This is a genomic window from Clostridium sp. YIM B02500 (genome assembly GCF_022324665.1).
Taxonomy (GTDB): Bacteria; Bacillota; Clostridia; order Clostridiales; family Clostridiaceae; genus Clostridium; species Clostridium beijerinckii.
Window position 1 is genome coordinate 1 of sequence record NZ_JAKGTE010000022.1, and the last position, 57,671, is coordinate 57,671.

General features: G+C 28.7%; 67 protein-coding genes and 1 riboswitch (1 of these 68 running past the window's edge). Of the genes, 8 read left to right on the forward strand and 59 right to left on the reverse strand.

All coding sequences use genetic code 11. The features are described from left to right. Window positions 1-291: 291 nt before the first annotated feature. From L1S46_RS17090 to L1S46_RS17100, 3 genes are all read right to left on the reverse strand, one after another. Window positions 292-570, reverse strand: coding sequence for a zinc ribbon domain-containing protein (locus L1S46_RS17090; RefSeq protein WP_238900496.1), 279 nt, complete (start codon window positions 568-570; stop codon window positions 292-294). Window positions 571-1,052: 482 nt separating this feature from the next. Further along, window positions 1,053-2,105, reverse strand: a complete 1,053-nt coding sequence (locus tag L1S46_RS17095) for a galactose ABC transporter substrate-binding protein (protein WP_238900497.1) — start codon at window positions 2,103-2,105, stop codon at window positions 1,053-1,055. A 336-nt stretch (window positions 2,106-2,441) separates the two neighbouring features. Then, window positions 2,442-3,323: a LysR family transcriptional regulator gene (locus tag L1S46_RS17100; RefSeq protein WP_238900498.1), complete on the reverse strand. Its 882-nt coding sequence runs from the start codon at window positions 3,321-3,323 to the stop codon at window positions 2,442-2,444. 132 nt (window positions 3,324-3,455) lie between these two features. On the opposite strand from L1S46_RS17100, the gene L1S46_RS17105 reads away from it, so the two are divergent. Next, window positions 3,456-4,073 carry a histidine phosphatase family protein gene (locus L1S46_RS17105; protein ID WP_238900499.1) on the forward strand — a complete coding sequence of 206 codons (618 nt, stop codon included), beginning with the start codon at window positions 3,456-3,458 and terminating at the stop codon, window positions 4,071-4,073. An 89-nt stretch (window positions 4,074-4,162) separates the two neighbouring features. On the opposite strand, the gene L1S46_RS17110 is transcribed toward L1S46_RS17105, so the two are convergent. The 11 genes from L1S46_RS17110 to L1S46_RS17160 form a co-directional block, all read right to left on the reverse strand. After that, window positions 4,163-4,372 carry a hypothetical protein gene (locus L1S46_RS17110; RefSeq protein WP_017210934.1) on the reverse strand — a complete coding sequence of 70 codons (210 nt, stop codon included), beginning with the start codon at window positions 4,370-4,372 and terminating at the stop codon, window positions 4,163-4,165. A gap of 216 nt (window positions 4,373-4,588) precedes the next feature. Then, on the reverse strand, window positions 4,589-4,981 hold the full coding sequence (locus L1S46_RS17115; RefSeq protein ID WP_238900500.1) for a hemerythrin family protein: 393 nt from the start codon (window positions 4,979-4,981) through the stop codon (window positions 4,589-4,591). A 223-nt stretch (window positions 4,982-5,204) separates the two neighbouring features. After that, window positions 5,205-5,708: a YbhB/YbcL family Raf kinase inhibitor-like protein gene (locus tag L1S46_RS17120; protein WP_238900501.1), complete on the reverse strand. Its 504-nt coding sequence runs from the start codon at window positions 5,706-5,708 to the stop codon at window positions 5,205-5,207. 82 nt (window positions 5,709-5,790) lie between these two features. Continuing rightward, window positions 5,791-6,156: a helix-turn-helix domain-containing protein gene (locus L1S46_RS17125; protein WP_238900502.1), complete on the reverse strand. Its 366-nt coding sequence runs from the start codon at window positions 6,154-6,156 to the stop codon at window positions 5,791-5,793. Between the two features lie 31 nt (window positions 6,157-6,187). After that, complete coding sequence (locus tag L1S46_RS17130) at window positions 6,188-6,946, reverse strand: peptidase MA family metallohydrolase (protein WP_238900503.1); 759 nt, start codon at window positions 6,944-6,946, stop codon at window positions 6,188-6,190. Between the two features lie 208 nt (window positions 6,947-7,154). Next, on the reverse strand, window positions 7,155-7,691 hold the full coding sequence (locus L1S46_RS17135; RefSeq protein ID WP_238900504.1) for a GNAT family N-acetyltransferase: 537 nt from the start codon (window positions 7,689-7,691) through the stop codon (window positions 7,155-7,157). 15 nt (window positions 7,692-7,706) lie between these two features. Beyond that, window positions 7,707-8,330 (reverse strand): hypothetical protein, encoded by a 624-nt coding sequence (locus L1S46_RS17140; RefSeq protein WP_238900505.1) that lies wholly within the window; start codon window positions 8,328-8,330, stop codon window positions 7,707-7,709. 107 nt (window positions 8,331-8,437) lie between these two features. Then, window positions 8,438-9,268 carry an ABC transporter ATP-binding protein gene (locus L1S46_RS17145; protein ID WP_238900506.1) on the reverse strand — a complete coding sequence of 277 codons (831 nt, stop codon included), beginning with the start codon at window positions 9,266-9,268 and terminating at the stop codon, window positions 8,438-8,440. 505 nt (window positions 9,269-9,773) lie between these two features. Further along, entirely contained in the window at window positions 9,774-10,196 is a 423-nt protein-coding gene (locus L1S46_RS17150; RefSeq protein ID WP_077855983.1) for a cytidine deaminase, read from the reverse strand. 168 nt (window positions 10,197-10,364) lie between these two features. Next, window positions 10,365-11,306 carry a DMT family transporter gene (locus tag L1S46_RS17155; protein WP_238900507.1) on the reverse strand — a complete coding sequence of 314 codons (942 nt, stop codon included), beginning with the start codon at window positions 11,304-11,306 and terminating at the stop codon, window positions 10,365-10,367. Continuing rightward, the gene (locus L1S46_RS17160) at window positions 11,299-12,138 is read right to left on the reverse strand and encodes an AraC family transcriptional regulator (protein WP_238900508.1); all 840 of its coding nucleotides are present in this window, start codon (window positions 12,136-12,138) and stop codon (window positions 11,299-11,301) included. Before L1S46_RS17160 ends, L1S46_RS17155 begins: the two co-directional genes overlap by 8 nt. Window positions 12,139-12,383: 245 nt before the next feature. Between L1S46_RS17160 and L1S46_RS17165 the strand changes: the two genes are divergently transcribed. Beyond that, the gene (locus tag L1S46_RS17165; RefSeq protein WP_236886675.1) at window positions 12,384-12,494 is read left to right on the forward strand and encodes a putative holin-like toxin; all 111 of its coding nucleotides are present in this window, start codon (window positions 12,384-12,386) and stop codon (window positions 12,492-12,494) included. Window positions 12,495-12,790: 296 nt separating this feature from the next. Here the strand turns inward: L1S46_RS17165 and L1S46_RS17170 are convergent, their stop codons facing one another. The 3 genes from L1S46_RS17170 to L1S46_RS17180 all read right to left on the reverse strand — a co-directional run bounded on the left by L1S46_RS17170 (window position 12,791) and on the right by L1S46_RS17180 (window position 15,179). After that, window positions 12,791-13,180, reverse strand: a complete 390-nt coding sequence (locus L1S46_RS17170) for a VOC family protein (RefSeq protein WP_077831321.1) — start codon at window positions 13,178-13,180, stop codon at window positions 12,791-12,793. Window positions 13,181-13,236: 56 nt separating this feature from the next. Next, window positions 13,237-13,851: a sugar O-acetyltransferase gene (locus tag L1S46_RS17175; RefSeq protein ID WP_238900509.1), complete on the reverse strand. Its 615-nt coding sequence runs from the start codon at window positions 13,849-13,851 to the stop codon at window positions 13,237-13,239. Between the two features lie 80 nt (window positions 13,852-13,931). Then, window positions 13,932-15,179 (reverse strand): MFS transporter, encoded by a 1,248-nt coding sequence (locus L1S46_RS17180; protein ID WP_238900510.1) that lies wholly within the window; start codon window positions 15,177-15,179, stop codon window positions 13,932-13,934. A gap of 269 nt (window positions 15,180-15,448) precedes the next feature. On the opposite strand from L1S46_RS17180, the gene L1S46_RS17185 reads away from it, so the two are divergent. Next, on the forward strand, window positions 15,449-16,342 hold the full coding sequence (locus tag L1S46_RS17185) for a helix-turn-helix domain-containing protein (RefSeq protein WP_238900511.1): 894 nt from the start codon (window positions 15,449-15,451) through the stop codon (window positions 16,340-16,342). A gap of 291 nt (window positions 16,343-16,633) precedes the next feature. On the opposite strand, the gene L1S46_RS17190 is transcribed toward L1S46_RS17185, so the two are convergent. The 3 genes from L1S46_RS17190 to L1S46_RS17200 form a co-directional block, all read right to left on the reverse strand. Continuing rightward, on the reverse strand, window positions 16,634-17,107 hold the full coding sequence (locus L1S46_RS17190; RefSeq protein WP_238900512.1) for a YhcH/YjgK/YiaL family protein: 474 nt from the start codon (window positions 17,105-17,107) through the stop codon (window positions 16,634-16,636). Between the two features lie 19 nt (window positions 17,108-17,126). Next, complete coding sequence (gene yiaK, locus L1S46_RS17195) at window positions 17,127-18,134, reverse strand: 3-dehydro-L-gulonate 2-dehydrogenase (protein WP_343217273.1); 1,008 nt, start codon at window positions 18,132-18,134, stop codon at window positions 17,127-17,129. Window positions 18,135-18,309: 175 nt separating this feature from the next. Continuing rightward, on the reverse strand, window positions 18,310-19,332 hold the full coding sequence (locus L1S46_RS17200) for a zinc-binding alcohol dehydrogenase family protein (RefSeq protein ID WP_238900513.1): 1,023 nt from the start codon (window positions 19,330-19,332) through the stop codon (window positions 18,310-18,312). Between the two features lie 416 nt (window positions 19,333-19,748). Between L1S46_RS17200 and L1S46_RS17205 the strand changes: the two genes are divergently transcribed. The 4 genes from L1S46_RS17205 (at window position 19,749) to L1S46_RS17220 (ending at window position 23,022) form a co-directional block, all read left to right on the forward strand. Next, window positions 19,749-20,588 carry an AraC family transcriptional regulator gene (locus tag L1S46_RS17205; RefSeq protein ID WP_238900514.1) on the forward strand — a complete coding sequence of 280 codons (840 nt, stop codon included), beginning with the start codon at window positions 19,749-19,751 and terminating at the stop codon, window positions 20,586-20,588. Window positions 20,589-20,806: 218 nt separating this feature from the next. Then, complete coding sequence (locus L1S46_RS17210; protein ID WP_238900515.1) at window positions 20,807-21,517, forward strand: AraC family transcriptional regulator; 711 nt, start codon at window positions 20,807-20,809, stop codon at window positions 21,515-21,517. 152 nt (window positions 21,518-21,669) lie between these two features. Next, entirely contained in the window at window positions 21,670-22,470 is an 801-nt protein-coding gene (locus L1S46_RS17215) for an epoxyqueuosine reductase (protein WP_238900516.1), read from the forward strand. Window positions 22,471-22,704: 234 nt separating this feature from the next. After that, window positions 22,705-23,022 (forward strand): hypothetical protein, encoded by a 318-nt coding sequence (locus tag L1S46_RS17220; protein ID WP_238900517.1) that lies wholly within the window; start codon window positions 22,705-22,707, stop codon window positions 23,020-23,022. Window positions 23,023-23,147: 125 nt separating this feature from the next. Here the strand turns inward: L1S46_RS17220 and sugE are convergent, their stop codons facing one another. The 23 genes from sugE to L1S46_RS17335 all read right to left on the reverse strand — a co-directional run bounded on the left by sugE (window position 23,148) and on the right by L1S46_RS17335 (window position 44,760). Then, the gene (sugE, locus tag L1S46_RS17225; protein ID WP_012059620.1) at window positions 23,148-23,468 is read right to left on the reverse strand and encodes a quaternary ammonium compound efflux SMR transporter SugE; all 321 of its coding nucleotides are present in this window, start codon (window positions 23,466-23,468) and stop codon (window positions 23,148-23,150) included. Window positions 23,469-23,596: 128 nt separating this feature from the next. After that, window positions 23,597-24,286, reverse strand: a complete 690-nt coding sequence (locus L1S46_RS17230; protein WP_238900518.1) for a radical SAM protein — start codon at window positions 24,284-24,286, stop codon at window positions 23,597-23,599. Between the two features lie 19 nt (window positions 24,287-24,305). Beyond that, the gene (locus L1S46_RS17235) at window positions 24,306-25,013 is read right to left on the reverse strand and encodes a B3/4 domain-containing protein (protein ID WP_238900519.1); all 708 of its coding nucleotides are present in this window, start codon (window positions 25,011-25,013) and stop codon (window positions 24,306-24,308) included. A gap of 56 nt (window positions 25,014-25,069) precedes the next feature. Next, a riboswitch (guanidine-I (ykkC/yxkD leader) is annotated at window positions 25,070-25,167 on the reverse strand. Between the two features lie 217 nt (window positions 25,168-25,384). Continuing rightward, window positions 25,385-26,725, reverse strand: a complete 1,341-nt coding sequence (locus tag L1S46_RS17240; RefSeq protein WP_238900520.1) for a TPM domain-containing protein — start codon at window positions 26,723-26,725, stop codon at window positions 25,385-25,387. Between the two features lie 746 nt (window positions 26,726-27,471). Next, complete coding sequence (locus L1S46_RS17245; protein WP_238900521.1) at window positions 27,472-27,930, reverse strand: NUDIX domain-containing protein; 459 nt, start codon at window positions 27,928-27,930, stop codon at window positions 27,472-27,474. Window positions 27,931-28,146: 216 nt separating this feature from the next. Next, window positions 28,147-28,563 (reverse strand): hypothetical protein, encoded by a 417-nt coding sequence (locus L1S46_RS17250; protein ID WP_017210909.1) that lies wholly within the window; start codon window positions 28,561-28,563, stop codon window positions 28,147-28,149. Between the two features lie 158 nt (window positions 28,564-28,721). Continuing rightward, window positions 28,722-29,000 carry a hypothetical protein gene (locus L1S46_RS17255; RefSeq protein ID WP_017210908.1) on the reverse strand — a complete coding sequence of 93 codons (279 nt, stop codon included), beginning with the start codon at window positions 28,998-29,000 and terminating at the stop codon, window positions 28,722-28,724. Between the two features lie 1,194 nt (window positions 29,001-30,194). Next, on the reverse strand, window positions 30,195-31,229 hold the full coding sequence (locus L1S46_RS17260) for a GntG family PLP-dependent aldolase (protein ID WP_238900522.1): 1,035 nt from the start codon (window positions 31,227-31,229) through the stop codon (window positions 30,195-30,197). A gap of 236 nt (window positions 31,230-31,465) precedes the next feature. Then, a complete protein-coding gene (locus L1S46_RS17265) occupies window positions 31,466-32,092 on the reverse strand; it encodes a hypothetical protein (protein WP_017210905.1) in 627 nt (208 codons plus the stop codon). Between the two features lie 256 nt (window positions 32,093-32,348). Beyond that, entirely contained in the window at window positions 32,349-33,221 is an 873-nt protein-coding gene (locus tag L1S46_RS17270) for an AraC family transcriptional regulator (RefSeq protein WP_238900523.1), read from the reverse strand. 17 nt (window positions 33,222-33,238) lie between these two features. Next, the gene (locus tag L1S46_RS17275; protein WP_238900524.1) at window positions 33,239-34,348 is read right to left on the reverse strand and encodes a C45 family peptidase; all 1,110 of its coding nucleotides are present in this window, start codon (window positions 34,346-34,348) and stop codon (window positions 33,239-33,241) included. A 271-nt stretch (window positions 34,349-34,619) separates the two neighbouring features. After that, window positions 34,620-35,786: a MerR family transcriptional regulator gene (locus tag L1S46_RS17280; protein WP_238900525.1), complete on the reverse strand. Its 1,167-nt coding sequence runs from the start codon at window positions 35,784-35,786 to the stop codon at window positions 34,620-34,622. Window positions 35,787-36,026: 240 nt separating this feature from the next. After that, window positions 36,027-36,233, reverse strand: coding sequence for a helix-turn-helix transcriptional regulator (locus L1S46_RS17285; protein WP_026884957.1), 207 nt, complete (start codon window positions 36,231-36,233; stop codon window positions 36,027-36,029). Window positions 36,234-36,257: 24 nt separating this feature from the next. Then, window positions 36,258-36,707 carry a DUF6442 family protein gene (locus L1S46_RS17290; RefSeq protein ID WP_238900526.1) on the reverse strand — a complete coding sequence of 150 codons (450 nt, stop codon included), beginning with the start codon at window positions 36,705-36,707 and terminating at the stop codon, window positions 36,258-36,260. Between the two features lie 302 nt (window positions 36,708-37,009). Continuing rightward, entirely contained in the window at window positions 37,010-37,642 is a 633-nt protein-coding gene (locus L1S46_RS17295; protein ID WP_238900527.1) for a CatB-related O-acetyltransferase, read from the reverse strand. A gap of 674 nt (window positions 37,643-38,316) precedes the next feature. Further along, the gene (locus L1S46_RS17300; RefSeq protein WP_238900528.1) at window positions 38,317-39,147 is read right to left on the reverse strand and encodes a 4Fe-4S binding protein; all 831 of its coding nucleotides are present in this window, start codon (window positions 39,145-39,147) and stop codon (window positions 38,317-38,319) included. A 59-nt stretch (window positions 39,148-39,206) separates the two neighbouring features. After that, on the reverse strand, window positions 39,207-39,953 hold the full coding sequence (locus L1S46_RS17305; RefSeq protein ID WP_238900529.1) for an AAA family ATPase: 747 nt from the start codon (window positions 39,951-39,953) through the stop codon (window positions 39,207-39,209). A 52-nt stretch (window positions 39,954-40,005) separates the two neighbouring features. After that, window positions 40,006-40,152, reverse strand: coding sequence for a hypothetical protein (locus tag L1S46_RS17310; protein WP_238900530.1), 147 nt, complete (start codon window positions 40,150-40,152; stop codon window positions 40,006-40,008). A gap of 135 nt (window positions 40,153-40,287) precedes the next feature. After that, window positions 40,288-40,437: a hypothetical protein gene (locus tag L1S46_RS17315; protein ID WP_238900531.1), complete on the reverse strand. Its 150-nt coding sequence runs from the start codon at window positions 40,435-40,437 to the stop codon at window positions 40,288-40,290. 359 nt (window positions 40,438-40,796) lie between these two features. Continuing rightward, complete coding sequence (locus tag L1S46_RS17320; RefSeq protein ID WP_238900532.1) at window positions 40,797-41,615, reverse strand: type II CAAX endopeptidase family protein; 819 nt, start codon at window positions 41,613-41,615, stop codon at window positions 40,797-40,799. A gap of 216 nt (window positions 41,616-41,831) precedes the next feature. After that, entirely contained in the window at window positions 41,832-42,404 is a 573-nt protein-coding gene (locus L1S46_RS17325; protein WP_238900533.1) for a class I SAM-dependent methyltransferase, read from the reverse strand. Window positions 42,405-42,724: 320 nt separating this feature from the next. After that, the gene (locus tag L1S46_RS17330; protein ID WP_238900534.1) at window positions 42,725-43,546 is read right to left on the reverse strand and encodes a hypothetical protein; all 822 of its coding nucleotides are present in this window, start codon (window positions 43,544-43,546) and stop codon (window positions 42,725-42,727) included. Window positions 43,547-44,211: 665 nt separating this feature from the next. Further along, complete coding sequence (locus L1S46_RS17335; protein ID WP_238900535.1) at window positions 44,212-44,760, reverse strand: DUF4865 family protein; 549 nt, start codon at window positions 44,758-44,760, stop codon at window positions 44,212-44,214. A gap of 179 nt (window positions 44,761-44,939) precedes the next feature. Between L1S46_RS17335 and L1S46_RS17340 the strand changes: the two genes are divergently transcribed. Further along, on the forward strand, window positions 44,940-45,815 hold the full coding sequence (locus tag L1S46_RS17340; RefSeq protein WP_238900536.1) for a LysR family transcriptional regulator: 876 nt from the start codon (window positions 44,940-44,942) through the stop codon (window positions 45,813-45,815). Between the two features lie 305 nt (window positions 45,816-46,120). Here the strand turns inward: L1S46_RS17340 and L1S46_RS17345 are convergent, their stop codons facing one another. From L1S46_RS17345 to L1S46_RS17420, 16 genes are all read right to left on the reverse strand, one after another. Continuing rightward, the gene (locus L1S46_RS17345; protein WP_238900537.1) at window positions 46,121-46,867 is read right to left on the reverse strand and encodes a MerR family transcriptional regulator; all 747 of its coding nucleotides are present in this window, start codon (window positions 46,865-46,867) and stop codon (window positions 46,121-46,123) included. A gap of 316 nt (window positions 46,868-47,183) precedes the next feature. Beyond that, window positions 47,184-47,651 (reverse strand): flavodoxin, encoded by a 468-nt coding sequence (locus tag L1S46_RS17350; RefSeq protein ID WP_238900538.1) that lies wholly within the window; start codon window positions 47,649-47,651, stop codon window positions 47,184-47,186. Between the two features lie 205 nt (window positions 47,652-47,856). Further along, on the reverse strand, window positions 47,857-48,414 hold the full coding sequence (locus L1S46_RS17355) for a DUF1697 domain-containing protein (protein ID WP_238900539.1): 558 nt from the start codon (window positions 48,412-48,414) through the stop codon (window positions 47,857-47,859). Between the two features lie 204 nt (window positions 48,415-48,618). Beyond that, complete coding sequence (locus L1S46_RS17360; RefSeq protein ID WP_238900540.1) at window positions 48,619-49,884, reverse strand: ferric reductase-like transmembrane domain-containing protein; 1,266 nt, start codon at window positions 49,882-49,884, stop codon at window positions 48,619-48,621. A 29-nt stretch (window positions 49,885-49,913) separates the two neighbouring features. Further along, window positions 49,914-50,486, reverse strand: coding sequence for a CDP-alcohol phosphatidyltransferase family protein (locus L1S46_RS17365; RefSeq protein WP_238900541.1), 573 nt, complete (start codon window positions 50,484-50,486; stop codon window positions 49,914-49,916). A gap of 256 nt (window positions 50,487-50,742) precedes the next feature. After that, on the reverse strand, window positions 50,743-51,522 hold the full coding sequence (locus tag L1S46_RS17370; RefSeq protein ID WP_238900542.1) for a polysaccharide deacetylase family protein: 780 nt from the start codon (window positions 51,520-51,522) through the stop codon (window positions 50,743-50,745). A 329-nt stretch (window positions 51,523-51,851) separates the two neighbouring features. Then, window positions 51,852-52,814: a 2-dehydropantoate 2-reductase N-terminal domain-containing protein gene (locus tag L1S46_RS17375; protein ID WP_238900543.1), complete on the reverse strand. Its 963-nt coding sequence runs from the start codon at window positions 52,812-52,814 to the stop codon at window positions 51,852-51,854. 227 nt (window positions 52,815-53,041) lie between these two features. Then, window positions 53,042-53,398: an MmcQ/YjbR family DNA-binding protein gene (locus tag L1S46_RS17380; RefSeq protein WP_238900544.1), complete on the reverse strand. Its 357-nt coding sequence runs from the start codon at window positions 53,396-53,398 to the stop codon at window positions 53,042-53,044. Between the two features lie 24 nt (window positions 53,399-53,422). Then, entirely contained in the window at window positions 53,423-53,767 is a 345-nt protein-coding gene (locus L1S46_RS17385) for a DUF6483 family protein (RefSeq protein ID WP_238900545.1), read from the reverse strand. A 315-nt stretch (window positions 53,768-54,082) separates the two neighbouring features. After that, window positions 54,083-54,538, reverse strand: a complete 456-nt coding sequence (locus L1S46_RS17390) for a DUF6773 family protein (RefSeq protein ID WP_041898265.1) — start codon at window positions 54,536-54,538, stop codon at window positions 54,083-54,085. After that, on the reverse strand, window positions 54,531-54,737 hold the full coding sequence (locus L1S46_RS17395) for a helix-turn-helix transcriptional regulator (RefSeq protein ID WP_238900546.1): 207 nt from the start codon (window positions 54,735-54,737) through the stop codon (window positions 54,531-54,533). Before L1S46_RS17395 ends, L1S46_RS17390 begins: the two co-directional genes overlap by 8 nt. Before the next feature lie 404 nt (window positions 54,738-55,141). Continuing rightward, window positions 55,142-55,591: a MarR family transcriptional regulator gene (locus tag L1S46_RS17400; RefSeq protein WP_238900547.1), complete on the reverse strand. Its 450-nt coding sequence runs from the start codon at window positions 55,589-55,591 to the stop codon at window positions 55,142-55,144. 24 nt (window positions 55,592-55,615) lie between these two features. Then, window positions 55,616-56,245 carry a class I SAM-dependent methyltransferase gene (locus L1S46_RS17405; RefSeq protein ID WP_238900548.1) on the reverse strand — a complete coding sequence of 210 codons (630 nt, stop codon included), beginning with the start codon at window positions 56,243-56,245 and terminating at the stop codon, window positions 55,616-55,618. A gap of 457 nt (window positions 56,246-56,702) precedes the next feature. Further along, on the reverse strand, window positions 56,703-57,155 hold the full coding sequence (def, locus tag L1S46_RS17410) for a peptide deformylase (protein WP_238900549.1): 453 nt from the start codon (window positions 57,153-57,155) through the stop codon (window positions 56,703-56,705). Further along, entirely contained in the window at window positions 57,156-57,392 is a 237-nt protein-coding gene (locus L1S46_RS17415; RefSeq protein ID WP_012059657.1) for a helix-turn-helix transcriptional regulator, read from the reverse strand. It abuts the gene before it with no gap. Between the two features lie 157 nt (window positions 57,393-57,549). After that, window positions 57,550-57,671 carry the 3' end of a flavodoxin family protein gene (locus L1S46_RS17420; RefSeq protein ID WP_238900550.1) on the reverse strand. 430 nt of this gene lie beyond the right edge of the window, so 122 of the gene's 552 nt are visible here — the last part of the coding sequence; its start codon lies beyond the right edge, outside the window; its stop codon occupies window positions 57,550-57,552.

The following is a 57,671-nucleotide window of genomic DNA, read 5'->3' on the forward strand; positions in this document are numbered from 1 at the left end:
GATGCCTCTAAATATAAATATTTATTTTAAAAAACCTACTAAAAAAGTGTTGATTTTTCTTAGCAGGTTTTTGCGCAAAAAAATAAAGATAAATCAGATATCCTTCTCTAATCAATCTTTATTTTTATGTAAAACTGAATTTATGTTGTTATATTGCAAATAAGTCTTTTTTGTATTACACATAAAAAATAATAAATTAAACTTCTTTAATAAGACAATTTTACAACTTACTATTGTTTTCTAGTAATTTATAACTATACACATATTGTTTATTAAATTTAACTCAAATCATTATTGTCTCCAACGTTTAAGAGTTGGTAATAATGTTGTCATTTCTTTTCTTGCTTCTTCTTCCCCTATTACTTTTCCCAAAACCGGTACAATTAACTCCACCATTTCTTTCATAGACATATTTGGATCAATAAATTTTCCGTCTTTATAGCAATTTGTACAATAAATACTCGCACATCCGTCTTGCTCTTTTGCTATAAAATGTGCATGTTCTTCATTAAACGGTAACCCACAACTCTGACACATCGGTACTTCTGTCATTCTTATCATTCCTTTCATATAATATACATAATTATTCAACCAACTACTCTTCTACATTTATTATAACATAGCTAATAAACATGCTACTATTTAATCACCACGAAATAATTATTATAACGACATTATCATTGCTTATTCAAATATTTCTAATAATATAATAATTATCTTATTCAATATTACATTAAATCTTTTTATTTTTATTGCTATCTAAAGTAACTATTTTCTCGTAATTTTATATAGTATATAATATAGAGAATATTTCTCATATTTAATTTGCAATCTGATCATGGTACCTTCACTACTTTCTGCAGTTAGTTTAAATATAATATATAGCAGTAGTTTTTTATCTACTGCTTTTCTCCAATTATTAAAAACAAAAAATAGATTAAGTATTCCTACCCAATCTACCTTTAATAATTTTTAATATGTTTAATTTATCCACGAATATTATAACTGATTTACCTGAAAATCATACATGTTTTGCATAATACGTATCATTATTACTTACCCAAATATTCCTGATAAGGAAGACGGACTGAGATTCCTGTTTCATCAAATTCGTAATTTGTACCATATAATGGATTTCTATTATAAACATAGTTCATTCCAACATTGTAAAGAACTTTAGCAACCTCTGATGGGTCTTGAAATACGGAACCAGTCATCATGCCAGCATCAATTAATTCTCTGGCTTCTGGTATTGCCTCAATTCCAACTACCGGTATTGTTGGCGTATTTTCTCCTTTATTATAACCATATTCTTGTAATGCTTTAATAGCGCCTATAGCCATAGGATCATTATTTGCAAATATTGCTTCAATCCTATTTCCATATTGTAAAAATAATGCTTTAATAACTTCTTTAGCCTCATCTTCATTCCAATTACAGGCTCTTACTGCAAGTTCTTGAGTTTTTATTTTAGAATTGTTAACTTTTAGAATAGAATACTCAGTTTCTTTAACTGAATCTAAATTATTTTCCTGCCCCATTAACATAATATATTGCAGTACATTATCTTTATTTTTATCTATAAATGATTTTTTCTCATTCCATAGATTAGAAATAATTCCTCCTTGCAATAATCCAGCTTCTTCTACCATAGTTCCAACATAACAACACTTATTATAGGATTTTATGGAGTCAATAGCAGCAGGCTCTCTGCTAAATAAAATTATCGGAATATTTACTCTTTTAACCTTCTCAATAACTTCTTGTGTGCTATGTGTTGTAACTAAATTTACCAAGAATAGATCAACACCTCTTTTTTTAATTAATTCATCTATGCTTGAATTTTGTACTGATTGATCATTTTTGCCATCATAAAAAGTAAATTTTATTTTTCCTTCATTCTCCTTTTGAATTTCTTCTAAATTTTGACGTATTAATGATATATAAATATCGTCAAAGCTATCTAGCAACACTGCAACGTTAATTAGTCTATTTTTAATAAAGATCTGGCTTGCATTAACTGTTGTACTAGCACAAGATAACATAATAGTCGTTATAATAAATATAATAATTATATTATGTAATATAACATTGAATCTTTTCATTTTTATCCTCCGTATAATTCTTTATCTGAATAACATATAAATTTAATATATTTATTTGAAGATTTAAATCGCATAATCAAATATATCTTATTTTATATTTCATTAAAAAGATTTATACTAGGCATTTAGTGGGAAGTTTACTTATCTTAATTAAGATTATGGTACTTATACCGCAACAATAATACATTAAATTTATAATATACACTGCCAAAATAATCCTTCATAATGATTCTAAAAATATTGCAAGAATTTCAGCCTTAATTGTGAAATGTGCATCGTGAATTGCAACGTATATATAATCTCAACTTTAAATATAGTTTAATTTTTATTAAGCATTTAATTATTAATGATAGAAATAAACTTCTCAGTTAAATTAGATATCTTTTCATTCTTACGTGTACAAATAACAATTTCATTTTTTAGATCAACATTATCTACATAAATTCTAGCCAATTTCCCCATGTCAATGAATTCTTTAGCAGCAATTGATGAACAAAAACTCACACCATATCCAGACGTAGATGCCATAAGAGTTTCATGTAGCCCATTAAATTCAAGAGCTATGTCAGGAACTTTAATGCTGCTAATATGGCAAAGTGATTCCAAAAGTACTCTAGCATAACTTCCTTTTTCCCGCATTATAAATGGTTCTAGCATAATATCATTTATACTAACCTTTTTGTTTGCATATTTGTGATTTAGTGAAGCTACAAACCATAAATCATCATCCCTTATTTTAATGGTATCAATTCTGTCTGTATATTTCATTGCTCCACCCCCTAAAACTGCAACATCTACTTTATATGAGATGAGATGATCAATGGCTTCTTCAGTATTTAATGTATTAATCTCAACATTTATATCTTTATTCTCTTTTTTTAATTTAGCCGCCCACATTGGTATTAGAAAATTTGTTGAAAGATAATTTCCGGCTATTTTTAATGTACCATTTTTACCTTTTTTATAATTATCTATTAATGCTTCCATTCTATTTTCTATTTTAAAAACTGCATCTGCTTCTTTTACCAATTGTTCACCTATTTCACTTAAACAAATGCCTCTGCCCTGTGGTAAAAATAATGTAATACCATTTTCTCTTTCAAACTTTTTAATTTGTGATGTAATTGCTGGTTGACTAATTTTTAATTTCTCTGATGCAACTGTTACACTTCCTGCTTTAGCTACTATATAAAACAATCTTAATCCATGTAAATTCATATTTTCTCCATTCATATATTTTATTTATGAATATAATAATAACATATATTATACATATAGATTTTGTTTTGATATACTCTCTTTATAAATTATTGCCGGCATTTTTTATAATAAAATATTTAGGAGCGAACTATGGGACAAACTGTTTTATATTTAATTAGACATGGACAAACAAAGTGGAATCTAGAAAAACGAATGCAAGGCCATAAAGATTCCCCTTTAACAAAGGTTGGCATATCTCAGGCTCAAAAACTGAGTGATAGACTTATGAATGAAAAAGTTGATTTGATATACTCTAGTGAAAGTAAACGCGCTTATGATACTGCTAAAATCATCCAGCATAATCGAAACATTCCTATAAACACAATGAAAGAATTGAAAGAAATCCATATGGGAAAATGGGAGGGCATGAATCAAACAGATATTATTAATAAGTATCCTGAAACTTGGGAAAATTTTTGGAATAACCCTTCTGTATATGTTCCAACTGATGAAGGAGAATCTTATGAGGAATTGAAAGCTAGGGTCATCCCATCAATTGAAGAAATCATTAATTTAAATCAAGGCAAAAGTATTATTATCGTTACACATAGAATTACCTCAAAAGTTATTATGTCACATTTCATGAATCAAAATATATGTGATATTTGTGAAAATCCAGACATAGAATCAGCTAGCCTTTCAAAAATACACGTAGAAAATGGAGTGCCAAAAATACTATTATACGGAGATATATCTCACTATAAATAGAAATTATTTATCCTAAAGTACTTTTATTTTAATTAATATAATGAAAGGCAGATTAAACACCTCTGTTTAACCTGCCTTCATCTCTTCTTTTAAATCAAGCTGACTTTTTTCTTAATTATCCCTTCATTTTTAGCTTGAACTAATAACTTATTATGTACCATTCTAGTTTTATTTATATCCACTAGAAAATCTTTATTATCCTCATATATAAGGTCTTTATATTCTGTAGCTTGATCATGTAGAACTTCTAATGCTTGTAATATTGTTAACATTTCAATCTCATTTAATTTTATTTCCATATAAACCACCCCATAAATTTTATTTCAAAATCCCTATATGGCTATATTCGAAAATTTTAATAACTTCTTTTACTTTTTCGTAACAAAAATTACGACAAAAAAATACAGCCAACTAGTGGCTGCACAATTAATTAAGGTATACTAATGAAAACTTTTTTACAATATTTATTATAATATAGTTTTCTGAACACTAGCTTAACAGCTAAAATAGTCTTACTAATTCTCTACTATAAACTTATCTTCATTTAAAATATGCTTGTCTATCCAATCTACAACAAATTCTAATATCTTCTTTACTGACTCATCTTGATTTAAATCTATTTCGTGTAAATCAATATTATCAATAGATTTTATAAAATCTTCATGTATTACTTTATGTGATAAGAATTTTTTATATCCTACACTCAACATATATTCCTCTTCAGATTTAAAATGAAATATAGTATACTCTTTTAACTCCCCAAGTATTTCAGTAATTCTATCATACTTATCAAGTATAAAATCATTTGTTAATAGTTTATAAGCACGATCTGCTATTTCAAATAATTTTTCATGCTGCTCATCAATGCGTTTTACCCCAACTTCATAATCCGCCTTCCATTTTACCATCAAATCACCTCAAGTAACAAAATTCTCTAATATTTTATCATATTGTGGCAATATATTATATATTTTTAATACTTAATGACTCTGGAAATATAGAGTATAATTAAAAATCGCTTTTGTTCAAGCAGTAATAAACTTTATTATCATTCGCTTTAGCATACTTAAATCCAGACTTTTCAATTGCTCTCTTAGACTGATTATTGTTTACAAAGTGAGAACATACAATTTAATTCTTATAAATTCCCTTTAGAGTATATTGCTCCAAAATATGTCCATCCATTTCATGATATAATTCATTTAATAAAAATCCTTTTTTTAGATTTAGCAGTTTATCTAAAGCAAAAACATGAAGCTCATAAACATGTGCCTTATCTGGTGGTGTCATACCACCATAATAACAAGAAAGTTCTTTTGATTGCTGATTACCCTGCAAGCTAGTCCAGCTATTTGTGCCTTGTATAAAATCCCCTGCTGTCTGGCTCTCATTATCTTTCAATTCACTCCTTGTAATATTCGCTGCAAGCCAATGTATCCAAGCAAAACCTCCTGTTACTGGATAGGCATCTTTATCTTCTAATACTATTGCAAATGAAGCAGTATTTACTGGAGCATTTTCAATTTTTAATGGAAGAGAAAAAGTTGGAACTCCATTCTCATTAAAATGTTCTCCACGACTACCATATTGATCTTGAATAATCCCATTTATAATACCTGCACTTGTTGCTATCATATATTACCTCCAAAGCTATTATTTATAGGCAAATTATAGCAAAGAGCTTTTATAACGTAAATTACTAACTTTTTTGTGGGTATTACTCTGGAATAACCTTTTTTTCAATCAATGTCTTTTCCATACCATGTTCCTTTAAGTAATCAATCCCAATGGATTGCATGATTTTTAGGGCATCTATAATCTTCATTCCCATATCCATTGTTAAAGAGTATTCCACACGAAGAGGATAACCATCAAATGATTTCTTTTCCACAAATCCATAATCAATTAATTCTTTTAATTGCTCTAATAGCATTTTTTGATTAATCCCATCAATATCTCTTTCTAACTTAGTTAATGATGTAGGACCTAATCGCAATCGCCATAATATAATAGATTTCCATTTTCCTTTAATCATATCGTGTACTAGTTCTAAAGGACACGTATATTCTTCTCTTATTTTCATTGTATCTCCTAAAAATAAATTCTTATTTATACTACCTTTGCAGGTAATTCACTTTTATATAATCAATCCATTTATCTTGAAGCTCCTCTTCTGTCATTCCAAAAATCTCTACAATACTATTTGGTTCCTTTATTAAGTTGCGTAACTTTTCATATCCAAATAGTTTAATTATTGACTCTACTATGGTATATGAGTATTGATATCCATTACGTGCAAAGAAAGTTTCAAAATCCGCTCCTGTATCTAGTTCTTTAAATGTAGGAATAATATTATTTTCTAATCCATTTTGAACAGTTTTTATTATCCAGTTTTCATTATTGTCTTTTGCTTCATAACATGCTATTCCTTCATTTAGCCATCTAGGTGTATTATCATTTATCTTATTTACTATCATGTGTACAAATTCGTGAACCGCTGTATTTAATACGTTATAAAAATCGGAACCTGGTGGTGGATTTAAAGGTGATGCTATTACAATTTTACCCACACCAATTCCGCCTCTCACCCAGTCAGGCGCATTTGGAAATCCTAAAGCCATATGAAGTTCATTATGGTCTGGGTGTATTTCTATCGTTAATTTTTCGTTAAGTTGCTTATTTAAGTTATTAGTAATCCTATTATAGTTATCTTCAAGGACATTAGACACTTTATCTATGCATTTTTTATCAAATTCAGTGTAACAAATTATGAAATTTTGAGTTTCTTTTCTTAAATTTAGTTTATAATCTTTCTCTATATTAACATTTTTAATTTTTAGATTATCTAAAGATTCATCTACTTCTTTTGCCATTTTAATTTTACTCCTTTATTGATATTTTTACATATAACCAAATATCTTTATTTAGCACTCATATTTATTCAATATTAATACAACTTTTCTATATATTAATTTTAAATTTTCAATAATATTATGGAATTGTATATTTGTTTCATAACCATTCTAATTATCTTTCTATACAAAGTTAAAATAATTAATTACAATAAGAATCATCAAAACTTTACCGATATTTGCGATAGTAGAAGTAACTATCACTCTCCATATTAGGTTGCTTGTGACCAATTGGAGTTCTTTTCTCAAACAATTTAAATTGCGCTTTTTCCGCCACTTTACATGACGCGATATTTTCACAATCGATAGTAAGAATCATATATGGAATGTCTGATACGCTTATGCACCATTCATACAATGCCTTTAGTGCTTCTGTTGCATATCCATTTCCAACATGATCTTCATCTATAAAGTATGCCATTTCCACTTCATTTAGTGTATCTTCTAATCCCATTCCAACCATGCCAATTAACTCATCTGTTTCCTTTAATGTCACAGCATATCTTTTATTTTCATAAATATCCTTTGAATCCTTTTGTGCCTGAAGCCAATCAATATAACCTGAAAGCCTTCCTTTAACAGTGCTATTTTCAGACCAGTCTTTCATAAACCTTATTACATCTTTTTGCCATATGATTTTCATTAAATTTTCTTTATCTTTATGTTGAAAATCACGAATAATTAATCTCTCTGTATTTATTAGCATATTTTTCACCTCATATTAAAATAATACTTTTTTCATTCTCTTTATTAATATAAAACTCTCTATAAAAATGTAAATTATCATAATAATTAATGGCATAATTAAATTAGCTATATTAAAATGCATAAGATTTAAATATGCTGTTGAAACTTCATTTATAGGAGGAAAAATCCACATCACATATTTTGAATATGGAACCTCATTAATTACTGGTCCTTTAATTATACTCATTAATACAATAAAGATTGCACCTAGTATGGCCATTTTTCTATTTGATATTATTCTTGGTTGCAATAACATACCAATTAATGCTCCTATTATTGATAAAAACATGTGGATAATAAATGAAACAACTATATCTCTGAATGTAACAGGATATTTAAAAACATTACAAATTAAATTATAAATAATAGGAAATCCAACAGATAATATAGAAAAAAATACTCCTACTACACCCATAAAAATAATTTTAGATATCCAATAGCGTGTATGACTCCTTAATTTTAATATTAAAACTTCTTCCGCAATTAATTCTATATTGCTGCAATAAGTAAAACCAATCCATGTCATTAAAGCAAAGAGAAAGGCTGCTGAAGATACCATGCTGCCTACAATATCAAGTAATCTTATGGAATAAGCCATTACCATATATATTATACATATAAAAAAAGGCATTATATATTTGTGAGATTTCATGTACATTTTAAAATTATATTTTAATACCGATATTAACATAAGCTACATTCCTTTTACCTTTCAAAATACTTTAAAGTATAACCATTATTAATCATTTCTACTAAAACCCTATTGCTTTCGCTTACTTTTGTTTTGAATTCTATATAATTCTCATTTTCCTGATAATCATAAATTCCATAAATATTTTGAGTCACAAAAGATTTATCTACTTCCTTTCTATAAAAAGTCATTAAAGCATGTTTCTCAGGACTAATATCTTCCCTCTTAATCTCAAATATTTCAGAATCTTTAACCTGTAATATTCTACTGGATAATTGATCTATTAAAAATAATTCGTGACATGACATTATTACTGTAACGCCATCTTTTATAAGCTCTCTTACCATTCTAATAAACGTTTTTTGTGAATCACTGTCCTGTCCAGATAGTGGCTCATCTAATAACAAAATATCTGGTTTTGACAAAAGTGCCTGAACTACGGAAATCTTTTGCAGGGTACCTTTAGATAAGTTTTTCATAGAAATGTTTATCATATTTTCTAAGTTAAACTCCTTATATAAGTAATTAGTTTTCTTCACAAAATCATCTTTTGATATTCCTTCTATTTCTCCTATTAACTTAATATATTCACCTGCTTTTATATTAAGAGGTGAAAAATTCTCTGGAATATAATTAAATTTAAGATTCTTGTCTCGAATAACCTCCCCAGAAGTTATACTTGTAAGACCGCACAAAATCTTTATTAATGTGCTTTTCCCCATACCATTATGTCCTGTTAAAGCAATACTTTCGCCTTTCATTATATCTAAACTTATATCATCAAAAATCAATCTATCATCATATTTTTTCACTAAATTTTTTACTTTTATTATTGGTATATTCATAATATGCCCCCGTTTATCATAATAAGCATGACCATCTTCGTATTATACCACTTTTTACATAATAATAAAAATAATTACAAACACCACAGATTTAATATCCCCTTTAAAGCTTAATGTGTAATAGTTATATCGAACCATTTATTAAATATGCCATGTTACATAAATTATAAAATAGTAGCTCCACTAATTGGCTCTACTATTTTATAACTTGTCTTATCTCTTGTAATCTGTATTTTAAACGTATTTTAATGCTAAATTATCCAGTTCCATTTTTAATTTTGAATTATTAAGCTTATCTGCAATTGGAGAAAATATTTCTTATGTAATAATCAAAGAATCGTTTAACAATCATATATTAAGCAATAAAATAAACCCAACAGAAAACTTATATTCTCTGTTGGGTACAGCGTTATATTGAAGTAGTTATTTGACAATTCTAATATACAATTCATATTAACTAAAGAATGAACTATATTATTCAGAATTTATATATAATATTAATAATCTATTTTAAATTCTTACCAGTAAATGCTAAAGGTAGAAGTTCTTCTAATGTATGTTCTAAATATTCTTCTGTGCTTTTAGCAATAATTATTTTAAAAGTCTTTAGATCACAGAACTCTGCCATAACTTGCCTACATACTGCACAAGGTGCACAAAAATCTCCTTCGCCAGGTTTTACCCCTTTTTTATTTCCTACCACTGCTATTGCAGTAAATTCTTTTTTCCCTTCAGAAATTGCTTTAAAGAAAGCTGTTCTTTCTGCACAGTTTGTTGGTGTAAATGCTGCATTTTCTATATTGCAGCCCTGATATATTGTTCCATCATCACAAAGTAAAGCCGCACCTACATTAAAATTAGAGTATGGAGTATAACAAAACTCTTGTGCCTCAAATGCTTTTTCTATCAATACTTTTGCATCTATCATATTTCATTACCAAACCTTTCTTTAAAATTCCAATATATTACTATATATTGAGGAATTAAATTGTACCACTATTATACAAGCATGTAAATATAATTTGATGTGATTTAATATAGATACTCAGCTTTTAATTTAGACTTATGCAATAATCCATTGGAATTAGAAACATTGTTATAGTGCATTTTCTTTGTATCTTTCTCCTACATCTTCTACTTCTCTCCTAAATCTTATAATCTGTTTTCCATCAGAAATAAATAGCCCTAATAATGTTAAGATAATTCCTATAATTGAAATAAAGGTTATTTTCTCATGTAAAATAACAGCAGATGAAGCAGCGGTTATTACAGGCACCATATAAATATATATGCTTGTTTTCACCACTCCCAAAATCTTAACTGACCAATTCCAAGTTACAAAGCATAGTGCAGATGCTCCAAAACCTAAATATAAGATATTCATTAGATTTGATACATCAGTAAATCTATATAATTGAAGCTTAAAATCACAAATAAATATGGCAGGTATCATAAAAATTAATCCATAAAAAAATACTTTACGGGTACAGATAATGGTATTGTATTGAAATTGACTAATTTTCTTCATGACAACAGAATAAACAGCCCATAAAATAGCAGCAAGTATTGCTAATATATCACCAAATGGATTTAATTTTAAAACAAATTTTCCGTTAAACTCTATAAGAAGTATCCCTATTATTGCTATTGTAAGTCCAATGAAAAAGTATGATGTTAACTTTTCATTATCTAAAAACAGATTGGCAAAAACAGCTGTAAAAAATGGAGCAATTGAAATAATTACACCTACATTAGTTGCAAGGGTATAGCTCAATGCGATATTTTCACAAAGGAAATACAAGGTTACTCCTGCTAATCCAGCCGCTGCAAAATAAAGTTCTTGTTTAAATTCAACCTTTTTAATATGATATGGGCATATGCAAAGCAATGTAAGATATCCAATTACAAATCTAAAGATCAAAATTTCAATTGGTGTAAAATCTTTTAATAATACTTTAGTTGAAATGAAGGTTGTCCCCCAAATTAATATTGTCATAACTGCTGATAAATGTCCTGCTTTAACTTTGTTATTACTCATTTTCTTTACTCCTACATCTATTAATAAAAATATTCATATATTGCTTTGGAGTTAATCCAATTAACTTTTTAAAAAAGTTTGTAAAATGACTTTGGTCTGTGAATCCTGTTTTGAATGCTACGTCTATTGGAGCAACTCCTTGTTCCAGCATTTTTTTCGCCTTACTAATACGAATTGTTTGAAGATAATTATATGGTGATATTCCCTTTTGCTTAGTAAAAGAATGTAACAAATAATATTTACTTAATCCAGTTAAATTGCTTAATTGATTCAATGTGATATTTTCCATATAATTATTTTCTAGATAATCGCACACTGTCTTAATTTCTGCACTAGCTTCCTGTATATTAATTTCAGAAACTGGGTTTGAATATTCCCTTATCAATTGCTCCATTATTAATAGAAACAATTCATCTTTTTTTAAATTCTTCTCCTCCTCCATTATCATAAGATGTAACTCTTTTAAGGAAGATGTAAGTTCATTACGGAATAAAACAAATTCCATAAAATTAGGTAGGTACTCTTTTCCTGTTATTTCAAAAGTGATTTTTTTCATAACATCTTTTTTAATATTAATGCACCTATAATCGAGTGTCCTGTCATCAATTTGTTCGCATGTATGAATATCACCAGGATTGAACACTATTAAATCCCCTGTTTCTATAATGTACTGCTTATTTTTGCACGACAAATATCTTTTTCCATTCTCAATAAACCCAATAACATAGTAGTCGTGAAAGTGATTTGGAAACTTCTGCATGATACCTTTAAAGTTATAAGCCTCTATGCTTAGCTCTGTATCAAAACAAACAGTCCTAACTTCGTTTAACATCTATTTTCCTCCTTTCCTTATGTCTGTTTTCTAAGAATATCATAGAAATTAAAATAGTTCTTGTATGATGTTGTTCAACTTTTTATTTACCATGATTTCAGAAATTAATATGTACAATAATAGATTTTTATATATTCTTGCCATCTCTCATATGGAAACCTTTTAAATATTATGATATAATTTCCATGTATAATTCAATGGTTTTGTGGGCTACTGGTATCACTTACCTCTTTTTTTGAAGGGAGGTGATACTTATCAGTAATGACGTTTTAACATTACTATTTCAAGGTGGATTATTCTTAATATCGCTGCTAACATTGATAGTGGTTCTTATAGAAAAAATCTCAAAAAAATAGTAGCCCCAGGTTCAATTGGAAGGCTACTATTTTTTTAATAAAAATCTTAGTGATACCAGTTGCCTAAGCAACTAGAATTATATACTATAGTGAAAAGCATATTGCAGTATGCTTTTCACTATTTTCATTTTTATACTATTTCCTTACACTATATGCAAGTTTTATTAAATAAATCATAGATTTAGAATCTTACTTATATTATATCAATTTTCACTAAAAAATAAACACATATTTTTATTGAAAACTACATCTGTAAAATATCCTTTATATTATTATATCTCCTAAAGTTATTAGTCTTACTCAGTTATTTCTATTCTATTCCCATCTGGATCCAAAATACAACTTTCATAATATCCATCTCCAGTATAACGAGGTTCACTTACTACCTCATAACCTGCATTCCTTAATGACTCAGTAAGATTATTAACTTTTTCAACACTGCCTACAGAAATGGCAATATGAATTAACCCAATATATTGATTAATTGTATCATTTAAATTTGAAGGAATTGTTGGCATCTGCATGACTTCAAGTCTTGCTCCTGAATCGAATTTAATAAAATATGATTCAAATTGTTTTTTATGATTAATATATTTATCTCCAGCAATTCCTTCAAAGTAAGTAACATAAAAGTCTCTTAATTTTTCTATATCCTTAGTCCATATAGCTACATGTTCTATTTTCATATTTGCACTTCCTTTACCATTGACTTAAAATTTCTACGCTGACCCATTAAATACAATTAAACATTGTAATCATCAACATCAAACTCATTGTTTTTATAATAATATTTACGATCTTCTTCCGTAATCTCACGTACAACCCTACATGGATTTCCTACCGCTATCACATTATCTGGAAGGTCTTTAGTAACTACACTTCCAGAACCAATTACAACATTATTCCCTATTTTAACACCTGGATTTATTACAACACTTCCACCTACCCAAACATTATCACCAATTATAACGTCAATTCCATACTCATAACCTGAATTTCTTGACTCTGGATGAATTGGATGCCCAGCAGTATAAATTGATACATTAGGTGCAAACAAAACATTCTCACCTATTATTACCTTTCCTACATCTAATATCGTGCAGTTATAATTAGCAAAAAAGTTATTGCCTACTTCAATATTTTTACCATAATCACAGTGAAATGGCTGCTCTATACAAACTTTATCACCAGTCTTACCTAAAATATCTTTAATAAGTTCCTCCATTCTATTCATTTCATCTGGACGAAGTAAATTATATTCATGTATTTTTAGCTTATTTTCCATTCTTTCTTCACTAAGTCCATCTAACCAAGCTTTATATGGTAATCCTGCTAGCATTCTTTCCTTTTGATTCATCTTTCTATTCCCCTTTTCTTCATCTATATAATTATTCTATTAATATCTAACATCTGCAAAACTTCATTAGTATAAAATACTTATTTTTCACCTTGAGGTACTTTGTATTTAAATATAGCAATTAATATTAAAGAAACACTATAAACAACTGTAAATGCCAATGAAAATGCTATTCCATTTCTCATTGTTGCTGAATATATCATTCCTGCAATAACTCCTGCAATACCTTGTACAAAGCTAATAAATGATATTCCTTCTGCAATTAGTTTATCATCTAAATGCCTCTGTGCAAATGCAAATGGAACAACTTGATGTATTCCAACTCCAATACCAATAATTGCAGTAGATAATATAATCACAAAGTAACTTGATATAAACAATGTTAATACATAAATAAGTGTTCCTATCAAAATAGCGCCCGACATCAATATAAAAATCATCTTTGTACAACCTTTCTTTGAAATATATATGCCAGAGGCACTCGATAATATCATAACAAAGATATTGCAAGGAGCAAGAACAACAGCACTAATGGTAGTGTTTGCTCCTAATACTGTCTGTGCATAAAGTGGTATGTAATTACCACTACATGAAATGCATGTAGCTATAAAAGTAATTAAAATAATTGTTACATATCCCTTTTGTTTTAGTAATTTTACAATAAATAATTCTTCTTTATTGCTTCTATTTATATGAAGATTTTCTCCTTTATCATATTCCTTTATGCTGCTTTTTATAATGATTCTATTTTTTGTTTTACTTCTTGTCATAAAAAATCCCACAAATATCATTCCAATTATAAATAAAGGAAACAGTATAGCAAGGGATATCCTCCAACTCCATCTCTCTGTAAATATTCCACAAAGTACTGGACCCAAAATGAGTGTCAATGAATAAACTGTCTGCATAATTCCAATCCTAACTGGATACTCTTCTTCCGATACTATATCGTTTATCATAGTAAATACATTTGCAAAAAATAGTCCCCAAAAGAAACCTGAAGCTCCTCTAGCAATAAGAAATACAGTTCCACTTGATGCTGCGGCACTAATTCCAACGCTTAAAGCAAACGCACCTACACTCCATATATACAATCGTTTACGTCCAAAATATTCTCCTGCTCTACCAGAAATAAGTAATGATATACTTCTTGCTAGTGGTTCTATTACAAACATAGCATTAAACAAATCTATCCTGCCATATTCACGAAAAGCTGTAGCCGCATAAATTCCTGTGCTCCCAACAAGGTAGGATGCACATATATTTATTATAACAAGCCCAATAAATACCATATCTGCCTTATCTAACTTTAGTCTTTTGGCTTTCATTTCTCTTTTTCCACCTTTTCAAATTAATATGACTACAGAAAAGATTTTAATTCTGATATAATATTCTCTTCATCCCTCTCACAATCAGTTCCCCCTATAGATATACTAGGTTTAGTTTTCCCATGAAAATCACTTTCTTCTTCAATTGCTTTCTTTCATTGTTCATATTATAATAATATTCCATGATGACTACTAAAAATATAAGAATAAATTATATTTTTATAACAATAGTATATTAATTGATATTCATACCGTTTGGAGGGGAAACTATGTTAAAGATGACACTATTAAATGATAACTCAGAAGTTGTATCTTATAACTTCGCGGATTTTCCTATTCGTGCAAAAAAGTCCTTGCTTTCAGACTATCCAGCTATGGCTGCTGCTAACCATTGGCATACCGATTGGGAGTTCACATTGCTTTTAAAGGGTAAAATGTCCTATTCCGTAAATGGAAAAAGCTATGAATTGCGAGAAGGACAGGCAATTTTTATAAATTCTGAACAAATGCATTATGGATATTCTACTGATGGCTCTGATTGTAGTTTTATATGTATTTTGTTTCCACCATTTCTTCTTTCTAATATTGCAAGAATTAAAGAAACTTATATACTGCCGGTATGTGAAGATACCTCCAACCCATTTTTTATATTGAATCCAGAAATCATCTGGCAAAGAAACCTAATTGAGACTTTGAAAAACATTTATAAATTATGTAATGAAGAAAAAGATGGCTTTGAATTACATGTCATGAGCCTTTTTAATGTAATATGTTTAAGCCTTTATAGCAATATAAAGGAGAGCATTTCCATTCAAGAAACAGCTGATGATAAAAAACTTGAGGCTATGCATAATATGATAGGATACATACAGAAAAATTATCAGAAAAAAATTACTTTAAATGAGATTGCTGCTGCAGGAAATGTATGTCGCAGTAGCTGTTGTGATATTTTTAAGCTTATTTTGAATAAGACTCCTGTTTCTTATTTAACAGAATATCGTTTAGAAAAGAGCATTGAACTGCTAAAGGTTTCTTCCCTTTCAGTTACTGAAATAGCACTTCAATGTGGATTTACAGGTTCAAGCTATTTTACGGAAATATTTCATAAAACACTAGGGTGTACTCCCTCTCAATACAGAAAAAAGAAATTTAATATTTTATGATAAAAAAGATTAGTAAGTGGTGAGAAAAATATTGTAGACAGAGAAATATTCTTAAAGTTGGTATTCTATTTCTCTCATCTGTAAATAAGAAATGTTCATACATATTTTTGTGTAGACATTCTATCCTCCTTAATCTTTAATATAGTAACTTATTAGGAAGATAGAATTTGTCCACTTTTTTTCATAAATCTTTTTGACTTTATTCTACCGTTTAATCTTCAATTAACAGATTTTAATCCTATATGATCTCTTTTATTTTTATAATTTCAGACATCATTTATATCATTAGTGCTACATACATTTTACCGATACTTTTACTACTACTTTTCTTATCTTTTCATTTTTTTCCAAATTACATGCAGGTCTATGGACATCATAAGGAAAAAATATAGCAAAAGTACCAGGATTCATTTTTAAATAAATTTCATCTTTTATATCATTTTCATAGAAGATATTATCATCATTCTCCAAAAGATTTTCATTAATTTTTTGCTCTCCTGTTTTTCTAGCAAACCCGATAATCTCCTTGCCATCAAGAGAATATTGTATATCTATAAATTTACCATGCGTTTCTGGCCTTCTTTCATCCAAAACCGCAGTTTCTGTTTCAAATATCTTTGCAAAAATTTCGTCTCCTTGAATTTCATATGTTCCATTCTCTAATACATTAAAATCTGTATTTTTTAAAAATTCAAGTGCTTTAACTATTGCTGCTGGATATATATTTTTTTCAATTTCTAAATGATTCAAATCTCCAAATATCATTTTATAATCACTCCTTCATCTATAAATTTAACAATTCATTCCAAACACCGTCATCTACAATAATTCCATTTTTCATTTGATCTTCTCTTTTATTCTTTGAATTTTCTCCAGGATAATATATTTCTCCTCCATCTTTTGTTGGTTGAGCCCCTTTAATATATTCTACAGTATTATCAAGTAATTGTTCAACCTGATCTTTTCCTAGTATTTTATATGGATCTATCGCAATAAATACTTGATTGCAACTTCCACAACTTCCTTTTTGAACTTTATCTATCTCAGCAGTAGCTAATCCACCTGATATTACAGCTGATATTACATCTAATAATATTGAAAATCCTGAACCTTTCCAGTAACCCATAGGTAGTATTCTCATACTTTCTTCAATTGGTCCTGGTTCTGAAGTTAAATTACCTTCTTTGTCAAATCCTCCAGGGAAAGGAAGCAATTCGTTTTTTAATCGTGTAACTTGTAATTTTCCATAAGAATATTGAGACATAGCCATATCTAGAACTATATTTCCCTTTTCTCTTGGAACTGCCATAATAAAAGGATTATTTCCTACACAAGTACTTTTAGATCCCCATGCAGGCATACAAGATTCTGTGTTTGTCCACAAAATACCTATATAACCTTTATTAGCTGCATCCCATCCATATGTTCCGCCTCTCATCCAGTGAGTTGTATTTTTTAGAGTAACAAGTCCAATCCCCTGACTCGAAGCTATTTCCATGGCACGATTCATTGCAAACTTAGCATTAAGTATTCCTGGCCCCATATTTCCCTCATAGTTTTCTACTGAAGAAAATTTATTCACCAAAGTAGGCTCCGCATTAACATCAACCCATCCCTTTTTTGCATAATCAACAAATCTGCTAACACGATTTAACCCATGTGAATAAACTCCATCTGCACTGCTTTCTGTGTGAATTTGTGCACAAATATCAGCTTTTTTCTCTTCCATTCCAACTGATAATAATACACGCTTAATTTCATTTTTCATTGTTTCAAAAGATACTCTTGTCATAAACAAATCCTCCATTTCATTTTTTGTTTAAATTCTTGCATTATTTAAACATTTACATAGATAATATTTTTCTTTGACAATTTTATAGCTTGTGTAAGTTTTCTAATATTAGATAAGTTTTTTATGAACTTTTGTTTTTCCTTAATTTACAATATTATTATTCTATAAATTTTGTTTAATTATCAAAAGTCAGTACAATTTTTCTAATACTAGGATCCCTACTATCTACGAAATCAAATGCCTTTTGTGCATCTAAAAAATTAAATTTATGAGAAATGCTATTTGTTAAATCTAACTTTTCTTCTGCAACTAAGTTAAGAACCTCCTGGAATTTTTTATTTTGTAACCTAGAGCCCCTTACATCCAATTCTTTTGCAGTAATTTTGAATTGTGTAACAGCTGTTGGTTCTACAGAGAATCCCATTGTAATTACTCTACCTGCATTTCCTGTTAACTCTAAAAGTGTAGCAAGAGAATCTTTTGTGCAAGCTGCATCTATAGAAACTGTTGGACCGTATCCGCCAGTTAATTCTCTAGCTTTTGCTACAACATCTTCTTTTAAAAGATTAATTCCATATGTGGCACCATTTTTCTTCGCTTCTTCTATTTTTTCATCTACTACATCTACTGCTATAATAGTAGCTCCACTTAATCTTGCAATTTTTAATATGCTGCTGCCTAGAGCACCACATCCAAGAATAAGTAAAGTATCTTCTTTAGAAAGCTCTGCTCTTGAACAACTTTGTACTGCAATGGTAGCTGGTTCAATCATTACTGCATCTTCATATGATAAATTATCTGGTAATACATATACATCAGATTCTGGTACTGCAATATACTCACGATATCCACCATGAATATGTACCCCTCTTACCTTTAAGCTAGCGCAAACATTTCCCCTTCCTTTTCTACATGCATAACACTCACCACAATTTACCACTTGATCTACAATTACTCTATCTCCAACTTTAATCTTAGTAACATTACTACCAACCTCTACTACTTCTCCTACCATTTCATGACCAATAACTCTTGGATAAGTAGCCGCTGCGTTTTGTCCATGATAGATATGCACATCAGAACCACAAATTCCAGCCGCTTTCATTTTTATCAATACATTATCATGCTCAGTTATTGCAGGCTTATCCATTTCTATTATTTGCAAATCATTTGGTTTGTTAATCATAACTGTTTTCATAAGACTTTCCTCCTTTTTTAAGATAGCTTCTTCCAGTTCATCCTTTTTTTAAATCAACAAATTCAGACATTAATTTCTAATTTACATACGTGTCTGATTTGTATAATTCCATTTAATATAATGAAATATTCACTAGAACTATTGCAATAATATAGAATGAACAATTATAATAGAAACAGCTATCCAGACTCTGTTATTAGGTTCTTTATCTTCAGGTATATTGTATATTAATTCGATTACATAAAACATGTACAATGTGCTTATATTTGTACTATATTACTATATTTTATAGAGAAGTTATACGTGCTCAATTATTCAATGCTTCATCGAATGCCAGTCATATATATGTCAATAGTTCAGATTACTATCTACATAAATAACAAAATGAAATTTAGAAAGGAGCGATTCTTATTAACTTGTTCAATATCGAAGATTTCGAAAATATTTTTACACAAATTACATATGTAGCCAATCGTGAATGTACTCCTAATTGGCAATTCAAAGGTTCCCCTATCTACGATAAACATAACATTATTTTCGTTTATGATGGTGAAGCTGTGTTAACATGTAACAACAGTGAATTTAAAGTTACTAAAGGAAGTCTTGTATATTACAGACCAGGCGATTCTCGTAAGGGATATACTTTTCCAGATAACTTAATGAAGTGTTATACTATAGATTTCCTATATACATTGCCTTATTTCAATGGTGATAGTTGGGAACTACGTAATGCAGAATTACCTTTTTCCAGCATAAATAAGATTGAAGATAAATTCTTATTTTCTCATCTGTTAGACTTATTTTCTAAGTTCACAAGAACTTGGTTATTTGAAAAACATAATCGAGTTATTAAGGGTAGAGCTATATTTTCAGAAATTTTATCTCTACTTTTACAAAAAAACTTCGAAAATGATTTTAATTACGATAATATACGTAAAGTTGAAAAAGTGATTTCATATATGACAGATCATTTTACTGATAAGTTAACATTGAATGATCTATCATTGGCTATTAATATAAGCCCATCCTATTTAGAAAATATTTTTAAAAATGTCACAGGGAAATCTCCCATTTCATATCTAATTGATATACGAATTCGTAAATCAAAAGATTTACTAAAAGATGGTCATACAGTATCTGATGTTTCATCTTTAGTTGGTTTTAATGATATTTTTTACTTTAGCAAATGCTTCAAAAAATATGTAGGAGTATCTCCTTCTCAATACAAATCAATTAACATAAGTTCGATGGAATGATTTAAGAAGATTCATATACATGTCCGCCAAGCTCAGCAGTTCTACAATCTTTAACCAAATAAAGTGTTGTTAAATAACATGAATCACAAATTGTATGACTGACTATTATCATAATAGCTTATTGGAGGTATGGTATCTAAAATAGCACCTCCATATCTATGCTATAATAAATTTAATATATCAATCGTAAATTATAAAAAAAGAAAGGAGTAATACTCTTGGATAATATAAAATGTGAGCGTAGAATATATAATTTTAAAAGTAATACTCATGCTCATGAATATGGACAACTTATCTTGCCACTTAAAGGTGCCCTTTCTATAGAAACTGATTATAAGAAATTAGATTTAAAAGATGATTCATTATTCTTTCTTCCTCCAGATTGCAAACATACTTTTAATGCTGATAATAGTAATGAATTCTTAGTATTAGATATACCTGATAAAATGCTCAACAAATATGACATGGAAAAAATGTGTGGTGGACAGGATATTTTGTTTGATGAAAAATGGAAGGCAATAAGATATTTATTGTTAAATGAAGCTGATGTTCACAAAACATCTAGTTCCATAAATAACTTATTCCTCTACTTTTATAATTTTATTACTACTGAAAATTCACCTAATTCCATTAAATATATTAATGATAATTTTACCGAAGATATTGATTTAAAAAAGCTAGCAGATATAGAGCATTACAACGTCAGTTATTATAGTGAATGGTTTAAAAATAATATGAGTGTTTCTCCTACTGAATACATACAAAATTTAAGAGTAAAAAGAGCAAAAGAACTCCTTTTAAATACAAACTTAACAGTTTTGCAAATTTCTCAAATGGTTGGCTATGAACACAATTCATCATTTACCAAGGTATTTAAAAACTTAGAAAAAATATCACCTGCTGAGTTTAGAAGAAACATCAAAAAATAGACTAAAAAACAACTGTATTTTAGCAAAGATTTATCTAACAGAAGCGATATAATATAGATATCCAAAATAATAGTCGTGCTTATTGTATGAACTTACCTAAAATTATAAATGTTAAAAGAATTAGCTTATATAAAGAGAGGATATGCTTTAGTATGAAAGAAAAAATCACTAAATTGATAAAAAACTTTGTTAAAGAATATGAGAAGCAAGATGATATTTCAACAAAATGGGGTGAGCCTTTAGTAGGTTTTGCTGATGCTAATGATCCTTACATTTTAAATTTTAAGGAGCTTATTACACCAACTCATAAATTACCAACAGATGTACTTTCCGATGCATCAATTGTCATAGCATACTTTGTCCCATTCACTAAAGAATTGGCTAGAACCAATGGAACTCCTGGTGATGTTTCCTCTCCCGAATGGGCATTAGCTTATGAAGAAACTAATGCAATGTTTGTTAAGCTTAATGAATATATGATATCAGAACTGCGGAGACTTGGATATCATGCAGATATTTCGCCAGAAGCTTCTACATTTGACCAGAAGATATTAAAAAGCAATTGGTCTCATCGTCATTTTGCAAGAGCTGCTGGTCTTGGAACCTTTGGTATCAATAATATGCTTATATCTAAGGTTGGATGCTGTGGAAGGTATAACACCATTGTAACAAATCTAGATGTAAAAGCAGATTCGCCTTTAAAAGAAGAGCTTTGCTTGTATAAAAAGAATGGAAGCTGTGGTGTATGTGTAAAACATTGTCCATCAGGTGCATTAACTTTAGATGGATATGATAGACACAAATGCTATGTGGTACTAATGAAAAATGCAGAATTATATACAGAGTTTGGAAGTTCTTACACCGATGAATCTGGTGATGAACCAAACAGTATAGGTAGTGAAGTATGTGGAAAGTGCGTAGTAAATACACCATGCACATTTTTTATCAAATAGCTTGCATCTACGACATTCCCTCTCTACTATAAATAGACTATTTAATAAACTCAAAAGTTTATATATAAAATTCTTCCACCACAATATAAAATGCTCTAAACTTAAGAACCTAAATATAAAACTTGGCTTCTCACTTTTAGAGCATAACTTTTAATGAATATTTTTATTACATCCTCACATAATAATTTTAGTTATATAGTATATACCTTAAAATTATGAAAGAAGGCTTATCAAATGAAAAAATTCATATATACTCTTTCTATCTTTTTACTCCTATTATTTACCTTTAATACAATAACAATTACCGCTCAGTTAAAAACGTATTCCCAGGGCTTTTATGCCATGAAAGATTTGAATTTAAGAGAAAATGTTAGCTATAAAGTCCAGAATCATGAGCCTTATGTTGAAGGGCTATTAATAGTTGTCGATGCTGATAGAAAAATACAACAACTTATTCGAATACCCGCTAACTCCACTGAAATTCCTATAGCCCCTCTTAAATATGATTATAGATTTATAATATATAATAATATTCTTTTGACTTTTTCTTAAAAGGCACTTCTGCAGTGCCTTTTTAATTTGCTTTAATGCTAAATTTTCTATAATTATGCATTATTTCAGCTATAAAATATATCGCAAATTCTCTTTCAACAATAAGGTAAGTATAAATCCTTACGTTAATGTGAAGATACAATCTTTAATCCAACTATCCCAATCACTATAAATCCAATACAAATTAGTCTAATTATATCAACAGGTTCTTTAAATAGTATTATTCCTAAAGCTACAGTTCCAACTGTACCAATTCCAGTCCAAATTGCGTATGCAGTGCCTAAAGGAAGACTCTTTAATGCCAACGATAAAAAATAGAAACTTGCTATCATACCAATTATCGTAAATACACTTGGTATAAGCCTTGTAAATCCTTCTGAATACTTTAAACCTATAGCCCATCCCGTTTCAAATAAACCTGCAACAATTAACATTAACCATGTCATAAATTTCACTCTCCCTATAATATTTATAAATAGATATAGTTCATAGACTGTATAGTTTTGCTACTTTAAAAGTTATCAAACAATTTGGCTTATAAATTTCTTATTATAAACATTAGGTAATATTTTCATTAACTATTTAGTAATTCCTTTAAGATCTCCTCAAATCTTTCATCAGTTATACCAAGCTTTTTCTTAAATCTTTCATCTTCCATTCTTTCAAATATTATCTTATCAGGAGATATTTCTTTAATAATTTTTTTCATCTTCTGAATTGACTCCTCATCATCGTTATATCCCTTAATTATAGTAACCTCAAATATAAATTTTCCATTGTACTGTTTATTAAAGGAAACCATATTTGAAATATATTCATTAAGAGTATATCCTTCGATTGGCCTTTGGATTTTTTGAAAATCTTCTTCTGTTATTGTTTTTATTTCCCCAATAACCTCATCACATCTATTGGCTATTTCTATGTATTCATCTCTGCCTAGTAAATATCCATTAGATAGCAGTCGTACTGGTAAACCTTTATCTTTAATTAGGTCAATTATATAACCAATTTTATCATTAACTAGCGCCTCCCCTTTGGAGTTAATAAAGATTAATTCTGCATTAGCATTTTCTATCATACTTTTTAGTTCTTTTAATGAATTATCCATTTCATCAAATGACTTCTGAGTATCCACCTTATTTTGCGACCTTCCAATAGGACAAAATATACAATCAAAGTTACAATGCTTTTCAGGAAGTATGTTAACCTCCAGTACTCTTTTTCCATCCTCAATATAAATATCTTTATAACTGAAACTACTCATTAATTTATCCTCCTGCAAATTACTCTATTGTTACTTCTTTATTATTAATGTCAAGAATCGAGACTTTACTTAGTCCACCTAAACTATCCTGTACGACTTTTGATAAATCCTTTAGAGCATTCTCAAACTCTTCTGCTCTTCTTTCATCGATTAATTCAATGCATAAAAGAGCATTTTTTGTATTTTCAGTAAGCATTGTTCTCACTGCTTCACGCCAATTAAAACATCTGCATATTGCACCTTTATCATCTTTGTAAACTACTTCTCCTTCATATGGAGGTGAATTTTCATCTGTTCCAAGTGGAATAAATTCCTCATTTCCAACGGCAATAGTTAACCTTATATCTCCTGCAAATTTATCTATATCCTCACCACCACATGGCAGTCCATATCTTAATGAAATAGAATTATAAATATCAACTAATGGATTAATAGTTCCTAAATTATTTCCATTATTCACTCGCTTTAGTAATGCCTCAATGGATGATCTTGCGCCTTTCTTTGTTTTAAACTTTTTAAATGCTTCTCTCCATACTTTTATAACTTCATTACTACTGAATTCTATATTACTTAAATATTTCAAAGCTTCCTTTTCTGAATTGCAAATCATATTCTTATACTTGTCTTCATCTTTTATTGAGTTATCTATACCTTGGCAAATAACAACACCTATCCTCGCATTAGGAAATAGACTCCAAAAATCATTTTCAATAATAAATTTTTTCATTAAACTGTGCCTCCTTAATAATAAAAATAAAAAAAGCCAAGGAGATATTGTAAAATATCTCCCAGGCTTTTATCCTTCCGTGAACATAGTATAAACTATGTGTTTTCTCTCGGACCTGCCAGTTACAAACTGCGGAACCCTAGAAAACTTAAATATATAATTAAATTATAATTTGTAATCTGAAAATTGTAATTTAATTTTAGCACAATACAAATGTTAAATCAACTCTTTGTGTAATTACTTATCAGTAAATTCTGCATCCATAGCATATTCTACTGATGTCACCTTATTCAATTTTTATATGATGTAATTCTATTAGTTACTTTTGCTTTAAATTTACTTAATAATAAATTGGTTTTGTCCATCTTATTTTACCAATCACTAGATCCAGAATCTGAGCTAGATGATGAGTCATCTGAACTTGAGTCGCTATCTGAATCCCAACTAGATGATGATTCTTCTGATCTTGAACTTGAGTCATCATCTGATCCCCAACTAGATGATGAACTATCTGAATCTGAACTTGAATCGCCATCTGAGTCCCAACTGCTTGTACTGTTATCTGAATCCCAATTACCAGATAAATATACTGAATCGCTACTTGAATCTGATGATGAGTTAGACTCCTTAGAACTATCATTATCCAAGCTATTAGAAGTATATGATGAAGTGTCCCTATAATGTTCGTTATCATCTCTATATCCATGTTCTTCATGATAATGCTCATTATAATGTTCATGATGGTTACGTGAAGATTCAGATACCATTTCACCTACGATCATACCTTCTAGAAAATCATTATTACTATTGTTGTTATTTATTATAGTAGTATTATTTACATGGCCGCCTGAAGGATATGTATCATAATTGTTTGATCCATTATCTGATGTCCTTGTTGAGTTATTATTAAAAGCTGAATTATTGTTATTAAAATTAGAAGAAGACTCATTATTGTTTCTATAATCAGAGTCATTTCCATGACTTGAATAATTTTGTTTTGTTTCACTTTTACTTATATTACCTGAATGAAATGAGTTATCATCAGAATCTAAATATGATTCTAAATTATTTTCCTCAGCGAATTTCTTTTTTCTTTCTTCATAATCTTTATTCATTTTATTTTTTATGACTTTAAATAATATTATTGCAATTACTATGATAGCTATTATAATAATAAATACCCCAAAATAATTTGTTTTATGCGATACAGTTTTTGAATAACCATCCTTTACCACTTCAGCTTTGCCAGTATTAACTGCCTTAGTTGTAACTTTTTCATCGAGTGCCTTTCCAACTTTCATAATTCCACTATCAAAATTGTTAGCTTTAAAGTCTGAATTTGGTAATGCTACAATATTAGATATATCTGATTGAGACAAAATGTCATTTGCCTTATCTCCAACTAAAATTTTATTTTTCTTATCACCTATTGATGTTACAAATAAAATGTACTGCTCTCCACTTATATTGCTCTTTGCATATTCTTTAGAGTAATCATCAATACTTTTTCCATTCAATGTTTTGACTATATCAAATTTAACTATTACATCTGTATTCTTTTCTATCTTGGCTAAGTTTTCTTCAACAGTATTAATAGTATCTTGTTTTAAAACTTTGCCATCATCTACTATATGCTTACCTGCTGCATACACCCCAATTGTCATTAGTAATAATAATATTAAACTTGATAAAATAATTTTCTTTAATTTCATCTCTTTTCCTCTCTTTTTTATAATTTATTTTTGATATAGTTAGTTTATATACTATAAATTAACTATAATTTGCCTTAATTTTAAAAAGTCTATTGAGTATTAAATTCACTTAAATTCAGATATCTTTCCACCATAATACTTTTAAATTTAAAAATTATTACTCTTGATTATATTAATTATTAAATTTAAAAATTACTATAAATTGTTATAAATTATATATTTACAATCTTCATAGATGCTAAAATCAACAGATTGTACTACTTAACCAGTCAATCTGAATCTAACTTATATATGCAATTTTATTGATTACTCTTTGATTTTAATACAGATCATTATAATTTATTGTCATTAAATACAACAAGTACTGTAGTTCTGTTAGTCAATAGAATTCATAGTAAGTATATGAAAAAGTTTTATAGGTAATTGTTTTCATTCTATATCGTAACGCCTAGACTTACTATATTCATAAAAAAGCTCTCATCTTGCATTCTCCTGTAAATTTAAACTCATTTTCTATTATAAATAAATTATAGCATAATTTGTAACAATTTTATTATTATATTTTCAAATTATATCATCTTTTGCCATTATTTATTTAATTATAATATCTACTCTTCTAATATTTATTAGTATTTTAGGCACAAAAATACTCCCTTTAATGTCAACAGATTTCTATTTTTTATCTGTTGACATTAAAAGGAGCATATCACTTCTGAAATAATTCTATGCTTATGTATTGCATAAAACTACGCTTTAATTATTTCACTATATTGGATATTATCCTTATAGTTATCAAGAACTACTTTTCTAATATCCATAATATCATCTGGAAGATTATTTATGTTAAACCATTTTAATTCAGAACATTTATCTTGTTCCATTATCTTAGGAATGCCATCATACTTATTAACTTCAAAATAAATGTCATAATATGTTCTTCCTCCAGTATCGTTAACACGATGGGATAAATGAGCAAAAGATAATCCTTCTATTTTTACTTCAATTCCTAATTCCTCTGCACATTCCCTTATAACAGCCATTTTAGCTGTTTCATTTTCATCAACATGTCCACTACCTGCTAAATCCCATTCTCCATCTTTATAACCGGTATTTTTCCTTCTATGCAGTAAAATTTGCACATTGCCGTCTTCCTTTTGTAAGATAATTGGAATCACTGCTGATAATGATTTAAAATGTTCTCCCATTTCTTCACCTCTAGAAATTACTATTTATTTCATAATGATTATAACATATATAATATTATTTAATTTATTTGAATATCAATTTGATTTTATATGATAAATATTTACCATTATCTCGTTAAAATTTAGAACTTCATAATAAAAAAAAATTATAAAACTCATTTACTTTTTAATAATTGTATATTTAAAATAGATGTTCTCTGTTCAAAAGTCTATGGATTAAACTTCAGCTTTTTTACTCATAATTGCTTTAATATTTAATATAATACATATCAAGCTTATAATAAGGCTAATCATAGATGTGTAATAAAAGAAAGAGCCACTTCCATATATCTTTATTAATCCAAAAAAGCAATACGCGGGTCCAATATCACCACCATCAAAAAGAAATACATTAAAAAGAATATATGTTAATAAACCAAGATAAAATGCTTTCCTTTGTTTAACTGCTCCTTCTTTGCGACTCGTTAAAACATAAATTATACCTGAAATCAATATTATAGTGTTATATGCTAAAAATGGGATAATAAAAATTACTCTTATCCAACCTAAGTTTAAAATATACGAAATAATGCCAACTATAACTGTTAATACTACTAGCACTAAATCAGCTGCTTGTTGTTTAGTTTTTATCAATTCTAATTGCCTCCTAATATCACAAGTTAATATATATATTTAAAAGTTAATGCTTTTTACAATGTGATTTAATATGCTATAAAAATATATACTGTTTTGCTCTCTTATTAATAAGCTAATGTTCTGAATGAAATATAATATAAATTGTAGATATATTGTTATTTAATCTTTTTATTATTAAATGGCAATATAAAAACAATAAAGTAGAAAGTTGCTCCAGCTAAAAAAGATTTAAGCAAAAAGTGATATTCCCTTGAAGAAAAGTTTTCAATAATTGATGTGCCAATAATATTAAATACTGCAGCAATTAGAAATAAGCTAATTCTCATATGTCTTTTACTATTTATTAATCTTTCTATACCTAATTTTTGGCAAAAAAAGTCCGTTATAAAATATGCTACAAAGCAAGCCACAAACCCTAAAAACAAGCTATTCATAAAGATCATTCCCCTTATAACATAAATAATGAAATCAAGTTATTCTTTCTCCATATTCCTATTATAACATATACTGTAAATTTATTTTTGTTTGTCCAAAATTCAAGAAATGTATCATTTATTTCTTCTACTAAATATTTTTACACATAGCTGTAGTAAACAGCCACTTATAATTGTTAGTATAATATAGCTAATTATATTGTGTTTCAATTTGATAATTTCAAATCCTATATAAAAAGTTAAAAAAAATAACACGAATATAGTTAGAGAATATATTATTCGAAACATTTTATCACTTTTCATGTATTATCACTCTCCAATAAAATACTATTATTAATTATGCGGTTAGCTTGTCTTAGTTGCTTACCATTGTCAGGACACTATTCATTTTAAACTAGAATTATGCTTTTAATATTCCCTGCTATTATTTTAACATTACTGGTCCAAAGCCAAGCATTCCTGTAATAAATAACAGAAAAATGTTTTCATTATTTTGAATTGTCTTTTCTATCTAAAATATAATGAAAAGAAATAATAAATGGAATTATACAAATAAATCCTACCAGCATTTGTATTGGAAAGTTAAAGTAGATTCTTTTATGGTAATAGGCATTTGTAGATAGAATTGATAATAAATATCCCAAAATTGTACACGTACAAATCTTTTTCATGTGATTGCGTTTTGTGATAAAACCTAATATAGTTCCAATTAAACTAATAATCGCTAGTGTACTCATCCATAAAATAGTACTATGCCATAGTGAAACCCTTGCCGATAATTGACTTAAATCATGCAAAAAAGACATATAGAAAAAAACAATTATACTCATTAATAAGTTTCCTATAAATAGACTTAATTTACTTATACAAGCTAACATTGGCTTAAAAAAGTTATTTATAGTAATCACACCTTTCTTTATTTATATATATTATAAGTGAAAATTCACTCTTGACTAAAAATCCTGCTCAAATCCACAATCATTCACTAATTGTAATATATTTTGTAAAGGTAGTATTACTTAATTTTTAAAAAATATCACTGTAATTTACTACGTAAAATTTTAGTATGGCGCATAAAAAAATCGCAAATTCAATTTTCTTGAATAATGCGATTTTACAATTGTTGTTTAATTCCATTTATTCATGATATGAGAAGATCATGAAGGAATTATGCAGTGATGAATTAGCTATATTTTAACTCAATATACTCTTTATTGCATAAATTGTATGGTCGATATCATTAACGTTAATACCATAATGAGTTACTAACCTACAGGTGGTTGAGTCAACAACTTTAACTTTTACACCATATTCTTGTAAAGCATTATCCAAATAGAAAGCATCTTTACCAACACAATTAAGATTAATTTGAACAATATTAGTTAAAGTCTTTTCAACATCAACTAAACTCTCATTGAATTTGGTAAGCTCAACTGCTAATCGCTTGGCGTTTAAATGGTCGTCTTGAATCCTATCAACCATAGTTTCAAGTGCAACAATTCCTGCAGCGGCCATATGGCCTGCTTGTGCCATAGCACCTCCTATTCTATGCCTTATAACTCTGGCACGTTCAATAAACTTCTTGCTCCCCAAAAGCATACATCCAACCGGAGCGGATAACCCCTTACAAAGTGAGAACTGCATAACATCAACACCTTTACACAATACCGAAGGTTTCTCATTAAGTGCGGCAGCAGCATTAAATATACGCGCACCATCCAGATAGACCATCATATCATATTTATGTGCAGTATCGCTAACACTGGATATATACGTTTCTGTAAGAGGTATTCCTCTGTTCAAATCATATGTATTCTCAAGACACAACACTTTTACAGAAGATGATTGAATTCCGCGAAATTCTACAGCACGCTTTATATCATTTAAGTCAAACATACCGTCATAACTTTTAAGCGGCCTTGCCTGCACACCCGACAGTGCAGCAAGCCCTCCATTCTCCAGGTTATATATATGTGATTCCTCACCTACTAAAACTTCATCTCCTAAATGAACGGTAGCCATAATTGCTATCTGGTTTGCCATTGTTCCTGAAATTACGAACATAGCAGCTTCCTTATTAAATAAACTGGCACTCATTTTTTCCAGTCGATTTACTGTTGGGTCTTCACCAGCAAAATCATCGCCCACTTCAGCATTTGCCATTGCCTGCCGCATCTCAAATGTAGCTAATGTTACTGCATCACTTCTATAATCTATTATTGAATTCATTTTAAACCTCCATAATTTAATACATTAAATTTTAATGATTTTTTCATTCGTCAACCATATAAGTATAATATATGTCGCACAATTATTTACTGTTATCAATTAATTACAACATAAATTGTAAATATCATATTATTCAATTTTCAAAGAACATTTTTATAATTTACTACGTCAAATCTACATATTGTGCATAAAGAAATATGTAAATTCCCCCTCCTGAATAATACGATTTTAGCATACTATCTAATATATATTTCTTCACTAACGCTACTATTTCTTATAGAAGCACATTTACCACTTAATGTATCTTGATTATCAATCTTTAAAATAACTATTTCATACTCAAAATTTATTCCACCGTATGCCAAAAACATCTGTCTATCATGAGTTGTACCAATTCCATGTAATTGCACTTGATTATTTATAGACCAACTTAAGTCATATAAATCATTACTTTTCTCTTTCTTTATAATTTTTAGGTCAAAAACAGGAGATTCATATTCTTTTATAAAGTACCTAACCTTATAATTACCTTCAAAACTTTCGCTTGTTTCATTCCTTAATGCAATCCCAGAACCTAATGTATCAAAGTTCTGTGTTGAAGCCCAAAGAGCTGAATTTGAGCGTAAATCTCCTATTTGTTTATACACACCAACTCCAGCCATTGGAACTTGCTTTAAATACCTTGATACAAGTAGCTTGTCATCGACCAAAATTCCAATTCCGGAATACTCATAGCTAGAATTTTCTTCATCTCTCCTCCAATTGCATTTATATGTTTCACCTATCTTTTCAATATTAAGATTCCCTTTCCCATCATTAGATTTCCATTCACCTAAAATACATTCTTCTTTATAGCAGTTCATTATTTCGCCCTCCCATAATCATATTTACTATATCAATAGCAATTTAATACTATTATGGTAAATTATATCATAGCATGCAGCAACTTATGGCACAACTTATAAAATTCATAGTTTATTAACTATTGTTAAATAGTTATTCTATGAAATATAAAAATCGCATTATTTAATTTTCAAAGTTTATTCTAGTTAATTAGAAAAGATAAGATTTATGGCCGCCTTATAAATTGAGATTTAGTGAATTTTGGTTGTATATCTGCTATTGTATCGGGAAATAAATTTCAATCTGTGATTCTTTATCTTCAGCTCCTAAAAATTTCTCTGTATAGCATTCCAAATCATCTCTGTCATCTAGTTGAAATCTACTATTAGGAAACCAGACACCCCAAATATAATAATATGTAGAAATCAAGTTTTTTACTGCACCTTTGTGTATAAATTTAGCATACTTTCCGCCACTAATTTCTTTTAATTCCATTCCTTCTGGAATATTATTGTCACTCGATGTTTCAATTCCTATAAATAAAGTGGTTTCACTATTTTTATTAAATGTATTTTGCAGGCATGTACCACTTGTTTCATAAATACTATATCTATTATTATTCATTGAAATATACTTTTGCTTCTCTAATTGAGCGTTCAACTTTTTCCACATTTCAATACTGTTATTTTTCTCAATACTCATGTAACATCTAAATCCAACAACACATTTAGGTTGAAATGTTACTATTTCTGGTTGAAGATTTACATAATTGGATTCAGTGATTTTATCAATTTGCATTGGATTATGATTTCCAATCAACACATCAATACCATTCTTTCTATATTCCATCGGTGTAATGCCATATCTCTTCTTAAAAGCTCTTGTAAAACTTTCAGCAGACTCAAAATACAGTGAAATTGCTATATCTAAAATCCTTTTGTCGCTATGTACAAGATTATATGCCGCTTGAGTCAATCTTCGGCTTCTAATATAGCTGCCAATAGTTTCACCCATCACTACTTGAAAATAACGATGGAAATGATAATAAGAATAGGAAACTGCACTCGCAACTGATTCTACAGTCAATGGCTCATACAAGTTCGTTTCAATAAATATAATTGCTCTACCAATAATTTGCTTGTCTTTCAATACAGTTTCCTCCTTATTTAAGGCATAATATTATAAAAATCTTTTCCCGCTTTTTCACAGGGGAGATTCACAATAATTTCTTGCTCTTGTAGCTTTTCTACCATAAAAGTTTTCCATTCATTTGCTTGAGGCGAACCAAATGTCATTTCTATTTTTTTCTCGGTTGTATTAAATACCATAGAACGTAAAGTTCCAAAAAATTCAGGATAATAGTGACAACACAATCCTTTTGGATAAGATGTAGATAAGATATCTTTTAAATCTTTCTCTGATATTTTTTCTTTTTCACAAAACATTTTTTCTATTGCTTTGTAACGAATCACCGAGTTTTCAATCAACATCTTTTCATATGGCTTTATTTCTGCTAAAACTGTATGGTTTGTAGAAATAAGAAATTTCTCCTTAGATTCATTATCCAAAATACGATATGATTTATGACCATCTATACACTGTAACAAGGCAATTTTATTACTATTATCAGCGAGCATCAAATTTATATTATACCCAATAGGCGCATCCATTGCCCATGCAATAGCTTCCTCAACATTTTTGCAATTTTCCAAAATACTTCGAATAACAACCCAAAAAGAAAAACCAGTTACGCCTGCTTTCTGACCTCCCTGAAAGTTACCAACAGGCAATCCATTACTAGCTTTACAAGCTGCCAATCCATATTCATTCATCCCATCACATCGTCCGAATAAATTAAGTGTAGAACCAATGTAACGATATTTCCCTCTAACAGCTGTATACGCAAAACACATTTCTTCCATCTCATCATTAAAATCGTAGTTACGTGCCATCAAAGTGTGTCCATTTTCAATCTTGTTTGGTACTGCAGACATTAAACTACATCCACGTTCTAAATATGTCATTGCATAAAAAATTGCTTGTTCTTTGGAAATTCCAACTGTATCTACGAATCCTTCGATTTCCTGATTTACACCACTGCAATATCGATCAAGCAGAGTGAATATTTCTTTTAATTTGCTTTGTGGATAGGCATTAGGTGGTAAAATCATATTTTTCAATAAATCAGGTTCCGATAAAATCCAATTGCCAATCTGTGTTCCAACCTCATAACTTGTTCCTACAAAATTCTTTAAATATGTCTTTGTCTTTTTCATAAGAAACACCTCATCTTTCAAAAGAATTATAAGCTAAGATAAGGTAACATACTTGATATTTTCTGCGGATTTTTTATATAATCTTTTATCCAAATCACCATTTACTACCACTTGATTGTAACATATTTTGTAAATACCATGCTGTTCAATTATAAAAAAACAGTTATTAATACACTATAATAACTGTTTAGTAAAATTATATACATAGCTATAACTATACCTTATTTATTGCATTTCCATAATATCAGTGACAATTAATAGTATTTTAAATTCACGACTTATTATTTTCGGAATAATATTTCAAAGCCTTTCCAATAAATTTAGAAGCTCCATTTCCATATTTTTTATCAATCACTTTTATATAAATATTATTTGATAAATAAAGTTCTGCAGTATACTCCCAATAATTTTCTCCCCCATCTATTTTTAAAGCTTGATTTTGCTTTTGGGTCTCATCTGCTATTTCATGAACAATTTCTTGAACCTCTTTTGAAGAAGGACCTTTAGTTAAATCGAATGTAAGATTATTGTATAGCTCTTCTATCTTTGGAAGCTTAGTACTAGGACATTTTTTTAGAGCTTCTCCTATAAATTTAGATGCACCACTGCCATATTTCTTATCAACTACTTCTATCCAACCAGGATATATCGAGTAGAGATTCGCCATGTAATACCAATAATCATCTCCCCTATCACTTTTGAAAAATTCATAATCTTTTTTAGCTGTATTTACTATTTCTTTAGCAATTTCTTGAATCTCATTTGAAGAAGTGTTTTTACTCAAATCAGTTGTAAGCTTTTTAAATAATTCTTTTAATTTAGGATGTTTATCTTCTATACAATCTTTTTTAAACTTATCAAATTGCTCTTCTAAAGATGATGTAGTAATATTATTAAGATTATTTTTTACAGCTTTTGCATATCTCTCAATACTTCCATATTGCTTTATAGCAGCCTTAGCAATCTCATCTTCCTTAAGCTTGCATTTTTCAATAAATTCATTATATTTATCTATGCTTCCATATGTTTTAATTACTTTATCTTCATGCTCTGTTTTAAATTCTTCCAACACATTGTAGTATTCACTCATATCAAATTCTCTAAAATCCATAGTTCCTTCTCCTTTTAATGTTTTATTTATAAGGTCTATTAAGCCATTCAATCTTTTTCGCTTTAAAATAAGCAGCTTTTTTTGGTTTTCTAGTGCCTGCATTTTATTAAAGTATGGACTTGACATTATATCTTTAATTTCCTTCAAAGGTATATCAAGCTCTTTAAAAAACAAAATCTGCTGTAAAGTTTTAAGAGCTTCATCATCATAAAGTCTGTAACCTGTTTCTGTTATTTCACTAGGCTTCAATAAGCCTATTTCATCATAATAATGCAGTGCTCGTACACTTATTCCTGTCAAATCTGAAACTTGTTTTACTGTTCTCATTGCTACACCTCAGAATTTAATTTTAGAGCCTTAAATATTATTTAGTAATCTGCCGGCAAAAAGTTTAAGTAATATATCTACTCTCTATTTTTATATTACACTATGACGCAGTGTTAGGGTCAATACTGTAAAAAAATATCGCAAATTCATTCTTATTTATGAATAATGCGATATCCTAATTTACTATTTAATTTTCATATATAATAACATCTATAATCGAATCTTCTAAATTAAATTTTATCAATCAAAATAAAATAATTCTTCAAATTTTTTATCTAACGCGACGCAAAGAACAAGCGCTAATTTTGCAGTAGGATTAAATTGCCCTGTCTCAATAGAGCTAATTGTATTTCTTGATACACCAACCATTTCTGCCAATTGAGATTGAGATAATTTTTGTTCTGTTCTGACTTTCTTTAAATTATTATGCAATACCAGTTCTTCCATCTGTTCCTTTTTAAATGCTGACAATTAAAACCACCCCATGCCGCTTCCAACAATTGAAGCCATACCAGCAATTGCCCCAATAATTCCTAAAATAGTACATAATAAATACACTTTCTTCTCTCTATTATAATAATAAACTGTTCCGCTTTGCCCAATCATTGCGATCAACAAAGCTAACGAAAACACTCTGTAATCTGCAAAAGCTCCGCCTGTTATAAGTTTTTGTATAAAAAGAATTATTGAGAAAATAGCAAATATAATAATCACTGCAAAATAAGAATTCTGATTTGCTGATTTTTGAATATATCGCTCACGCTCATCATTTAATAAGTTTTCTTTTTTGCTTCTTGCTAAAATTTCATCTCTATTCATATATATTCCACCTTTCAGTTCCTTGACAAGTACACTTGGTATTTTTATTATATCATGCCAAGTTTTATTGTCAATATTTTTACCAAGTTTTCTTTGCATCATATATATGCCCTCTAGATTACTCTCCATTTACAAATTTCCAATAAAAAAACGCAAATTCAAACTCTTGAATAATGCGATTTTAAAATTGTTTATTTATTTTTTTATTGATTCGTGATATAGGAAAGTTGTGTATCTCGAACTACAATATCTATGCTCTTACCATATAAACGGAAATAAGCAATAAGTATTCTCACATTAATTCTTGAATTTTTGTTTGAACCTTTCTATTTATATAATTTACTGTGTAAAAAAAGACATATCAACCGTTGATATGTCTTTTAAGAATATTTAGCCACAACATGTTACATTAATTTATCAATATCCCCTGACTGAATGTATTTAATATTTGCTTTGATCTTTTCATATGGCCAATCCCACCACTTAATTTTCAGCAACTTTAAAATTATGTCTTCTCTAAATCTTTTCTTTATAACTTGTGCAGGTATGCCTCCAACAATAGTATAAGGCGAGACATCATTAGTAACTATTGCCCTAGTACCAATAATTGCACCATCACCTATTTTCACGCCTGGCATAATTATAGCGTCATAACCTATCCATACATCATTTCCAATTACAATATCTCCTTTATTATCCCAAGCATCTGTTATAAGGCTGACATCTAAACCCCATTCCTCATAAAATATTGGAAATGTGTAAGTAGACAGTGATTTCATTGTGTGATTCCCACTAGTCATAAGAAACTTTGCTTTACATGCAATTGAACAAAACTTGCCAATTATTAATTTATCATTGTTTATAGGATACTGATATAGTACATTATTCTTTTCAAACTCTCTTGGATCATTATAAAAATCATTATATATTGTATAATCTCCAACTTTTATATTAGACCTTGTAATTACATTTTTAAGATATATGGTTTGGTAATCATTACTTCTTGGATATATTTTATTTGCATTTGGAATAGTCATTTTTAGTTCTCTCCTTTATGTTAAATTGCTTTTGACTATCCCATTACTACAATGCATTTCTTCATCAACTCACTCCCCCGTACGATAATCTTCATTCTTATTGTTCTATATCTTATATTATTTTTTTCATATTACTAAATTTGTAAAAGGTCTTAGAAAAATGCACTTGTCCAATATTATGATAATTTTTAAAATGCTTATAGACGTATTTTCTATTTTATTAAATTTAATCACTTGTATATTACACTCATCCTTTATATATTAAGCATGAGATAGCTCTGGAAACATAAACTGATTGTCTTTAAGTAATATTATATTCTAATCTTTGCCATTAACATTTATATATTCCATAATCTTATTTCCTCTCATTTTATAAACTATACTTGCCTTGCAAAATTTAATAGTGTTACTCAACACTAAACAATACACTTACTTGGTTTTATATTATAGTGTTCTAATTACTGACTTAAATCAAAATTCTGAAGTTTACTTGATGTTTTTCGAGTCATATTAAAGATAATACATAGTAAAACTATTAATTGTATTGCCCAGTAAATAACTGAATACATATTAAAGTAATTTAAAAATTCAGGAAAACATATAGATGGAACAAAATCATCAAAGCAAATTAATTGTAACGTTGCTCCTGCCAAAAATTAATATAAATATAATATTCATTTTACATTATGCTGTTTAGGTATTCTAGATTCACAAGGTACATCTATCTGACACTTTCCACAGCCATATCTAGGCTTATGTTTTTCCATTGTTTTGTCTAAAAATTCAGAGCATGTGATATGATTTTTCCCATTTTCTATAGATATTGCATTAGCTGGACAATTTTTTACGCATTTACCACACATTGAACAGTACTCATATATATTTTCATATTCTCTCTTGTCAGGTGATAAGTATAATTCTGTGATGATGCTGCCAAGTCTTCCAGATATACCTTTCTTTGTTATAAGTCCTTTAGAGAGTCCGAATGTTCCAAGTCCACATACAAAAGCAGCATGTCTTTCAGACCAGTTGCTTGTAAATTTTTCTTCATGATTTGGATGATTAGCATTTGACCAGAATCTTTCATCTAAAGTAGGTACGACACTGTTATATCCTGCATTAATCAATTCAGACTTTAAATGCATACACAACTTATTTAACAAACTCTGACCTTCAATACGTCCATGAAGCCATTCTTCAGAAGGCCATGACATATTCCTTCTATTTCCTTTTTTAACTGCTTCGCTAAATGGTAAGAAAAATGATATAACAGTCTTTGATTGTGGTAACCATTCTTTTGGAAGCATGAAGTGTTTTCCAATTGCTGACGTTTGTTTCAATAATGTAAAGTACTCGTCATCCACAGAACCAAATGCCAAAATTGGAGCATCAAAAATTTTCATTCCTACAACATTTTCTGAAATAGCTAATTCTTTTGTTATATAGTTATCTTGTGAATTCTCAACAAAATTCTCTGCAGTTTTTATAAAATATTGTTTATCCATCTCTTTCCTATCCCCCTAATTTATATTACTAATATGCCATTTAGTTTTACTATAATAATCTATTCAAATAAATAACCCATCATCTTTTCAGGATTTTCTAAGAACTTTCTTGTTATCATATAGTTATCAGTCTTTTTATAAGGAGTTTTCGTAATTCCATCATCATCAATAACAAATATATCTGCACCTGGGTATGCCATTAATATTGGTGAATGAGTTGCAATAATAAACTGTGATTTTTTCTTTACTAGTTCATTAATAATAGTAAGCATAGCCATTTGTTTTATAGGTGATAATGCAGCTTCTGGTTCATCCAAAATATATAATCCATTTCCACTAAAACGATTGGTCATTAGTGTAATGAAACTTTCACCATGTGACATCTTATGTAATGATGTACCTCCATAACTCTTTATAACAGGAACTCCCCCAAAGCTTTCCAAATCGAGTTTTTCTATTTCTGTAGCTACATTATAAAAACTTTCTGCCCTTAGAAAGAAACCATCGCGAGGCCTCTGCACACCTTTAACTACAGTAATATATTTATATAAATCTGAATGTGTTTCTCTTGATGAAAAACAAAAGTTTTTAGTTCCTCCTTCTGCATTAAATCCACTATTAACAGCAATAGCTTCTAATAATGTTGATTTTCCGCTACCATTTTCACCAACAAAAAATGTTACATTTCTTGATATGTCTAAGCTGGTTAAGTTATTAACTACAGGTAACTCTTTAATATAGCTGTCATCTTTATGAATTTCTTTCTTGAGACGTATTTCCTTTATATACATGTTATCATATAGCACTCATATATCACCTCATTGTTCCTTTTTCCATTGAAACGTATTTCTTATCCCATTAATTCATAAGTTTTTTTAGAGTAATATAGTGAAGAAATTCTTCCTTTTTATTTGAATAAGGATCACTTTCATTAAACTCAAATTCAATTGAAGTCTTTTGCTCCTTATCAATATATGTGACATCATATCCATCACCGCTCCCCATAAAATCTGAATAAGTTTTTTTTGCATAATTATCACCATAAGCCTTTAATACATCTGAAAATTTAGACTCTGAGCCTATGCCTCTACTTGTTACAAATTTTGTATCATCTGACTTATTAGGATATCCAACTGATATCTAAGCAACTTCATTATCTTTATCTATTTGGAAATATGCATAATACGGATAATTATCAAATTCTAAACCTCTTAATCCATTTTTATTAATATTATCATTTGTCAATTTTCCAAATTTCTCTTCTAAAGCCTGTATATCAACTTGTTCCATTAAGCAAACTCCAGCCAAACTATCATCTTTCAAATTTGTACTTTTTACAAAAAGATATTTCTCTGGAAATAATATATATGCTATACCAGTTAGAACAGCTATTATACTTGCTATAATTAAATATTTCCTCTTAATTACATTTCCCCCTTTCGGGTTATTTCCCCCAATTAAATTTAGTTCTTTATATAATCTGATGCATTCTTATGCTCAGAATGGTTTGAATGTTTAGAGTTATATATACAACCTGTTTAATCCCATCAGCAGACATATGTGGTATGTATTTTTCAATATATCCCCAATTACCTGTTTTTTGAATTGTATCTATAGCTTTTGCATCTGCTTCATTTGCTGAAATGCCACTAATATTTCTCTTTATATTCTTTTCTAAATTGCTTTACAAAATATAAAATCATCATTGCACCTAAAATACATCCAAGTACACCCTCTCCATTTATTTTTATTATATCTCCACTTATCACCCCAGATGTGTTTGTATAAATATCACCAAGCATCAAAGGATTAACCACATTCCACACCGAGTGCAGAAATAGTACTGGTAATAAACTCCTTGAAGAATAGTAACAATAAGATGAAGGAAAACTATATGTAAAGGCAGCAAATGCTTGGATAACACATAGGAATAATGGATTACCTATTCCAGTTGCTTTTGCCAAAAGAAAAACAGCAGGAATGTGATACAATCCCCATACTATACCTACAATTATAGTTGCTTTCGTTTTACCATAATCTTTTGTTAATCTAGGGAGTAGATATCCCCTCCATCCATATTCTTCTCCCAAAGCTAAGAATAAACCAATAACTACAGACAGTATTAGAATTATAATACTTTTGAATGTGAATTCCTTGTTTATACTGATATTTCCGACACCAGTAAGTTGAACTATAAATGAGCAGACACCTATAAAAACAATAGGGTAGAAAATTCCAAACAATACTGATTTTAAAGTTGTGTCTTTAAATAAATTTGCTTGATGGTCATTTGTAATCTTATTAAAGATAATAGCTAATATTGCAGGAATGAACATGATTAAAGCAAAATCATTTTTACCTATATTAGGATTAATAAACAACATAATTGTAATAATCCATGTAATTAAAAGAACAGTAATAATATATACTTTTTCAGGATCTTTTCTTATAAAATTCTTAACAGTCATAGTTACCTCTTTTATACAAATGATAATCTTAATATTATTGCTATCAAGTTACACATAATTAGAACAAATTACTATATTACTTTCACATTTTACTTTTAAATTCAAAATATAAAATATTATATAAACATATATCATTCAACTCTTTAGAAAACATCTGCATAATTTACTACATCAAATTGGTTAAATAATGATTTAGCTCTATTTATATATTGTGTCTTACGCTGATCTTTTACGGAAAATATAAGTGACAAAAAATCCTCTATCATCTTCATTTTCTATATTTTCAATTAGCTCAAAGGATCTCTTTAAATTTTCAAAATCAGCTGGCTTAATAAGATCCTCTTTTCTAATTTTAGAATCAATCTTATACTTATGCCCAAAACCACAAACAAATAAAATCCCATTATCAGTTATATGATTTTCTAAGTCTCCAATCTGCTCTTTACTTAACCTGTAATGATTGATTAAGATATTATCAAATATTCCAATATCCTTTAAAGAATTAGATACACTTAAGTCAACTTGCTTTGTATTAACTAAATAATTATTTCTTTTAGCAAATGTCTTAAGCCTGTCAAGAGCTTTACTACTAAAATCAACGCCTGTTACTTCGAATCCATTTTCAAGTAAAAACAAAGTATTTCTACCATCTCCACATGCTATATCAAGAACAGATCCTTTTTTGAAATATGTAATTTTTTCAGTTACCGATTTTTCTGGATTTAATGGATTACCACTTCTATTAGCAAATTTATTATCCCAGTATTCTCTATTTCCCATATACTCCATCTTGTTTCCTCCAATAATACATTACGCAATTATTTGCCATCCTTTATTAATTATAGTATATTTTGTAAGTATTTAGTATTTAATTTTCAAAGAAATATTTCTACTTTCCATAAAAACTCCATTCTTTTTATATAGAACCTTCTAGCAAAATTTTCATAGTCATATGGAACAAATACGTATTCATTTCGGTGAGGTATACGCATAAGTTTAGATTGTAGTTGAGTTATCTATAGTATTTATTAAACAAAAAATATCACAAATTCATTATTAATAACGAATTTGTGATATTGTGATCTGTAGTTTATTTAATTTAACAAATATTATCTTTTCAACTGTTCAGCAAATGACTTTCCTACTGGATCAGCATCAGCTAAACATTCAGGATCTCCTGCAATCAGTCCTGCCTTCTCATGCCAGAACTCGCTAAACATTATATATAGTGATTTAAGCCTATCTATATCGCCACCATCTGCTAATGTTTTTGCAAGGAAATCAATGGCAAAATACATGGTCTTACTTTCATAATATAGATGTGGATGCGGACCTGGGGCATCTATTACCCATATAATTAAGTTTCCTATCTTTTGCAGACCATAACGAGGAGTTATACCAAGTCCTTTACAGAATGGAATGAGCTGATCATTAAAGTCTATCTTTGAGCGGCAATTTATAATAACTAAGTATTTAGAAAGGCTATTTGTAGATAAAACATGAGCAAAATCCACACGCCCTGCATCTCCATATTCCTTTTCATAGGTAAGATCAATACCGGTACATTCTTTAAAATTAGCAAGTGCACTTGGAAGAAAACGTGTAAGATCAAGTTGTGGATTAGATGCTATTGCAACGCTGCCAGAGATTTTTTCAGCCGTAAATAAACCAGATGTTCCTCCTGATGAAACTGAATAAAAAATAATATGCTCATTAGGGATGCCTAAGAATCTTGCCACTCTCATAACAAGCTTTGCCGTAGCGTCGCGGTAATCTCGTTCTTTTGTCCCATAAAACCATCCAACAGAAATATCGGATTCAAAGTACATCGGATCTTCAATACTTAATAAATGTCCTTTCAGAAACGTAGACCATGACCACTTATGAAAACGTGGAAGTGGACCTTTCGCAATTGTCTTGTCATCGCGCATGGTATCGAGCACAACGTAAAGATAGTCGTATTCGCTTGCCTGATAAAAGCATTCAAAATGTGCGCCATCAACCTCTGTATTGAATCTGCCTACTGGAACTCTATCTAATTTTTCAGAATCAATGCGCACACTTTCCCCTGTGAGAGCTGATGCATCAGCAGATCTATATTTCTCACGTCTGCATGCTTCCAGCTTTTCAGCAAAATTTCTCTCGGTGCCATCACTGTTGTACTCGCAGGCTATATTTTCAAGAAATTCTATTGATGGTAGGAAGTCACTATCATCCATTTTCTTATTATGCTCAGCAGAGTATTTTTGATTTTCTTCATCTTTTTTCATAACAATCAGTCCTTTATTTTCTAATCTTAGAGTTTATTAACTTTCTTAATTATAAAGTGAACTATAAACACATTTTATCAGAACATTTGTTCTGAAACAATAAATTTATAAAAAATAATGTAACTACGTCACGCTCATTCTTAATCATATTTTTACAAGGCAACTCCCTGATAACTATTGATATATATCACTTTAAAAATCGAAAGTTTTTATACTTTCCCAAATAAAAAATGAAGATTTCTTCTGAAATATGACTTTCATACAGCTCCATATACCTTATTGAATAAAAGAAGATTTCCGCCAGATTATTCTAAATGAATTTGCATTTATATTTTTTCTTGTGATATGTGAAGTATATCATAAGTTGTTCCTTCTACTGATTTTATCTTGCTTAAATCATCTATGAAGAAAAACACATGATATTTCCATTTATCAGGATTGTAAATAACTATGAACTCACTTTCTTTAATCCTTGGAATATTTTTTTCTATTTCATCTTTAAAATTATTAAGACTTCCCTGAGGTTTTATTTCTCTTTCTATCTCAAATACATATTTACTATCTTTGATTTTATATGTTGTTGTATCAATTAAGGGTATTCCTATATTTACTTTCTGCCATCCAAAAGAAGTTATTATATTGTCATAAAAGCCATTAAACAAAAATTTATTTAACCCATTACTATCTTTCCAAACATATAAAGGACAATAACTATTTTGCGAATTCTCATTTTTTCCTTTTTCTGTTGTTAGATATAATTTAAACTTTAAATCTTCAAATCCATCTGTTTTATATCCGTTGTTTTTTACTCTATCCTTTATTATGCTCATATCATAATCGCTAGGTAATATAATCTTATATTGAGTTGCTATCATCTCTTATCCTCCCTTTTAATTTTAGTTCTAATTTTATTTTTAATTCTTAAGTAAAATTATTGCTCAACTCACGCCTTTACTTTTACACTTACAGTTTAACTCCCATTATAAAAATTGTATAATACTTATAAATAATCTTTAATATCACTAATAGTGATGGCACATGTAAATTAATTTTAATGAAAGGTTTTTATACTATGGAAATTAATGATCTAAGAATATTTCAGATAGTTGCTTATGAAGAATCTATATCAAAAGCTGCTTTAAGACTTGGTTATGCCCAATCAAATATAACTGCGCGAATTAAATTACTTGAGAACAAATTAAACACTACTTTATTTATAAGAAACAATAAAGGAACTGTAATTACACCTAACGGGGAAAAATTGCTTAAGTATGCAGATAAAATTCTTGAATTAATTGATGAAGTTAATAGCGAGTTTCTTACTCCCAAAATTTCTTCTACTATTAAAATAGGTGCTACTCAGACTATCTCTGCATCTGTTTTACCTAAATTATTTTATTTATTCCATGAGAAAAATCCCGAAGTATCTTTTACATTAAAAACAGAAACTCAGAAAAATCTTCTAGATATGATTTTAAAGAATGAATTAGATGGGGCTTTTATATCTGATGAAATTACATCCTCAAAAATAAAAAAAGTTATTACCTTTAAAGAAAAGCTTGCATTAGTATCTTCTATAAGCATTGATTCTATTAATGATTTACAAACTCCTATAATAGTAAATTCAGATGCTGATTGCCCTTATCGTAAGCTCTTACAAAAATGGTTGAGTTATAACAACTCTAAGGCTGCTGCTATTATTGAATTTGATTCACTAGAATCTATCCTTAGGGGCATAGATGAAGATCTTGGCATATCTCTTTTACCAAAAAGTATTTTGCCTAAAAATCATAATTTTTTCATTTATGATTTAAAAGATGAATTTACTGAATTAGAAATTAAGTTTGTAATCAACAAGAATTTAAAAATCAATCCTTTACTTAAAAGTTTTATTAGTGTAACAAATAATCATCTTTTAAATTCTCAGTAATTAATTTTTAACAGTATGGCTTATAGGTCGAATTATTTTTTATACCATTAGATTTATGGCTAATTATACAATTGAAATAAAAACACTATGAAGGTATAGCCTTCAAACCCTCATTATTTAAGCATATTCTGAAGAATATATATGGTAATATTCTTCAGAATAGATATTGTTAAGAATAAATATTCTGAACAATATTTATGGTAAACCATATTAGAATACAATGGTTTTATAAAATTCTATTCTAAATAAATTCACCTACTATAAAATATTTGTGCTACTTTAGATATACTACCTATAAGTATTTACTAATTTAAAGAAGCATACATTTCTGCTGCTGTATAAAGGTAGTAAGAAAGTCCCGTTAATTGATTTTCAAGCATGCTCCTATGAAAATCATCATCTAAAAAGAACTTTGTTTGAGATACAAATGATTTTGCATCGACGCTGTGACCATGATCATTTAAAAATTCAATATGACTTTTTAATGTCTCCTGTACACTTGTATCATTAGCCTTTACACCATTTTTTAGAGCATCTTTTATATAGTTTATAAACTGCTGTGCTTCCATAGCTACCTCATTCATATTATTAACTTGAGCTTCATCTACCTCAGGCATATCATATCCATACTTACCTTTAAGGTAGTTTTTCTGATTTGAAAGTGCATCCTTCCATTCCTCTTTATTGAACCCCTTAAACATTGCTGACTTATCCATAATTTCTCCTCTCTTACCAAGGACAATTGATTCATTTATAGTCTTTAGCAAACCATCAGTCCTCTGCTTGCGCGCAATTAGCAGTTCCTGTTGCTTAACTAAACACTCTAACCGATTCGGCTCATCCTCAAGTGCTTTCTTAATATCACTAAGAGAAAAATCAAGCTCACGATAAAATAATATTTGCTGAAGTCGCTCAAGCTCTTTTTCACCATAAAGACGGTAGCCGGCTTCATTTACCTCATGTGGAAATAGTAATCCTATTTTATGATAATGATGTAGTGCTTTTACAGTGACTCCTGTAAATTTTGCAACTTCTTTAACCGTGTATAGCATAATTCTTCACCTCGTTTATAATAATAAGACCTCCTGTAAGGTGAGGGTCAAGATTATTTCTAAGCTTTTATTTATTAATATATATGTTGCAATTCACAATTCACATTTAACAATTACGGATAAAATTCTTGCAATATTTTTAGAATTATGATGAAGATTTATTTTTGCAATATATATATAATTTTCACTGATACAAATAATTTGTGATACATTTTACCAATGAAATATTATCAAATTGTTAAAAGGATTCTTTTGATTTATTGAATCAGCACTATATCTCACGCAGATATATAAATAATTACAAGTTCTCTTTATTCTATAGACCAATTTGCTCAATCCAGCTTTTAACCTGCTGTTCAGTAAAATTACTCATAGCTTCAAAGCCAGGAAGGATTGTTGATTTCGGGCATTCTTTTGCAATATTAATTTGAATTTGCCCAAAACCTCCCCCGCCATGAGTACAAAAAGGAATAACAGTCTTTCCCTGCAAATCCACGTTTCTTAAAAAACTTAGTATTGGTGGAGCGAATGATTTAAACCAATTGGGAGTCCCTAAAAAAATGTAATCATAAGACTTGACTGGTTCTTCTCCAGACAATAATTTTGGACAATATCCATTTTCAATTTCATTCCTTACTTCCTTTGCTGCTGTATTATAATTGAATGCATAGGACTTTTCAGGAACTAACTCCCTAATATCTCCTCCCGTTTGTTTTGCTATTTCTTCTGCTAACATTCTTGTTGTATTTGAAAAAGAATAAAATACTACTAATATTTTGCTCATTTTTACCTCCGTAAAGCCTATAAGTCTTTATATGATATTTTTATATTTCTCTCAATATTTTTACATAATTCAAGAAGATTTTGCAACTTATCTTTATACTTTATTTAGCATATACATATTACTATTTCATATTCTCTAATATACTTTGATAAGATGAAATGACTGTATTTTGACATTGCATTTTATTTCATAGCAAATTACATTATTACTCCATATTTTTTGCTAATGCAGAAAGTTTACTTAATGTTTTCCAATTGCGCACAGTTGTTGGTACATTCAATTTATGAAGATTATTAGCAAGTTTTGAATTTCGAATACTATGATGGAATAATAGATATACTTCTCTTCCTATAACTTGGTACTTATCACTTTCGCTTCCATAAGCATCCATGCACTCAATCTTTTCTCTTAAGGGATTATGTTTCAATAACGCAACATATAAACACTCTACTTTGGATAATGTCTCTGCTTTTGTTATTTCGTCGTTGGAGAATGGACAATTTAAGATAATCTGTTCTAATTCTGTAGAAGTCCTCAAAATGACTTTTGTAGAAATCCCAAAGACTGCCTCAATCCCATTTTCAATTTTATTGCACAGAATATCTTCTGTCTCATCTGATTTGAATAAAACATTTCCACTTTGAATATAGGTTTTTACTTCACAAAGTCCGATTGATTCAAATACTTGTTTCAAATCTGCCATCTTAATTATATTTTTTCCACCTACGTTAATTCCTCTTAACAATGCTATATATACAGTCATATCTGAGTCCTCCTTAATATGAAAATAAATTATAATAATTTACTATTTGGGATTAATTATAACATAGCTTGTATGTATTATATTACTCAGTTTTAAAGTAACATTATTTTGTTAATTGCCAAGTTAAATCTCCATATTATACAATTAAAAATGTCACACTTTTACCTCTGAGTAGTGTGACATTTCAATAAATCTATATCTTATCTATTTAAATTGAAAATGCTCATAATTAAAATTTATAATATTAAAATTACTATCTTTAAACTGCTTTTTTAAATTTTCTCTCATTGGAGCTGGCCCACAAAAGTAAACATCAACACTATCTTTTGTATTCACAACTTTGGATATTTCGTTTACTGATAAAAATCCCTTTTCTTTTGAATTAAATAAGTGCACTCTTAAATTATTACTGTTTAATAGTTGCAATTCTTCTTTATATGCTCCTTCAGCTTCATTATTGTATGCATAAAAAAGATCTACCGAGAATTCTTCCCCTACACCTGATTGAGCAAAGCTCCTAAAAGGTGTTATTCCAATTCCTCCTGCAATCCATATTTGATTCTTGACACCAGTTTTATAATTAAATTTACCATGAGGTCCTGAGACAACAAATTCATCTCCAACCTTAAGTGTATTTAACAACTCCTTTGTATGATCCCCTAATGCCTTAATAGTGAATTGCAATTCTCCATTCTTAGGTGCTTCACTTATTGTAAATGGATGTGAAACAAATCCATTTTCATTATCTAAAATCTTCAAAAAAGCGAATTGTCCTGGTTTGAATTTTATTTCTTTTCCAATGGAATCCCCTGTAATCTCAAAGGTTCCATTAGCTACTATATCTAATTTTTTCACCTTATATTTATACTTAAACGAAATTTTTTCATAAAGGAACACGCTATAAATTGCAGATGCTATACCTATGATATTTATTAGATTTAGCCATATACAAAAAGGTTCCAATGAAAAGACAGCATAAGTTGCACTTCCATAATAGTGATAAATTCCAAATGCATAAGGAATAATCATAAATTTATGAATTGTTTTCCACTTTTCATAATTTAATTTTTTAGCCACAAGGGCGATTAATATAAGTATTATAAATATATACATACTAAAAGTCCCATACATAGCATAAGGATCTTTAGGAATTTTTATTCCATTTGCCCTTTCAATTTTTTTCCCAGTACTTATTGTTATATTATGAATAACAACCAAAACTAACGCACAAATACTTAAATACTTATGGTAAATATATGATTTATCTAGTCCATCAAATAAGCCATCTAAAATTTTGTGTCTAGTTGAAATGAAATTAATAAATGCAAATGCTACCAATGCAAATGCAGCTATTAACTGAGAATATCCACTCATTGCAGATATTTCTCTTATAGGTTGAACAAATAACCATAATACCCATGTTATTATCATGCTTATAAATATAACTAATTTTCCCGATATACTCCTCATACTTATCATCCTTTCTTAACTCTGTATATTTATATAAGTTTATTTTCCATAAAGCAAAGTTTTATTCTTGAATAAGAAGAATAAACGCCAATTATAAATGTTATATATATAATATAATCTATTGTAATTATTGCACTATTAGCCCCAATATATCCATATATACATACAATGCCTGGAATTACTAGAAATGTAGCCGAAACTAATCTACCCGCTCTATCGAAAACAAAGGACTTGTCCGACTTTTTAATATTTTTGATATGCTTTGACGTTATTATAAATTCAATGAATTTCAAACATACGAATCCAAAATACCATATAGGCAAAATTTTTATGTTTATTAACGCTATATATGAAATCATAATATAAAACAAATCTGCAAATACATCTAGTTTTGCACCTATTAGCGAAGTTGAATTAGTTTTTCTTGCAATTTTGCCATCTAATAAATCTGAAATACATATTGATAAAAATAAAATGCTCAAATTCACATTTCTTTCCTTCGCATATATAAATTGCTCAATTATATTTTGAACAAATAATGCTGATAGTATTATTCTTGCTATTGTAATTAAATTAGGTACATGTCTGACTATAATCTTCAAAGAACCCCTCCCCGTTTTTTATTGTTTTAATAAATCATTTTAAGATAATTAAACAAAACCTTCTAATTTTCTCCTATATATTACAAGTTTACAACAAAAACACCTATATTTCTATAGGTGTTCTTAGAATTTACATTCTAGGCTTAATTTATATAATTTTTCTCATTTAGTATTCACTAGATTTTTCATTCTTAATCTTCATGAATAACATGCTTCCTTTATTTTTAAATGTTATATTGTTTAGGCAAATATATTTTTATTTAAATAATTTTCCTCTCATATGAAAATATAATTCTGGAGTATCTTCTGTAATAACTTTAAATTCATATCCTTTAGATTTATAGTATTTTATTATTTGTGGAAGAGCCTTGCATGTGTTCTTATGCATATCTGTACAATGCAAAAGTAATATTATGTTTTCGCGATTTTCACTTCCTTTGATTGCTTTTCTATATAAAGTATCTGGTGAGAGCTTTGAATTTAATCCATCAGTATTATCTAAGTCCCAATCATATATTTTAAATCCTTCATCATGCAGTTTTTTTAAATAATTTTTGTTCAATCGTTTATGACTTCCACATGGAAATCTAATTATATTCGGTGAAATTCCAATAGCCTTATTTATCTCATCTCGACACTTAATCATTTCTTTTATAAATGCGTCTTCACTGCTATAAATTTTCCTTATTTTGTGGGTATATGTATGAAGTCCTATTCCGTTTCCTTCATCATAAATTCTTTTTACCACATCTTCTTTTCCTTCAATTTGATTTCCGATTAGAAAAAACGTTGCATTTACTTTATTTTCCTTTAATACGTCCAAAACATTATTTGTTACTTTGCTACTAGGTCCATCATCAAAAGTTAAATAAATTGTTTTTTTCTTATGCTCACTTATTTTTTCATTTAAATTAACATTTTCATTGAATACTAAATCACATAAATCAGAATTAATATTTATATTGTCTATAAATATAGTTAGAATAAAAAATATACTTGCCAAAAAAAATAAAATATGTTTTGATTTAATTCTCAATTTGTTTTCCTCCTTTGTAACTTGCCTCATAAATCTAAAGCTTATTTCACTTTATTATTAGCTTCTTGAATCTTTTTATTTATAGCAATTTTATACATCTGTTAATTTTTATATAAAATTACTTAAAATAAAAATTTTTCTGCTTAGAATTAGCTATAAATCAAAGCTATAGTAGATTTTCGTTACGCTGGAGAATTAATTTTCAAATGACTTAATTCATTCTTTATAAAATTGTAGGGACTTTAAAAGAGAAAGCATTAAGCCATATAAGACAAGAAATTTAATAATTTTGATACACTTCTCTATATTGAATTGCTTGGGCGCAAAATTTAACAATTTATCTTCTTTTCTAGTAAATTGTATTTTCTTGAAAACAGCGGCGCATCTATTTGATTATTTTTACCGCAGTCATATACATTCTTGCATACATATAATAAATCATTTATATTATTATGAAGTGTCATAATTCTACGAGTTAGCTGGTTATTTTTAAACATTCTTTTCATAACTATTCCTGCTAATTTTGAAGGAATTTTATAAGCAAATAATTCATTATTATAATTTTTTAGATTTACATTTCTAGATGAAATTATTTTTACAGTTTCCCTTATAGTTAATATTGTTTCTGATAAAATTTTAGAGGAATCCATCAACTTTTCTGCTGCCTCAGTTGTGTTTTTTATATCACCATATTCTCCAGCGTTTGTTATAACAGCTGCATTTATCGCCATGTGAATCCAAATCCATTCGAGCATATCAAAAGGTATTTCAGCTTTAATATGACAATCAGATAATAATTCCAATAACTTATCATAATTTTTAATATTTGTTTTTTCTTTGCTTTCAAGCATAATATGATCAAATATACAGCAATTTAGTTCATGATCACTTATATTCCCTCCTGCTACTGGATAACCAAGTATGTACTCCCATCCTTTAAATAAGTTTTCAATATAATTTTTATCTTCCCATATTCCATTGAAAATTATCAAAGTACCATTAATGTCATTCTCTTTTAATGTTCTTATTACTCCTTCAATTTTTCCAGCTGGAACACTTACTAATATAAAATCATAAGAACTGTTTTTATTTGCGATATGGATCTTATAATTATCATTTTTTTCTTCGCCTTTATTGTTAAATCTTCCATCTAATAACTTGACATTTATATTTTCAGGTACAAATGTTTTTTTGCTGTCTCTTATTAAATGCTCTACCTCGTGCCCCTCTTTTTGAAAAACATATCCATAAGTTGTCCCAATCACACCAAGACCGATTATTAAAACTTTCATTTTCACACCTCTAAATCTCCATTTATCTTCCAGTTAATTGTAACATATTTTGTAAATGCTATCCTGTTGTGTTTTGAAAAAATATTATTTCAATTCCATAAAGCCTTATAGTATTACATATTCAGCGTTCAATAAATCTATAATTTACCGTACAAAAAAAATCGCAAATTCAATTTTCTTGAATAATGCGATTTTAGAATCATTGCATTACTTTTGATAACTAATTTCTATTTTGTCAAATCATAACTTAAGCTAATTAAATTATATATTTCCTCCTTGGAAAATAGGCTGTCCAAATCAATTGTAATCCAGTGCTTTTTATTCATATGATATGCTGGAAAAATCCCATCTTGACTTTTTAACAAACTATTTAGAGCAGTGTCACACTTTAAGTTTAATATCTCAGCATTTCCTTTTCCACTTAGACCTAATTTAATTCTTGGTATATTCATAATTAACCCATACCATTTGCCATTCACTTCATGTCTAAGTACAGCATACTCTGGATATTTAGGCCATGGATAGTCAGGATTGGTATTAAATTTTTCCTTTACATAAGCAAGAAACTCTTCCCTTTCTACCATAAAAATTCCTCCTAAAACACCTACTTATTTAACTTTAAATTTTTCTATATCTTTTAATCCCTGATAAACTTCTTCTCTTGGGAAATTACTTTTCCTCAAGAATTCATCACTCTTTTTAAGGAGCGAATTATAAAAGTCAATTGCAATTTCATAAACTTCTTGTGAATTATTTTTTTCTAGTTCATCAAAGATTAAATCTTCTGCTTTATTATAATTTCCTTCGTGAACAACTTTGTTAAGAATTATTTTAAATATATCTACAGAACTCATTTGCTCTATATCAATTTTCTCATTATTTTCTTCTTTTTTATTACAAATAATCTTTCCAATGGATTTCCCAAGCTCCTTAATAAGTTTTTCAATATCCATATATCTTACCTTCATTCTTCTCTAATACTATAGATGTCCAAATTATTAATTAGACTTATTATGTGGACATATTTCCATACTTACCCTATATAAATGGTTAACTTAGCTAGAAATCATAAATATATTTGTGGATAAAACATTTAAAAATGAGTTGCTAAGATTCTTAGTTATAGATTGTTCCACTTTAGCTTGTCATACTGAAAGTTTGATTATGCTAAAATGGTGAAATCTACAGCTTAGAATCTTCATCGATATTTGAAATTAAGCTGCGCTAATTCGTAATCTAACTTCTACATTGGGTATCTATAGTATCACTTAAATATCCTTATATTTATTTTCTATTTTCTTTTTTGTATTCTTTGATACCTGTCCTAGTAATGTTAAAACAATAAATCCAAGAATGAAAATTCCACCAAAGAATCCACCAATTATAGTAGGGGTCATCACTTTGATTCCTGCCCTTGTATAAATTATAATTGCAAACAATAACGTAGCTACAACTGAGCATATAATACTATAAATTAAATTACTTTTTACAGAAGGTTCATTGTTATTGTAGCTCCATAGGCCACTTTTCAAGCAACTCCAAATCATCGAAATGCCCCCACATGCAAGTATTACTGTTTCACCAAGTACTTGCTGAAAAGCAGCTTTCATAAATAACATTTGTATTACAATCACTATTACTGATACACTAAACATAATGCGAAACGCCATATGCTCACATTTATAGAATTCCTGCTGTTGGCGTTCATCAATTTTTTTATTCATTATCATCATCCTCCCAAAAAATATCATTTAATGTTTTTCCAAGTGCCTTGCAAATGGCGATACATAATTGCAATGATGGATTAAATTTTCCAGCTTCTATCATTCCTATTGTTTGCCTTGTTACGCCTACCATATCTGCTAACTGTTCTTGAGATAAGTCCATCGAGGCTCTTGCTGATTTCATTTTAAGATTTTTCACCTGCATTCCTCCTTATATTATTGTTGTAACATATACAAATCATAATGTCAAATATATATTGCATTGTGGTTAGTATATAATACAACAACTCACTAGCAAACTCAATATTAGTGAATTAAAAGAATATTACGTTTCTACAATTTGTTATTCAATTTTGTTGGTTAGTAACTTATGAACGCTCTGGTGAATGGTTCAACATAAAAGTGGTTATTATAAATTATTAGGCTGTATAATACTACCGCATATAATCTAAAAACCACTTGCAGATGTGAACTTTATCTCAAATAAGAAAATATTCTTTAAATCATACTCTTTTTTATAATATTGTTTTTAGGCTATAATTGTGACATGGTAAATGGATTCACAAAAAGTAAATAACCATTTGACCTCAAAAATTAACTTCATTATCTACTAGAAATATTATAAACAATCTTTCTCATAATATTTAATAAATTTTCTCTTTCTTCATAAGTATCTAAAGAAATCATTACTTTTCCATAAATTTCTTCTTCAAATTTTATATGCTCCTCTTGTGCTTTTTTCCCTTCTTCCGTAAGCTCTAATTTATAAGATCTTCTATCTCTTTTACTAATAGATCTCCTTATAAGATTACGCTTTTCTAATCTATCGATCATATTAGTCAATGTACTTTTAGGAATATTCAATATTTCTAAAATATCTCTAATAATAACTTCTTCTTTCTCGGAAATAATTCTAATTATGGATATTTCATTATCACTAAGTCCTTTTATTCTAGTATATTTAGCTTCAATATCTTTATAGCTTGATTCAAATAACATACGATGCCATAATATATTAAATTCATCTATTTGCTTTTTACAATCTTTATCCATATTGTCACTCCAATCTATTAATGATTATTTTCTTATCTTAGCGCTAATTGCAAAACTCTTATAATTAATCTTTTTAAAATCAAATGCCTCAAATCCGCATTTTACTAAAAGTGCCTTAATTTCTTTCTCAGAATATATTTTATAATCACCATTATTAGATATTTTGCAATATAAATTTATAAATTGTCTACAAATTACTGGTGCCGTTGGATCCCCTATAATTAATAAACCACTGTTCTTTAATACTCTTTTCATCTCTAATAATACTTTTTCTGGGCTTGGATAATGATGAAAGGATGCATTACATACAATTACATCAAAAGAATTATCTTCCCAAGGAATATACTCTGAATCACCAACTTTCAATTCAGCTTTGTCTCCAAGATTTTTCTTAGCTATTTTAATCATATTTTCTGAGATATCTACTCCATATAAACCGAACTTATAGTTGGTGCTAAGTTTTATTAATACATTACCTGTCCCACATCCAACATCTAATATTTTTTTAGGATTTGCGCTTATTACCTTACTAACAATCTCCTCATACATTGGGGCTACAAACTTTCCATCACTGCTTTCATCGTAAACTTCAGCTGTCCTATTAAAATTTATTTTCGAATTTTCCTTAAATATGTTTTTATTATTACCTTCCACATAAATCACTCCCATAATAATAGTTCTATTTCAGTATAGTTCCATATACGAACTATAATTAGATACTACTACTATCAAAAGTAAAATACAACCATTTTTTATATATTTTCCTGTAAATGCAAAATATATTAATTTATATTATGATTAACATTGTATATTCCACAATTTAGAATCGCATCCAAAATTATTGCAATATTTTTATAATTATGATAAAAATTATTTTTGTAACATATATAAATACAAGAATATTATTAATTCTTTAGTTGAATTTCATCACTTTTGCTTCATATTACTAAATCAATGATTTTCCTTATATTTAGACATCAAAAAATCACTAGACATTGCCTAATGATTTTTTGATTATATAAATATTGCATTAAATTATTAATTAACATTTTCATTTTTATTTAACAATGCATGATATATTAAATAATACAGTAACAAAAAGTTCAATATACTATTTTAAATATTCAGTAACAAAATCGGTAAAAAGAATACCTTCTAAATGGTCAATTTCATGACAAAAACATTTTGCTAAATCTCTTGTACCCGTTAGTATTATTTCTTTACCATTTTCATCTAATGCTTGAACTGCAACTTTTTCTGGTCTTAATAATCTTCCAAATACATGTGGATTACTTAAACATCCTTCTATAACTTCTTGACTTCCTTCTTGTTTGATAATCTTTGGATTGACTAATTTTATCAGACCTTGTCCCATGTCTATTACAACTAACCTTTTAAGTATTCCTATCTGCGGCGCCGCTAAGCCCCCTCCATTTTCTGTATTATACATGGTTTCCGCCATATCATCTAGAATTTGCCTGATCTTTTCGTCTACCACTTCAACTTCTTTACTTTTCTTTCTTAAAACTTCATCACCAAATAATCTAATTTTCCTTAATGCCATTTAAACTACACCTCTACTTAATTGTGCCCTTGATTTTCTTTCACTTTGTTCAAAAAGAAACACTTCCTCTATTGCACAATGAAATATTTGAGAAATATCATAAGCTAGCCATATAGATGGCTCATATTTTTCTGTTTCAATAGAGTTTATTGCCTGCCTTGATACTCCTACAAGAGCGCCCAATTGTTCCTGAGTTAATCCAACAGCTTCACGAAATTCTTTTAGTTTATTTTTCATTAATAACCACTCCTGTCATGTCTACCTTACATAAAAGTATATTCCACTTTAAATTTCATGTCAAGTTAACATTACATGATGTATATCTTTAAGTTTCAACTTTTCAAATACAGTATTATTCTTCCTACTATCTAAGTGGTATTGTATTATAAATTTATTAAGCTAAGTTTTCTCCATCCTTAAGTGCTCTTAAAGATAACTCATCAAATACTGCTAAATCAGGATTATGGCTAGTTCCGCAGTAATGAATGCTATCCTCTAACTTCCAGCCTAATTCTT

Excerpts from the sequence above, each read along its gene's own strand:
- L1S46_RS17245 (WP_238900521.1), bottom strand. The coding sequence starts at position 27,930 with ATGGGAGAACATTTTAAATCATTATCAGCAGTGATTCCAATTATCTTA.
- L1S46_RS17295 (WP_238900527.1), bottom strand. The coding sequence starts at position 37,642 with ATGACTATTCCAAATGCAAATAAAATATATCCAAGAAGTAATGATTAC.
- L1S46_RS17170 (WP_077831321.1), bottom strand. The coding sequence starts at position 13,180 with ATGAAAATAGAACATGTAGCTATATGGACTAAGGATATAGAAAAATTA.
- L1S46_RS17140 (WP_238900505.1), bottom strand. The coding sequence starts at position 8,330 with ATGGCTTATTCCATAAGATTACTTGATATTGTAGGCAGCATGGTATCT.
- L1S46_RS17230 (WP_238900518.1), bottom strand. The coding sequence starts at position 24,286 with ATGAGTAGTTTCAGTTATAAAGATATTTATATTGAGGATGGAAAAAGA.
- L1S46_RS17255 (WP_017210908.1), bottom strand. The coding sequence starts at position 29,000 with ATGAATAGCTTGTTTTTAGGGTTTGTGGCTTGCTTTGTAGCATATTTT.
- L1S46_RS17235 (WP_238900519.1), bottom strand. The coding sequence starts at position 25,013 with ATGAAAAAATTTATTATTGAAAATGATTTTTGGAGTCTATTTCCTAAT.
- L1S46_RS17100 (WP_238900498.1), bottom strand. The coding sequence starts at position 3,323 with ATGAATTTACATGGATTAAGATTGTTTTATATAGTAGCTAAAGCAGGA.
- L1S46_RS17115 (WP_238900500.1), bottom strand. The coding sequence starts at position 4,981 with ATGGTAAAATGGAAGGCGGATTATGAAGTTGGGGTAAAACGCATTGAT.
- L1S46_RS17385 (WP_238900545.1), bottom strand. The coding sequence starts at position 53,767 with ATGGATATTGAAAAACTTATTAAGGAGCTTGGGAAATCCATTGGAAAG.
- L1S46_RS17275 (WP_238900524.1), bottom strand. The coding sequence starts at position 34,348 with ATGAAAAAGACAAAGACATATTTAAAGAATTTTGTAGGAACAAGTTAT.
- L1S46_RS17340 (WP_238900536.1), top strand. The coding sequence starts at position 44,940 with ATGAAAGGTTTTTATACTATGGAAATTAATGATCTAAGAATATTTCAG.
- L1S46_RS17415 (WP_012059657.1), bottom strand. The coding sequence starts at position 57,392 with ATGAAAAATAAACTAAAAGAATTTCGTGAAGCTGTTGGATTAACTCAG.
- L1S46_RS17375 (WP_238900543.1), bottom strand. The coding sequence starts at position 52,814 with ATGAAAGTTTTAATAATCGGTCTTGGTGTGATTGGGACAACTTATGGA.
- L1S46_RS17355 (WP_238900539.1), bottom strand. The coding sequence starts at position 48,414 with ATGACTGTATATATAGCATTGTTAAGAGGAATTAACGTAGGTGGAAAA.
- L1S46_RS17145 (WP_238900506.1), bottom strand. The coding sequence starts at position 9,268 with ATGAATATACCAATAATAAAAGTAAAAAATTTAGTGAAAAAATATGAT.
- L1S46_RS17130 (WP_238900503.1), bottom strand. The coding sequence starts at position 6,946 with ATGGCAAAAGAAGTAGATGAATCTTTAGATAATCTAAAAATTAAAAAT.
- sugE (WP_012059620.1), bottom strand. The coding sequence starts at position 23,468 with ATGACATGGTTAATGTTAATTGTTGCAGGTTTATTTGAAACGGGATGG.
- L1S46_RS17330 (WP_238900534.1), bottom strand. The coding sequence starts at position 43,546 with ATGCGCGATGACAAGACAATTGCGAAAGGTCCACTTCCACGTTTTCAT.
- L1S46_RS17280 (WP_238900525.1), bottom strand. The coding sequence starts at position 35,786 with ATGAGAACAGTAAAACAAGTTTCAGATTTGACAGGAATAAGTGTACGA.
- L1S46_RS17200 (WP_238900513.1), bottom strand. The coding sequence starts at position 19,332 with ATGAAAACAGTTATGATTAACAAACCAAATGATTTGCAAATAATAGAA.
- L1S46_RS17215 (WP_238900516.1), top strand. The coding sequence starts at position 21,670 with ATGAAAGAAAAAATCACTAAATTGATAAAAAACTTTGTTAAAGAATAT.
- L1S46_RS17350 (WP_238900538.1), bottom strand. The coding sequence starts at position 47,651 with ATGAGCAAAATATTAGTAGTATTTTATTCTTTTTCAAATACAACAAGA.
- L1S46_RS17220 (WP_238900517.1), top strand. The coding sequence starts at position 22,705 with ATGAAAAAATTCATATATACTCTTTCTATCTTTTTACTCCTATTATTT.
- L1S46_RS17285 (WP_026884957.1), bottom strand. The coding sequence starts at position 36,233 with ATGGAAGAACTGGTATTGCATAATAATTTAAAGAAAGTCAGAACAGAA.
- L1S46_RS17300 (WP_238900528.1), bottom strand. The coding sequence starts at position 39,147 with ATGGATAAACAATATTTTATAAAAACTGCAGAGAATTTTGTTGAGAAT.
- L1S46_RS17240 (WP_238900520.1), bottom strand. The coding sequence starts at position 26,725 with ATGAAATTAAAGAAAATTATTTTATCAAGTTTAATATTATTATTACTA.
- L1S46_RS17315 (WP_238900531.1), bottom strand. The coding sequence starts at position 40,437 with ATGGAACAAGTTGATATACAGGCTTTAGAAGAGAAATTTGGAAAATTG.
- L1S46_RS17380 (WP_238900544.1), bottom strand. The coding sequence starts at position 53,398 with ATGGTAGAAAGGGAAGAGTTTCTTGCTTATGTAAAGGAAAAATTTAAT.
- L1S46_RS17345 (WP_238900537.1), bottom strand. The coding sequence starts at position 46,867 with ATGCTATACACGGTTAAAGAAGTTGCAAAATTTACAGGAGTCACTGTA.
- L1S46_RS17180 (WP_238900510.1), bottom strand. The coding sequence starts at position 15,179 with ATGAAAGCCAAAAGACTAAAGTTAGATAAGGCAGATATGGTATTTATT.
- L1S46_RS17095 (WP_238900497.1), bottom strand. The coding sequence starts at position 2,105 with ATGAAAAGATTCAATGTTATATTACATAATATAATTATTATATTTATT.
- L1S46_RS17400 (WP_238900547.1), bottom strand. The coding sequence starts at position 55,591 with ATGGATAAAGATTGTAAAAAGCAAATAGATGAATTTAATATATTATGG.
- L1S46_RS17290 (WP_238900526.1), bottom strand. The coding sequence starts at position 36,707 with ATGATGCAAAGAAAACTTGGTAAAAATATTGACAATAAAACTTGGCAT.
- L1S46_RS17090 (WP_238900496.1), bottom strand. The coding sequence starts at position 570 with ATGAAAGGAATGATAAGAATGACAGAAGTACCGATGTGTCAGAGTTGT.
- L1S46_RS17120 (WP_238900501.1), bottom strand. The coding sequence starts at position 5,708 with ATGATAGCAACAAGTGCAGGTATTATAAATGGGATTATTCAAGATCAA.
- L1S46_RS17260 (WP_238900522.1), bottom strand. The coding sequence starts at position 31,229 with ATGAATTCAATAATAGATTATAGAAGTGATGCAGTAACATTAGCTACA.
- yiaK (WP_343217273.1), bottom strand. The coding sequence starts at position 18,134 with ATGACAAGAGTATCTTTTGAAACAATGAAAAATGAAATTAAGCGTGTA.
- L1S46_RS17335 (WP_238900535.1), bottom strand. The coding sequence starts at position 44,760 with ATGATAGCAACTCAATATAAGATTATATTACCTAGCGATTATGATATG.
- L1S46_RS17135 (WP_238900504.1), bottom strand. The coding sequence starts at position 7,691 with ATGCTAATAAATACAGAGAGATTAATTATTCGTGATTTTCAACATAAA.
- L1S46_RS17390 (WP_041898265.1), bottom strand. The coding sequence starts at position 54,538 with ATGAATAAAAAAATTGATGAACGCCAACAGCAGGAATTCTATAAATGT.
- L1S46_RS17110 (WP_017210934.1), bottom strand. The coding sequence starts at position 4,372 with ATGGAAATAAAATTAAATGAGATTGAAATGTTAACAATATTACAAGCA.
- L1S46_RS17320 (WP_238900532.1), bottom strand. The coding sequence starts at position 41,615 with ATGACTGTTAAGAATTTTATAAGAAAAGATCCTGAAAAAGTATATATT.
- L1S46_RS17105 (WP_238900499.1), top strand. The coding sequence starts at position 3,456 with ATGGGACAAACTGTTTTATATTTAATTAGACATGGACAAACAAAGTGG.
- L1S46_RS17125 (WP_238900502.1), bottom strand. The coding sequence starts at position 6,156 with ATGAAAATAAGAGAAGAATATACGTGTCCTTTAGAACTAGTACACGAT.
- L1S46_RS17150 (WP_077855983.1), bottom strand. The coding sequence starts at position 10,196 with ATGATAGATGCAAAAGTATTGATAGAAAAAGCATTTGAGGCACAAGAG.
- L1S46_RS17155 (WP_238900507.1), bottom strand. The coding sequence starts at position 11,306 with ATGAGTAATAACAAAGTTAAAGCAGGACATTTATCAGCAGTTATGACA.
- L1S46_RS17310 (WP_238900530.1), bottom strand. The coding sequence starts at position 40,152 with ATGGGGAGCGGTGATGGATATGATGTCACATATATTGATAAGGAGCAA.
- def (WP_238900549.1), bottom strand. The coding sequence starts at position 57,155 with ATGGCATTAAGGAAAATTAGATTATTTGGTGATGAAGTTTTAAGAAAG.
- L1S46_RS17265 (WP_017210905.1), bottom strand. The coding sequence starts at position 32,092 with ATGAACTGCTATAAAGAAGAATGTATTTTAGGTGAATGGAAATCTAAT.
- L1S46_RS17175 (WP_238900509.1), bottom strand. The coding sequence starts at position 13,851 with ATGAATCAAAAGGAAAGAATGCTAGCAGGATTACCATATAAAGCTTGG.
- L1S46_RS17190 (WP_238900512.1), bottom strand. The coding sequence starts at position 17,107 with ATGATATTTGGAGATTTGAATCATTTAGAAATTGAAAAAAATATATAT.
- L1S46_RS17160 (WP_238900508.1), bottom strand. The coding sequence starts at position 12,138 with ATGTTAAACGAAGTTAGGACTGTTTGTTTTGATACAGAGCTAAGCATA.
- L1S46_RS17325 (WP_238900533.1), bottom strand. The coding sequence starts at position 42,404 with ATGGAGTATATGGGAAATAGAGAATACTGGGATAATAAATTTGCTAAT.
- L1S46_RS17185 (WP_238900511.1), top strand. The coding sequence starts at position 15,449 with ATGTTAAAGATGACACTATTAAATGATAACTCAGAAGTTGTATCTTAT.
- L1S46_RS17360 (WP_238900540.1), bottom strand. The coding sequence starts at position 49,884 with ATGAGGAGTATATCGGGAAAATTAGTTATATTTATAAGCATGATAATA.